Source organism: Actinacidiphila paucisporea (assembly GCF_900142575.1).
Classification (GTDB): Bacteria; Actinomycetota; Actinomycetes; order Streptomycetales; family Streptomycetaceae; genus Actinacidiphila; species Actinacidiphila paucisporea.
This window is the reverse complement of record NZ_FRBI01000007.1, coordinates 55,650-111,928: the sequence shown is the minus strand read 5'-3', so window position 1 is coordinate 111,928 and position 56,279 is coordinate 55,650. Positions and strand designations below refer to the sequence as shown.

Below are 56,279 nucleotides of genomic sequence, written 5' to 3'. Positions count from 1 at the left end.
CCGCCGCTGGTTGAGCGAGGCCGTGGGGAAGGTCCAGGCGGACGCGAACCGGTCCGCCGATACCCATTTGCTGTCCGTGCCGCTGCCGACGGACTGGGGCATCGACCTCTACCTGAAGGACGAGTCGACTCATCCGACCGGGTCGCTGAAGCATCGCCTGGCCCGTTCGCTGTTCCTGTACGCCCTGTGCAACGGCTGGATCCGCCCGGGACGACCGGTGATCGAGGCGTCCAGTGGATCGACGGCAGTGTCGGAAGCCTATTTCGCGCGGCTGATCGGTGTCCCCTTTGTGGCCGTGATGGCCCGCGGGACCGTGCGGGCGAAGGTGGATCTGATCGAATTCCACGGCGGCCACTGTCACCTCGTGAACGACCCGGGCGAGGTGTACGGGACGGCGACCCGGCTGGCCGCGGAGACCGGCGGCCACTACATGGACCAGTTCACCTACGCGGAGCGGGCGACGGACTGGCGCGGCAACAACAACATCGCCGAGTCGATCTTCCGGCAGCTGGCAGCGGAACGCCACCCCGTACCGGCATGGATCGTGGCGACCGCGGGGACCGGAGGGACGTCAGCGACTCTCGCCCGGTATGTGCGCTATGCGCAGGCGACCACCGGCATCTGCGTGGCGGATCCGGAGAACTCGGCGTTCTTCCCAAGCTGGCGGGACAGCGACCCGTCGGCCACCACCGATACCGGCTCCCGGATCGAGGGGATCGGCCGGCAGCGCGTGGAGCCGAGTTTCGTGCCGGGCGCCATCGACCGCATGATGCGGGTCCCGGACGCGGCGTCGATCGCGGGCGTACGAGTCCTTGAGCGACTACTCGGCCGCCGGGCGGGCGCGTCCACCGGTACGGGACTGTGGGCGGCGTTCCGCATCATCGCGGAGATGCGAGCCCGCCACGAGCACGGCAGCGTGGTCGGGCTGCTGTGTGATCCGGGCGAGCGTTATCTGGAGAAGTACTACGCGGACGACTGGCTCGCGGCCCAGAGCATCGATATCGGGCCGTACGTGCAGCGCATCGAGCACTTTCTGATCAGCGGGTCGCTCGAACCGGTGAACGCGCCGAGCCCCCGCTGAACGATCACGGCGTCCGAACCGCACAGCGCAGACTGCGGGCTCCCGTGAGGTGCCGGGCACGGAGATGATGTGTCGGCGTCGTGGAGGTCGGCGTGTCCCTGCTGACGGTGCAACTCCGTTGATCATACGATCACTTGTGCGAACGTCGCGGCCTCCGCCGTTCGTGACGGGGATCACGGGGTGACACGGGGAAAGCAGGACACGGCGATGACCGATGCCCACACGCATAACCGAACCGAGGGCGGCGGCGCGTCGTCGCCCGCTCAGTCCGTTCTGCTCTCGTGGGGCCCAACGGTGCTCTTCGGCATGCTCCTGCCGTGGATCACCTATCACCAGCTCATCGGGCGCGACGTGCACGGGGCGCCTGCGCTCATGTTGGTGTCGGCTTGGCCCGCGCTGGAGATCGGGTTGTATTTCGCGCTGCATCAGCGGGTGGACGAGATCGGCATGCTGATCCTGGTGGCACTGCTGCTCGCGACAGTCACCGCGGCCGCGGGTTGCGGCAGTCACTGGATGGGCGTCGGCATGGGTACGGCGTTCACCGGGTTGGTCGGGGTGGCCTTTGCGGTGAGTCCGGTTTTCGGGCGACCGCTGACCTTCTGGTTGGGGCGGCGGTTGGCGACCGACGGTTCGGCGGCGGGGACGGCACGGTGGAACGGCTTGTGGCTGCGGGACAGGGGCTTTCGGGCTGTGCAGTGCCAGCTGTCGGCGGCGTGGGCAGTCGGCTTCCTGCTTGAGGCGGGCCTGATGGCGATGCTTCCACCGCAGTTGCCCGTGAGCGCGGTGGGGGCGGCATCGCTTGCCGGGCCGGTAGGGGTGACTGCGGCTCTGGTGGGTTACTCGGCCCGGGCCGGAAAGGCGTGGGCCGCAGCGGTTCAGACGCCGGCCGCGCCCAGCAGTGCGCCCACGGCGTAGGTGACGGCCATGGCGATCGCGCCGCCGGCCGCGTTGCGGATGATCGCAGGGCGTACAGGTGCGTTGCCCAGGCCTGCGCTGATCCAGCCGCAGCAGGTCAGGGCGGCAAGAACCGATACGACCGTGACAGCGAGACGCCACTCGTTCGGCGGCAGGATGATGGCCAACAGCGGCAGCAGTGCGCCGACGGTGAAGGAGATGAAGCTGGCCCAGGCGGCGTGCCAGGGGTTGGCGAGCTGGTCCGGGTCGATGCCGAGTTCGACGCGGGCGTGAGCGCCGAGGGCGTCCCGGGCCGTCAGTTGCTCGGCGACCTCGCGGGCGAGGTCGTGGGTGATACCGCGGTCCTCGAGCAGTCCGGTCAGCTCGTCGAGTTCGGCCTGGGGGGTGGCCTCCAGTTCTTCGCGCTCCAGGGCGAGGGCGGCCTGCTCGGAGTCCCGCTGGGTGCTCACCGACACGTACTCCCCCACGGCCATCGACAAGGACCCCGCCATCAGCCCGGCCAGGCCCGCAGTCAGGAGCGCCGACCGCGAGTCGGTAGCACCCGCGACTCCCACGACCAGGCCTGCGGTCGAGACGATGCCGTCGTTGGCGCCGAGGACAGCGGCACGTAGCCAGTTCAGCCGGGTGCTCAGCCCGTCGTGGTGCGGCTCGTCCGGGTGTGTTCCCGCGCCGCCCGGCTTCTCGGCGCCGGCGTGGTGGTCAGTCATGTCACGAAGGGTCTCATCCGCACTGCCCGACCAGATCGAGCGGCGCACACCCGGGCGGACAGGCCGAACCCCGGCGCGGGGGGGATGCACCGGGGCTCGGGTCTGTGGGGCCGGTCCGGAGACCGGCGGTTGTGGAATTGTCAGGCGGCTTCGTAGTCCAGGCCGGTCGCGCGGGCCATCCGCTTGAGGTCGGCGAGGGCGTGCTTCTCGATCTGGCGGATGCGCTCCCGGGTGAGACCATGCTCCTTGCCCACCTCGGTCAGTGTGCGCTCACGGCCGTCCACGATGCCATAGCGGGCTCGGATGATGGAGGCAGTGCGATCGTCCAGTCGGTCGATCAGGCCGTCCAACTCCTCGCGACGCAGCATGACCAGCACCGAATCCTCTGGCGACGGCGCGGCGCCGTCCTCGACCAGGTCACCGAACTCGGTCTCGCCCTCGGCGTCCACCGACATATTTAGCGACACCGGGTCACGTGCCCAGTCCAGGACGTCCGAAACACGCTCCGGGGTGGAGGCGAGTTCGGTGGCGATCTCCGCAGGCTCGGCGTCGCGGCCGTGCTCGCGGTTGAACTCGCGCTGCACGCGCCGGATCCGGCCCAGCTCCTCGACGAGGTGCACGGGCAGCCTGATGGTGCGGGACTGGTCGGCGATGGACCGGGTGATGGCCTGGCGGATCCACCAGGTCGCGTAGGTGGAGAACTTGAAGCCCTTGGCGTAGTCGAACTTCTCGACGGCGCGGACCAGGCCGGCATTCCCTTCCTGGATCAGGTCGAGCAGCGGCAGACCGCTGCGCGGATAGCGCCTGGCCACCGCGACGACGAGGCGCAGGTTGGAACGGATGAAGATGTCCTTGGCGCGCTCGCCTGCGGCCACCAAGGCCTCGAGCTCTTCGCGCTTGCTGTCGCCGCCCGCTCCCGCAGGCAGCTGGGGGTCGGCGGCGAGGATACGCTCGGCGTAGACGCCTGCTTCGATGTCTCGGGAAAGCTCGACCTCGCGGGCGGCGTCGAGCAGCGGCGTACGCGCGATCTCGTCCAGGTACATGCCGACGAGGTCGCGGTCGGCTACTTCCCCGCCTGCGGCGCGAACGCTGCTGGTCCCGCCTGCGTGACGACGGGCGACGGCACGGGTTGCCATGCGTGCTCCCTTTACGAAGGTGCGGTCGGTCTCGGTCGGACCGGGTGCGGTCGCAGCCGATGCCGTGGAGTTGCCGGTGCAGCCGGTGCGTTGGCTGCCGTAGCTCTGCGGCTCTGCTGTGCGCTTGCCCCATCCGATCGGGATAACGACTGGAATCCGGACACAATTCCCATGTCGTCACCTATTTTTTATGATCATGCAGTACCCTGTCCGGCCACATTGAAAGGTCATGTCATGTTGCAACGTACGGACGTCCAGGTCAGAGCGGGTAGGGAGGAGGATCTGGCGGCGCTGACCGAGATCTACAACCACTACATCCGTGAGACGCCGATCACTTTCGACATCGACCCGGTCACCCCCGACGAGCGCCGCCCCTGGTTGCTCTCCCACCCGGAAGACGGCCCCCACCGGCTCTTGGTTGCCCAGCCGGCGGGTGACGGACGGATTCTCGGTTACGCCACCAGCAGTCCGTTCCGCCCGAAGGCCGCGTACGCCACATCGGTGGAAACCAGCATCTACCTGTCGCCCGAGGCCGGCGGGCGCGGGATCGGCACGCTGCTGTACGCGGCTCTGTTCGAGGTACTGGCCGACGAGGACGTGCACCGGGCGTATGCGGGCGTGACACTGCCCAACGAGGCGTCGATACGCATCCACCAGCGTTTCGGCTTCCAGCAGATCGGGGTGTACGAGGAGGTCGGCCGGAAGTTCGGCACTTACCACGACGTGGCGTGGCTGGAGAAGCGGCTGAGCTGAGGCGGCGACACCCTCCTGACAGAGGAAGCCGCGGCAATAGGCGGGGGTATTTGAAGTTTCAATCAGGCAGCGCTACCGTCGTTGCGTACTCTTGAACATTCAAGGAGGGCGCCATGACCGCAGCCGCCACGGAGCGCATGCCCGCGCTCTACCTCTCGCACGGCGCTCCGCCGCTCGCGGACGACCCGGTGTGGCCCGGGCAGCTGGCCGCCTGGGCGGCCGGCCTGCCGCGGCCCAAGGCCGTACTGATCATCTCGGCGCACTGGGAGGACGCCCCGCTGGCGATCGGCGCCACCGCCGCCGTACCGCTGGTCTACGACTTCTGGGGCTTCCCCGAGCGCTACTACCAGGTGACCTATCCGGCGCCGGGCGCGCCGGAGCTGGCCGAGGACGTGCGCAAACTGCTGCGCCGGGCCGGCAGCCCAGTGCAGGACGTACCCGACCGGGGCCTGGACCACGGGGCGTACGTGCCGCTGGTGGAGATGTTCCCCGGCGCGGACATTCCCGTGCTGCAGGTGTCGATGCCGACGCTGGACCCGGCCGGGCTGCTGGACATCGGCCGCCGTCTGGCGCCGCTGCGCGATGAGGGCGTGCTGATCGTCGGTAGCGGCTTCTTCACCCACAATCTCGCCGCCCTCCGCCACGCCGGCCCGCAGCCGCCGACATGGTCGGCGGAATTCGACGACTGGGGCCGGCGGGCGCTGGACGCGCAGGACGTCGACGCACTGCTGGACTTCGAGCACACCTCACCGGCCGGCCAGCTGGCGCACCCGCGAACCGAGCACTTCGCCCCGCTGTTCGTTACGCTCGGCGCCGCCGAGTCCGATCTCGGCAGCCAGCGCAGCATCATCGACGGATTCTGGATGGGACTCGCGAAGCGCTCCGTCCAACTCGGCTGAACAGGAAGACACCCCACCCCATGCCCAAGCAGAAAAGACGCGTCGCGATCAGCGTGGCCGTCCTGGCCGGCGCCTTGACCCTGGCCGCGTGCAGTTCCGACAGCAAGAAGGACCCGGCCGGCGCCACGAGTGCCGCCGGCGCCGACGACAAGCCGGCGGCGTCGTCCGTGAAGTGGCCCGCGCCTCCTGATGCCAGCGCGCAGACCAAGGCGGCCGGGCTGCCGATGCTCGGGCAGGAGGGCCAGGTGCTGCACATCCACAGCCACCTCGACGTGTTCATGGACGGCAAGGCGGTGACAGTACCGGCCCAGATCGGTATCGACGCCGCCAAGCAGCAGATCAGCCCGCTGCACACGCATGACACGTCGGGCGTCGTGCACATCGAGTCGCCGGTACAGGCGGAATTCACCCTCGGACAGTTCATGACCGAGTGGAGCGTGCCCATCGGTAGCAACATCCTCGGCACGTTCAAGACCGGTGGCGGCAAGGAGTTGCACGTCTACGTCAACGGCAAGGAGCAGACCGGCGACCCCGCCTCGATCAAGCTGGCCGCTCACGAGGAGATCGCCATTGTCTACGGCGCCCCGGCCGACAGGGTGCAGGTGCCGTCGGCGTACTCGTGGCCGGAGGGCCTGTAGGAGCCCGTGGAGGCCTGTAGGGCAAGCATTCCTGGACGTCGCCGCAGTGCCGCGTCCGCATCTCCGTATCCTCGCCGGTGCGACAAAACGGCAGGTCCCCACTCTTCCGAGTGAACGGAAGCGGTGGGGACCTGCCGTTGGCATGACGACTACTACCGGGCGGTCGCGGCGACCGCGTGGTCGCACCGCCCCGCGATCAGTGTGCGATGACCGGGATCACGACGTCGTCGGCCGCCTCGTCGCCGTCGACGCGCTGCGGCTGGCCGCCCTGCACGCCGGCGTTGACCAGGAAGAAGGCGATCACCGAGGACAGCGCGAGGATCGCCGTCGCCCAGTAGATGGCAACGGAGTAGCCATGCACCAACGATTCGTTGACAAATAGCTTCTGCTTGAGGTCGGACTTCGACGTGACGTGCGCGGACACCCAGGTCGCGGTCGCGCTGGTGGCGAGGGTGTTCAGCAGTGCGGTGCCGATGGAGCCGCCGACCTGCTGCGAGGTGTTGACCATTGCGGAGGCGACACCGGCGTCCTCGGGGCGCACCCCCTGCGTTGCCAGGCTCATCGCGGGCATGAAGGCCGTGCCCATACCGAGGCCCATCAGGATCAGGCCGGGCAGCAGCACCGCCGCGTAGGAGGAGTCGACCTTGATCTGGGCCAGGATCGCCATGCCGACGGCGGCGACCATGAAGCCGGGAGCCATCAGCAGGCGCGGGCGGACCCGCAGCATCAGCCGGGTGCCGATCTGGGTGGAGCCGACGATCATGCCGGCGATCATCGGCAGGAAGGCGAAGCCCGACTTGATGGCCGAGTAGCCCATCACCAGCTGCAGGTAGAAGGTCAGGAAGAGGAACAGGCCGAACATGCCGATGATGGCCAGGCCCAGCGACAGGTAGACGCCGCCGCGGTTGCGGTCGGTCACGACGCGCAGCGGCAGAAGCGGGGCCGGGACGCGGCTCTCCACGAACACGAACGCCGCCAACAGCACCACGGAGGCCACGAACAGGCCGAGGGTGATGCCGGCCGTCCAGCCGTCGCTGTCTGCGCGGGTGAAGCCGTATACGAGGGCGACCAGGCCCGCGCTGACGAGGATCACGCCGGGAATGTCCAGGCGGTTGTGGTTGCGGCCCTGGGCGGGTTCGCGGATGACGGTGATGGCACCGATGGCGGCGACGATCGCGAAGAGGATGTTCACGAAGAGCGCCCAGCGCCAGTTCAGGGCCTGGGTGAGCACGCCGCCGAGGATCAGGCCGACGGCGGCGCCGGCGCCGGCGATGGCGCCATAGATGCCGAACGCCTTGGCGCGCTCCTTGGCGTCGGTGAAGGTCACCGTGAGAAGTGACAGTGCGGCGGGTGCGAGCAGGGCCCCGAAGACGCCCTGGAGGGCGCGGGCGCCCAGCAGCATGGCGGTATTCACCGCGGCGCCGCCTATTGCGGAGGCGGCGGCGAAACCGAGCAGGCCGACGATGAAGGTGTTCTTACGTCCCCACAGGTCGGACACCCGGCCGCCGAAGAGCAGCAGACCGCCGAAGGCCAGGGTGTACGCGGTGATGACCCACTGCTTGTTGCCGTCGGAGATCCCGAGGTCGGCTTGGGCGGACGGCAGCGCGATGTTCACGATGGTCGCGTCGAGCACGACCATCAACTGGGCTATCGCGATGAATATCAGCGCTGTCCAGCGCTTCGGATCCGGCTGAGGTGTTTCAGGCATTACTGATCTCACTATGGGATGCGGAGTGACAGGACGTGGGGACGTGGGTCAGCGAAAGGTCCGGCGCCGTACTGCGGCGGTGGATCGGGGTCAGGGATCCCTGCCGGCCTTGGCGTTCGGGTCCGGCTCTGCTCAGGCAGGACGAGCGGCTGACTCGGGTTGCGCAGGTTCACGGGCACGGCGAACCTGATGACGCTATAACCCGACTGATGGGCATTGCGAACGGTTTGTTACTGACGGGCTTGCAGTTCCTCCAGAGTCGCGGCATCCCCGGCGAGCACCGAGCACGCGGGCGCGCGCAGGCCGTCGAGGAACAGTTGCAGGTGGCGACGGACGAAACGGTCGAAGCCTGCGCAGCAGGTGCCGGGGAGCGGCCGGGTGAGCTGCGTCACGGCGACCATCAGGTCACCGACGGCGATGTCGGTGCGCAACTGGCCCGCGCTCTGGGCGCGTTCCATGATGGCGCTGATCGATCGTTGCATCTGTTCGACCTGGCTGGCGACCGCGGGGTCCTGGCGGTCGAAAACGTCGGAGAGCAGGGGGCACAGGGCGCCGATCCGCTCGTCCGCCGCTTCGAAGACGAAACGGCTGAGCGCGGCGAACGCGTCCGGCTCCTGTGCCAGTGCGTCCTCGGCTCGTTTCACTGTACGGGCCATCACTGACAACGTGACCTGGCGGATCAGCTCCGCGCGGTCGGTGAAGTGCCGGTAGAGCGTGGCATTGCCGACGCCCGCCCTGCGTGCCACCTCGTCGAGGGGGACGTCGGGGCCGAGTTCGACGAGCGCCTCGCGCGCGGCTGCGACGATACGCTCCCGGTTCCGGGTGGCGTCCGCACGCAGGCGCACGGCTCGCGGCGGCACGGCGGTCTCCGTGGCGGGCGGCATGGTCGGACTCCCTCCGGTGACGTGTCGGGTGGCATGGGTCGGGCGTGACGAGGAAACGGAAAAACGATCCCCGTTTCCGATCACCACACTAAACAGGGAGCCGTTCCCCGGATATTTCGGGGTGATCGCGTGACCTGCGTCTCAGTTTCGCGATCACCCGCCTGCGGGCGACCCGGCGCAAGGGAGGACTTTCATTGAAGCTTCAAGAAGTGCCCGTAGCATGAACGCCATGACATGGCTGACCGAAGAGGAGCAGACGACCTGGCGGGCGTTTCTGCATGCCACCACGCTGCTAGAAGATCATCTCGACCGTCAGCTGCAGCGCGACGCCGGTATGCCGCACATGTACTACGCGCTGCTGAGTACCTTGTCCGAGGCGCCCGGCCGGAAGATGCGGATGACCGAACTCGCCGAGCAGGCCAAAATCACCCGGTCCCGGTTGTCGCACGCCGTATCGCGCCTCGAGGGTAACGGCTGGGTGCGCCGCGAGAACTGCCCCACCGACCGGCGCGGCCAGGTGTGCGTACTGACCGACGCCGGCCATACGGAGCTGGTGCGTATCGCGCCCGGACATGTCGCTGCCGTCCGCGCCGCGATCTTCGACCGGCTCACTGCCGAGCAGAGCCGGCGGCTCGGTGAAATCTCGCGGCTCGTTGCCGAGGGTCTGCATCAGCCGGACGGCGCGGACGTGCCCTGGCTGCGGTGAACGCGGCCCGGTCAACGCGGCGCCGCGCATGTCACCTGCGGGGGTGAGTGCGTGGTGGTGAGCCGACGCTCACTGCGTCGCCGACCTTGCGCTCCCGGAGCGCGCCAGCCACCGGCCCTCGTGCCGGCTCACCTCGATCGGCCGGCCGAAGCAGCGCGTCATCCACGCCCCGGTGAGCACCTGCTCAGCGGGGCCGGAGGTCAGTACCCGGCCCTCCTTGAGCAGCAGCACATGGCCGATCGCCGGTGACAGCTCCTCCAGGTGGTGGGTGACCGTGACGGTGGCCAGCCCCGCCCTGGTCGTCGCGAGCCGGTGCATGGCGTCGATCAGGTCCTCGCGCGAGGGCAGGTCGAGGGCGTTGAAGGGCTCGTCGAGCAGCAGCAGCGACGGGTCGGCCATCAGCGCCCGCGCCACCAGGATGCGGGCTCGCTGGCCGCCTGAGCAGACGCCGTAGGGGCGCTCGGCGAGGTCCTTGATCTCCAGTTCGGTCAGGAGCGCGGTCGCACGGTCGCGTACGTCCCTGTCGTACTTCCGCCACAGCGGCTGCACCGTGCCGGTGTGCCCGGTCAGGACGACGGTGTGGGCGGTCGCGTCGAGCGGCACCTTCTGCGCGGAGGAGACCAGGCCGATGCGGGCGCGCAGCTCGCGCATGTCGACCCGGCCGAGGCGGTGGCCGAGGACCTCGACCGTACCGGTGGTGGGGTGCATGAGGGCGCCGATCAGGCGCAGGACCGTGGTCTTCCCCGCGCCGTTCGCACCGAGCAGCGCCCAGTGCTGCCCCGCGCCCACGGTCCAGTCGATGCCGTCGAGGATGACCTGGCCCGTGGTGTGGCGACGCACGCTGACGCCGTCCATAACGGCGACCGCGGCGGGGGTCGCACCTGTCGCGTCAGCTGTCATGGCCGAACGATAGCTGTAGGCAACAACTTTACGGTGGCCGTTTCCGCCATGTGGATACGGCGCCGGCGCCGCGTACGGTCACTGGCCGGCAGGCGACGGGCTCTCATCCGGCGCGGACTCGGCAATACGCGGCGGTCCCGGCCGGAAGAGCAGGAAAGTCACCACGAAGCCGAAGGCGAAGAACCCCGCGGACCACCAATAGGCGACGGCGTAGCTGTGCAGTTGCGCCTGTGCGACCGCCCCAGGTGTCGGGCGGCGGCCGACGAGGTAACTGGTGGCGGCACTCGTCGCGAGGGTGTTGAGCAGTGAGGTGCCGACGGAGCCGCCGACCTGCTGGCTGGTGTTCACCATGGCCGAGGCGACACCGGCGTCGGCCGGCTTGTTGCCGGCGGTGGCGAGGTTCATTGCCGTGGCGAAGATCAGGCCGAGACCGAGGCCCAGCAGGAGCAGCGGCGGCATGACGTGCGCCACGTACGTGCTGTTGCCGTCCAGCGCGGTCATCCACCCCATGGCGCCGGCGGCCAGCAGCATGCCGGTGGGGACGATCGGTTTGGCGCCCAGTTTCGGCACCAGCACGTTGGTGGTCGTCACTGAGGCGATCACCAGCAGCGCCACCATGGGCAGGAAGGCGAGGCCGGTTTTCACCGGTGAATAGCCGAGCGTGCGTTGCAGGTAATACGTCAGGAAGAGGAACACGCCGAACATTCCGGCGCCGGACAGGAACATCGCAATGAACGACGCCCCGCGGTCGCGGTCGGCGACCACCCGCATCGGCAGCAGCGGGTGACGGGCACGCAGCTGCCACCACACGAAGGCCGCAAGCAGGATCGTGCCGGTCAGCAGGAAGCCCCAGGTGCTGGGGGTGCTCCACGAGTGCCGTTGGGCGTTGGAGAAGCCGTAGACGATGCAGAACAGGCCGCCGGAGACGAGCAGCGTGCCGGGGATGTCGAGATGCGCGCGGCCGGGTGGGGCGCCCGAGCGCAGCAGCCGCATGCCGCCAGCGAAGGCGATGAAGGCGAAGATCAGATTGACGTACAGGCACCAGCGCCAGTCCAGGTATTCGGTGAGGATGCCGCCGAGCAGGAGCCCGACCGCCGCACCGGCGCCTGCGATGGCTCCGTAGATACCGAAGGCCTTCGCGCGTTCCCTGGAGTCGGTGAAGGTCGTGGTCAGCAGTGACAGGGCGGCGGGGGCGAGGATCGCGCCGAAGGCGCCCTGCAGGGCGCGGGCCATCACCAGGATCTCGAAGCTCGGCGCCGCACCGCCGATCGCCGACGCCGCGGCGAAGCCGACCAGGCCGATCAGGAAGATCCGCTTGCGGCCGACGAGGTCGGCGAGCCGGCCGCCGAACAGCAGCAGGGAGCCGAATGCCAGCGCGTACGCGGTGACGACCCACTGGCGGTCACCGTCGCTGAAGCCGAGGTCGCGCTGGGCCGAGGGCAGCGCGATGGTCACGATCGTGGCGTCCAGTACGACCATCAACTGGGCGAGGCCGATCACGCACAACACCCACCAGCGGTGGGCGGGAGGTTCGGAGAAGTCGTCCTGTCCGGACGGCGGGCCGGTCGCGCGGGCGCGGCCGGCTGCGGCTGGTGCCTCGGAGGACCTTCGGGCCATGGCGTGGGTCTCCTTTTGCGCTCGCGCGCGTCCCCCGGGATTTCCACGCTAGGTCCAGTTCAACGACCCCGCCACGCGGGACGCCGCGGCCCCTGCGGCGGGGGCGGCGGTGTCGGGCAGGGTGGGGCGGCAATCCACCGCGACCGCCATCGGACGACCGTCCCTGGTGGCGATGACGGCCACGGAGTGTGGTGCTGCACCTGCACAACGATCACTAACCGCGAGGTCGAAACCACTAACGCACCCTCACCCGTTCGAGTGACCCGCTGAGCGGACCGCAGTCAGCAGGTGTAGTCCGCCGTCACCCGGAAGGGTGAGTGCCGCCGACACCCGGACGCAGCAGTTGCGCGCGCGGGTACGGCCGCGGGGCCGTTGGCTGGCGGGAAGGCAGTGGCCGCGACCCGACCGCGGTAAGGGAGCACGCATATGGCGACGAGCGCGGACGGCCCGGCGGGAGGCGCCGCCGAACCGGGGGACGGGCCGCTGGGCGCCGACGAACGTGCCGAGTTGCTCGCGCTGCGCAAACGTCTCCCCGCCCGGCGGCGGTGGCGGGCCGCCCTGTCCGCGCTGCTGATCACACTGGCCGCGGTGCTCGCCCCGCTCAGTGCCGTCGCCGTGTGGGTCGCAGACGAGATGGCGGACACCGACCGGTACGTGGCGACGGTCGCCCCGCTGGCCCGGCACCCCGACGTCAGGGCCGCAGTGACCGACCGGGTGACCGACGCGGCCATGGCCAAGCTGGACCTCGACTCGCTGCTGTCCGGCGTGGCGCCCAGCGACCGGCCGGGGCTGGAAAAGGCGCTCGGCACGCTGCGCGGGCCGATCACCGGCGGGATCAGGGACGTCGTGCGGCAGACGGTGGCGCGCTTCGTGGCGAGCGACGCCTTCGCCACGCTGTGGGAGCAGCTGAACCGGCAGGCGCACGCGGCCTTCACCGGTGCTCTGACCGGGGACAGCGACACGGCGGTGAAGGTGAACGGCGACGCCGTCGTACTGGACCTCGCGCCGGTCGTCACCCAGGTGAAGCAGCGGCTGCTGGCCCAGGGGCTGAGTGCGGCGTCACTCATTCCCGAGGTGCGGACCGACTTCACGCTGGTGAAGTCCGAGGACGTACGGCGGGCGCGCACCGGTTTTCGTTGGCTGCAGATCACCGGCAATTGGCTGCCGGTCGTCACCGTCGTCCTGGCGGCCGTCGGCGTGCTGCTCGCCGCACGCAGGCGGCGCGCTCTGGTGGCAGCAGCGCTGGGAATCGCCGCGGGTGCGGCGGTGCTCGGGATCGGACTGGTGATCTTTCGGATCATCTATCTGGATCACCTGCCCGCGGGCACGAACGAGGCGGCAGCGGGTGCGATCTATGACCAGATCGTACGTTTTCTACGGGTGACGGTGCGGATGCTGATCGTCCTGGGGATCGTGGTCGCAGCCGGGGCGTGGCTGAGCGGTTCAGGGCGGTGGGCGGAGCGGGTCACGACGGCGTGGGAGACGGGGATCGCCGCGGTGCGGCAGGCCGTGGGGATCAGGACGACCGGGCCGGTGGGTCCGTGGGTCCACCGCTACCGCCTTGCACTGCGGTGGGTGGTCGTCGGCGGTGCGGGCCTCGCGCTGCTGCTGTGGCCCTACCCGACCGGCTTGGTCGTCGTCTGGATCGCGGTGGTGGCTGTCGCCGTACTGGCGGTCATCGAATTCCTCGACGACCGGCGTCAACCGGACGTCGCGAGGGTGACTTCCGCGTAGCGGTGTCCCGGCAACTCACCCTTTCGGGGTCAGGGCGGCGAGCTGCCGGTCGAACGGAATGAACGTTTCCTCAGCCGCCGCTGGACGCCGTACGGAGCGGGCGGTGACCTGGCCGGCGAGTTCGGCGGCGGCGCGGTCGATGCGCAGGGCGAGGGCGTCGTCCCCCGCCGCACCCCAGTCCTCGGTCGCCGCGTACACCGCTGTCGGCAACACGACCGCCCGCAGATAGCTGAAAAGCGGGCGCATGGCGTGTTCCAGGACCAGGGAGTGGCGGGCGGTTCCGCCGGTCGCCGCGATCAGGACCGGGATGCCTGTCAGCGCGTCCTTGTCGATGACGTCGAAGAAGGACTTGAACAGCCCGCTGTAGGAGCCGGTGAAGACCGGCGTCACCGCGATGAGGCCGTCGGCGGAGGTGACGGCGTCGACGGCGTCGCGCAGCCGCGGGCCGGGGAAGCCGGTCACCATGTTCTGCGCGATGTCGCTGGCGAGGTCGCGCAGCTCGACGACCCGCACCTCGACGTCACCCCCGATGTCACCGCCGACTTCACCGACGCCGACGCCACCGCCGCCCGCATTGTCGACATTGCCGTCGGTGACGTACCGCTGGGTCGCGGCGGTCAGCCGGTCGGCGAGCAGCCGGGTCGAGGAGGGGCGGCCGAGGCCGGCGGTGATCACGACGAGGCGGGTGGTCATGCCTGGACCTCCTGGGTGTCGCGGGCGGCGAGCAGGGACCGGTGGGTGGGGCCGTCCGGCACGTGAGCCGGGCGCCCCTTGGCGAATTCGCGGCGCAGGACGGGGACGACCTCCTCGCCGAGCAGGTCGAGTTGTTCCAGCACCGTACGGAGCGGCAGCCCGGCGTGGTCCATCAGGAACAGCTGCCGCTGGTAGTCGCCGAAGGACTCGCGGAAGGTCAGCGTCTTGTCGATGACCTCCTGCGGCGATCCGACGGTCAGCGGTGTCTGATCGGTGAATTCCTCCAGGGACGGCCCGTGGCCATATACCGGCGCGTTGTCGAAATACGGCCGGAATTCCCGTACCGCGTCCTGCGAGTTCTTTCGCATGAACACCTGACCACCCAGTCCGACGATCGCCTGGTCGGGTGAGCCGTGCCCGTAGTACGCATAGCGTTCGCGGTACAACCCGACGAGCTTCTTGAAGTGCTCCTTCGGCCAGAAGATGTTGTTGGCGAAGAAGCCGTCACCGTAGTACGCGGCCTGTTCGGCGATTTCCGGGCTGCGGATGGAGCCGTGCCAGACGAAGGGCGGGACGCCGTCCAGCGGGCGCGGGGTGGAGGTGAAGGACTGCAGCGGCGTGCGGAATTTGCCGGCCCAGTCGACCGTGTCCTCACGCCACAGCTTGTGGAGCAGGGCGTAGTTCTCCACGGCGAGCGGTATGCCCTGCCGGATGTCCTTGCCGAACCACGGGTAGACCGGGCCGGTGTTGCCGCGGCCCATCATCAGGTCGACGCGGCCGTCCGCCAGGTGCTGGAGCATCGCGAAGTCCTCCGCGATCTTGACCGGGTCGTTGGTGGTGATGAGCGTGGTGGACGTCGACAGGATCAGGCGATCTGTGCGCGCGGCGATGTAGCCGAGCATGGTGGTCGGCGACGACGGCACGAAGGGCGGGTTGTGGTGCTCACCCGTGGCGAAGACGTCGAGCCCGACCTCCTCGGCCTTCCGCGCGATGGTGACCATCGCCTTGATCCGCTCGTGCTCGCTCGGCGTGCGTCCGTTCGTCGGGTCCGTGGTGACGTCGCCGACTGTGAAGATCCCGAACTGCATCTCACCCACCGTCCAATTGATTGATTGTTCAACCGCCTGAACCGCGTGCCTTCCTCGCCTATTCCCGCCCGCTGCTCACCGGTCCGGCTCTTCCCCGGCGGGCGGCTCCCCGCCCGGCTCCGTCCCCTCGGCCGCCTCCGGAGGCACGGCCCCCGAAGCGTGGAAGGTCATGGCCCCGAACCGGAAGTCCCGGCCCTGCATCACCACCCCGTGGTTGACGCCACCGCTGAAGGTGTTGTGCACGACGCTCGTCGGCGCCTGGCCTGCAGCCCCCGCCGGGTCCAGCTCGGCCAGCAGCCGGCGCAGCTCCTCCGCGGCCGCCGGGTCCGCGCCGAGCGTACGGCGCAACCGCGTACGCCACTCGGCCTCGACGTCGCCCGCCGCGAGGTCGTCGTCCGCCGCGCGGGCCGCGGTCAGCTCCTGGCGGGACTGCTCGAGCTCCGCGTCCACCGCTCCGGCCTCGCCGCCCCGGGCGAAGAAACGCGCCAGCCGCCCTCGTACCTGCGCCCACGCGTCCGAAGCCATCAGCCCGACCACGGTCGTGGCTCCCGAGGTCGCCAACGCCGTCAACTCCGCTTCCACCGTGCCCCCTTCCGGCCCCGCGGGCGCGCACCGCCCGTGCACCGCCCACCGTAGGGCCGAACGGGCGAGCGGCACGTGCCGCGGGGCTGCCGAGGTGGCTCTCGCCGTGCCCCGTGGGCCACCGGTCCGTGTCATGCGGCGGACTGCCGCTTCCTGGCGCCCCGCCACCGCGCCCGGCGCCCGAACGCCCGGGGCGGCGGCCCGGCGCCCACCCCCAGCCGACGCATCCGCTACCCTGTTCCACGTCGCAAGACCCGCCATTCCGAACCCGCGCGACCACCGCTGCCAGACGGCCGCGAAGGGCCGGGGGACACGGGCCGGCGTGGAATTGCCCCAGTAGCTCAGGGGATAGAGCACGGCTCTCCTAAAGCCGGTGTCGCAGGTTCGAATCCTGCCTGGGGCACAACCCGAAGTCGCCTTGACCGGCGGTTTCGTTGGATCAGCAGCTTGTCACGCGGCCTCGGACCCGTCGTCCGGGGCCGTTTGCGCGGGCGATGCGCGAGCGGGCGGGCTGCCGGCCCCCTGAATATCCCCCGAGGGATCGACACCGTTCGGCACGGAACGCTTCGCGGCGCGAGTCGGTGCGCCGCCTCCGCGATGGCCGGCTGCGTACGAGGCCACTCGGTGACCGGCGGCACCTCCGCGGCGGGGCTCGTCCGCGCGTACGCTGCTTCCTGTCGCCCTCCCGAAGCCGATGTCCCAGGATCGGCGTGGCGACGGGCGGACGGCGGAAGAGGTGCGGGACACGTGGCTCGCAGGGCAGGGCGCAGGCCGCCGCCGTCACCGCTGCCGCAGCACGCCGGGGTGGACGCCGTACGGGTGCGGCTGCCCGGGGACGGGGCGGGGCGCTGGACGACGGTACGGGACCATCTGCTGGAGCGGTACGGTCCCGTGGCCGGTGCCGACCAGGTGGAGGCGATGCTCGCCGCCGGGCGGTTCGTGACCGTGCAAGGGCCGGTGGACGCGGCGACGCCGTACGAGCCGGGCGGCTGGGTCTGGTTCCACCGCGACCGGGCGCCCGAGGCGGAGGTGCCCTACGCGGTCGACGTCGTCCACCGCGACGAGCGGATCGTCGTCGCCGACAAGCCGCACTTCCTGGCCACCACCCCGCGCGGCCGCCACATCACGCAGACCGCGCTCTCCCGGCTGCGGGACAGCCTCGACCTGCCGCTGCTCTCCCCCGCCCACCGGCTGGACCGGCTGACCGCGGGCCTGGTGCTCTTCGTCGTACGTCCCGAGGACCGCGGCGCCTACCAGACGCTCTTCCGGGATCGGCAGGTCCGCAAGGAGTACGAGGGCGTGGCCCGTCACGACCCGGCGGTGAGGCTGCCACTCACCGTACGCAGCCGGATCGTCAAGGAGCGCGGGCGGATGGCGGCCGAGGAGCAGGCGGAAGGGCCGCCGAACGCCGAGAGCCGTGTCGAACTGCTCGAGCACCGCGACGGCCTCGGCCGCTACCTGCTGCTTCCCGCGACCGGGCGGACCCACCAGCTGCGGCTGCACATGGCCGGCCTGGGACTGCCGCTGCTGCACGACCCCCTCTACCCCCGGCAATTGCCGGAGGCCGACGCGGACGACTGGTCCCGGCCGCTGCAACTTCTCGCCCGCGCGCTGGAATTCACCGACCCGCTGACCGGGCGGACGGTGCGCTTCGAGAGCGGTCGGCGGCTGGCCGCCTGGGCCGGCAACGGCGCCTGAGCGGACGTCAGGACCCCGGGGACACCGGGACCTGCGGATCCGCCGCGTGCAGCAGCGAGAAAAAAGCGCCCTCGGGGTCCCTGAGCAGCGCGAGCCTGCCCACACCCGCCATGTCGGTGCCCGGCATCAGCACCGCGCCGCCGCGTGCCACGGTCTTCGCCACCGTCCCGTCCACATCGGCCACCGAGAAATACGGCTGCCAGTAACTGGTGCCCTCGGGCAGCATGTCCGTGCCCAGCTGCATGATGCCGGCGTGCGAGCCCTGCCGGCCGCCACCGGAGCGTGACGCCACCACATACGAGCCCGCGTCGCCCGGCAGCGGCATGTCCTCGTAGTCCCAGTCGAAGACCGCGCCGTAGAACTGCTTGGCCTTCGCGGCGTCCGTCGTGTACAGCTCCGTCCAGCACAGGCCGCCGTCGCCGACCCGGTCCAGGCCGGCGGTCGTCCCCGGCTCCCAGACCGCGAACTCGGCCCCGCTCGGATCGGAATACCCGGCGAGCCTGCCCTGCTCCGCGACCGCCATCGGCGGGAAGCGGACGCTGCCGCCGGCCTGCTCGACGGCCTTGGTCGTGGCGTCCGCGTCGGGCGTGTGGAAGTAGATCGTCCAGGCGGGCTGGGCGTGTTCGTCCTGGAGCGGGCCGAGCGCCGCGACGGTCTCGCCGTCCCGCTGGAACATCCCGTAATCCCCCATCTCCGGCCCCGCCGACTGGAACTGCCAGCCGAACAGGTCACCGTAGAAGGCGGCCGCCGCCGTGACGTCGCGGCTGCCCAGGTCCACCCAGTTGGGCGTGCCGGGCGCGTAGTCATTGGTGAGCATGATGGAGACCTCCGTGGGCCGAGTGATCGGTGAGGCGATCGATCTGCCGGATTTGGACGCTGTGTCCTCCCTCACACTCAGCATGGCATCAGCCACCGACAATCAGGGTTCCCACGCTCGGCGGCGACCTCCTGGCCAGGTCAGAGGCACGGACGGAGGCTGGCTGACCGTGGCTGCCCGGGCACGGGCGGTGGTCAACCGATTCGGGGTTTGTCAGTGCCCCCGTCTAGGGTGGTTCACATGTACGGGGGAAGTCTCGATCACGCGAACGCCGCTCTGCGCGCCTATGTGCAGGAGCACGGCGACCGGCCGTGGACGGCCGAAGAGTTGGCGGAGCTGGCGCGGTTGCGCGCTCGCTGGACCGCCGCGGCGCGCGGCGCCCGGGTGGGGATACGCCCGGTGTCCGGGCCGGTCATGGGCGCCGCGGTCGTGACGGCGGCGTAATCCGCCGCGGTGGTGACGGCTGCATAGCCCCGTGCTTGCGGGGCCTTTGACACTCCGTCGGTCAGACGGACGCGCGGGCCGCCGCGTGCGGGGGACGTACGGAATCGCTGCCAGGTGCCGGCTCCGCGGTGTCGTCCCCGAGGGCGACGATCCGGTTCGTGGCGTCGACATGGACCACGGCGGGCCGCAGGGCGCGGGCCTCCGCGTCGTCGACCTGCGCGTAACTGATCAGGATCACCAGGTCCCCGGGGTGCACGAGGTGTGCCGCGGCGCCGTTGATCCCGATCACGCCGGAGCCGCGCTCGCCCTCGATGACATACGTCTCCAGCCGGGCGCCGTTGGTGATGTCGACAATGTGCACCAACTCGCCCGGCAGCAGGTCGGCGGCGTCCATCAACTCGGCGTCGACCGTCACGGACCCGACGTAGTGCAGGTCCGCATGCGTCACGGTGGCCCGGTGGATCTTGGATTTGAACATGGTGCGCAGCACGGTGCCGCCTCCTGGTGTGAACGGGAAGGTCGCGTCCCCGCCCGGGGTACGCGCCGACTCGACCAGGGTAAAGGCCCTGGTCTCCCACGCGTCGGCGGGTGGCGGGCGGAGTGCGCTATCTCTCAGGCCGCCGCCCTTCCCGGGGCGCCCTCGCACGGGAGGCGCACACGATGGCCCGCGACGTCCGCCACGGCGACGCGTGGCTGTGCGAGCGGATGGACACCGAGCTGAACGACACCGAGCGCGAGGTGCTGCGACTGGCCGCGGCGCTGCTCGACCGGCTGGCGGCGGACGAGTGAAACGGCTGCGTACATTGCCGCGCCGTACGCCTGGGGGGTCTTCGTCGAAATACCCCTAGGGGGTATAAGCTGGCAGCGAGAGGGGACGGAACGGGCCGTCCCCGGCCACGCGACAAGGAGCAGGACCATGAGCGATGTCGTCTACTCGGTGTCCGGGATGAGCTGCGGCCACTGCGAGTCCGCGATCACCCGGGAGGTCACCGCGATCCCCGGCGTCACCTCCGTCAAGGCGGTCGCCTCGACCGGTCTGCTGACCATCGACGCGGAAGGCCCCGTGGACGACGACACGGTACGGGCGGCGGTCGACGAGGCGGGCTACGAGTTGGTCGGGCGGGCCTGACCGCACACAGCGGGGGGGCAGCGGCAAGGGGAGCGGCGATGAGCAGCACGGACGTACGGCACGAGGACCGCGGCGGGCAGCCGGCCGGCCGGTGGGTCGAGCTGGAGATCGGCGGCATGACGTGCGCGTCCTGCGCCGCCAGGATCGAGAAGAAGCTCAACCGCATGGACGGCGTCACCGCCACCGTCAACTACGCGACCGAGAAGGCGAAGGTCGGCTACGGCGACAGTGTCGCCGTAGCCGACCTGATCGCGACGGTCGAGGCCACCGGCTACACCGCCGCGCTCCCCCCGCCGCCCGCGACCGGCGCCGGCCAGGCGCCGCAGGACGCGGGCGCCCCGGCGGCCGACGCCGAACTGGCGTCGCTGCGCCTGCGCCTGACCACCGCGGTCGTGCTGGCCGTCCCGGTGATCGTGCTGGCGATGGTGCCCGCGGCGCAGTTCGACAACTGGCAGTGGCTGTCGCTGACCCTGGCCTCGCCGGTCGTCGTCTACGCGGGCTGGCCCTTCCACCGCGCCGCCTGGACGAACCTGCGGCACCGCGCCGCCACCATGGACACCCTGGTATCGGTCGGCACGCTGGCCGCCTTCGGCTGGTCCTTGTGGGCGCTTTTCTTCGGCGATGCCGGGATGACCGGCATGACCGACGCCTTCCGGCTGACGGTGTCCCGTTCCCGGGGCGGCAGCGAGATCTACCTGGAGGCGGCCGCCGGCGTCACCGCCTTCATCCTCGCCGGCCGCTACTTCGAGGCGCGCGCCAAACGCCGGGCCGGCGCCGCCCTGCGGGCGCTGCTCGAACTCGGCGCCAAGGACGTCGCGGTGCTGCGCTCCGGCGCTGAGATACGGATCCCCGTCGGCGACCTGGCGGTCGGCGACCGCTTCGTCGTACGGCCGGGCGAGAAGATCGCCACCGACGGCCTGGTGGTGGACGGCGCGTCGGCCGTCGACGCGTCGATGCTCACCGGCGAGTCGGTGCCGGTCGAGGTCGGCCCCGGTGACCGGGTCACCGGCGCCACCGTGAACGCCGGCGGGCGGCTGGTCGTGGCGGCCACCAGGGTCGGCGCCGACACCCAGCTGGCCAGGATGGCGCGGCTCGTGGAGGACGCCCAGAACGGCAAGGCGGCCGCCCAGCGGCTCGCCGACCGCGTCTCCGGGGTCTTCGTGCCCACCGTCATCGTGCTGGCGCTGGGCACCCTGGCGGCGTGGCTGGCGCTCGGCGAGGGCGCGCAGGCCGCGTTCACCGCCGCCGTCGCCGTGCTGATCATCGCCTGTCCGTGCGCGCTGGGCCTCGCGACGCCCACCGCGCTCATGGTCGGCACCGGGCGCGGCGCGCAGCTCGGCATCCTCATCAAGGGCCCTGAGGTCCTGGAGTCGACCCGGGCCGTCGACACGATCGTGCTCGACAAGACCGGTACGGTCACCACCGGTTCGATGACGCTGACCGGTGTCCTGCTCGCCGACGGCGTCGAGGAAGGCGACGTGCTGCGGCTCGCGGGGGCCCTCGAGCACGCCTCCGAGCACCCCGTCGCGCGGGCCGTCGCCGCGGGGGCGGCGGACCGGGTCGGCGAACTGCCCGCCGTCGACGGCTTCACCAACCTGCCGGGCCTCGGCGTCGAGGGCGTGGTGGACGGCCGCACGGTGCTGGTCGGCCGCGAGCAGCTGCTGCGCGACCGGTCGCAGCCGCTGCCGCCGGAGCTGGTACGTGCCAAGGCCGCAGCGGAGGCCGGTGGCGGCACGGCGGTGGCCGTCGGGTGGGAAGGCCGCGCCAGGGCCGTCCTCGTCGTCGCCGACGCCGTCAAGCCGGACAGCGCGGAGGCCGTACGCCGGCTGCGCGCGCTCGGGCTGCGGCCGGTGCTGCTCACCGGTGACAACGCGGCCGTCGCGGCGGCAGTGGCCGCGGAAGTGGGCATCGACGCGGCAGATGTCCACGCCGAAGTCCTCCCCGAGGAAAAAGTGGCCGTCATCCGACGGCTCCAGGCCGAGAGCCGCACGGTCGCCATGGTCGGCGACGGCGTCAATGACGCGGCCGCGCTGGCGCAGGCGGACCTCGGGCTCGCGATGGGCACGGGGACGGACGCGGCGATCGAGGCGGGCGACCTCACGCTCGTCCGCGGGGATCTGCGGGTCGCCGCGGACGCGATCCGGCTGGCGCGGCGGACGCTCACGACGATCAAGGCCAATCTGTTCTGGGCCTTCGCCTACAACGTCGCGGCCCTGCCGCTGGCCGCGGCCGGACTGCTCAACCCGATGGTCGCCGGGGCCGCGATGGCCTTCTCGTCGGTTTTCGTGGTCGGCAACAGCCTGCGGTTGCGGACGTTCTCGCCGCTGGCGGAGCAAGGCGCGAAGTAAGCCGCGGAGTAAGGCGGAGTGCGGCCGCCCGCGCAATTCACCACGTCGCCGGCGGGCGGGCGGTCAGGATGTGCGGATGGCACAGGCACAGAGGTTTTCGACGCAGGCACGGCGGGCACGGGCGGTGGCGCGGCTCGGGGCGCGGGCGGGCGGGGTCGGCGACGTGGTGGAGCGGCTGGTCGCCGTCCACGCGACGGATCCGGCGACGGTGTATCTCGCCGTCGCCGCCCGGCTGGCCGACCCGGACACCGCCGTCGCGGCCGTGGAGCGGGAGCTGTACGCGCAGCCCGCGGCGCTCACCCGGATGCTCGCGATGCGCCGCACGATGTTCGTCGTCCGGCGCGCCTTCGCGCCCGAGGTGTACGCCGCCGCCGGGCGGCGCATCGCGGTCAAGGAGCGCAAGAACCTGCTCGCTCACCTCGCGGAAGGCGGCGGCTGGGACGCCGCGTGGCTCGACGAGGTCGAGGCCGAGGTCACCGCGGCGCTGGTCGCGCACCCGGAGAGCAGCGGCGCCGAACTGTCCCGGCTCGTGCCGCGGCTGCGCGAACAGATCGTCGTCGCCCGCGGCAAACCCTACGAGGCGACGCAGAACGTCGCGAGCCGGATCATCCGCACGATGGCCGCGGAGGGGCGGATCGAGCGGCGCAGGCCGGCCGGGTCCTGGACCAGCGGCCAATTCCGCTGGGCCAAGGCCGAACCGCTGCCCGAGGTCCCCGCGGAGCCCGCGCGTGCCGCGCTCGCGAAGACCTGGCTTGGGGCCTACGGGCCGGGCACCGAGGCCGACCTCAAGTGGTGGACGGGCTGGACCCTGGGCGAGACCCGCAAGGCGCTCGGGGCGGTCGGGGCCCAGGCGGTCGTCCTGGACGACGGCGCCACGGCCTACGTCCTCCCGGGTGACGCCTACCCGTCCGAGGCGCCCGCCGGGCCGCCCACGGTCCAACTGCTCCCCGCCCTGGACCCGGCCGCCATGGGCTGGCAGGACCGCGCCTGGTTCCTGCCGGACTCCCGCGACGGGCTCTTCGACCGCACCGGCAACATCGGGCCCACTGTGTGGTGGGACGGCGAGGTCATCGGCGCCTGGGCCCAGCGCGCCGACGGCTCCGTGGCCTGGCACCGGCTCGCCGACCGCGGCACGGCGGCTTGCGCCGCGGTCGACGAAGCCGCGCACGCGCTGGCCGCGCTGCTGGGCGATGTGCGGGTGACGCCGCGCTTCCGCACCCCGCTGGAGCGCGCCCTCAGCGCGTAGCCGCCGCGGTTCGCCCTCGTTGCGTTACGCCGCGGCCGGCCGCGGCGCCCCGGGTGGCTGCCCCCTGCCAGGGCGCCGCTTTCGCTCCCGCCGTGGTCCCTGGTGGCGCAATTACCCGCGCCCCGGGTGGCTGCCCCTTGCGGTGCGCCTGCTCGGTCCAGGGGCACGCAGTTCCCCGCGCTCTGGAAACGCTCACCCTCCGCTGGGGAAGGGCGAGGCCCGTGGTGAGGACCGACGGCTGGGCATAGGAGGACGCAAGCCCAAAGCGGCGCGACCGGCCGCGGCGGACCGCGCCTGGGGAGGCAGCAGCAGGACGGGACTGCCACCCCAGGCGCGGCGGACCGTCAGAAGTGGGTGAGCTTCGAAGTGAAGGACGGGGACGTCAGATCCTTCTGGAGGACGGCCGGTACGGAGGCGCGGGCGGAACCCGTGCCGAAGGTGAGGGTTCCCACCACGGTGCCCGCCTTGGCGCTGTGGGGCAGCCCGCCGGCCAGGGGGGTGAGGGCGATCGTGGAGCGCAGGCCCGGCCAGCCGGCCGTGGTGAGGTCGGCGGCGGCGGCGACCGGCGTCTTGCCGCCGAGGCCGTCGCTCACCTCGCCGACGACGTCACCCTTCTTGACGACCGTCGCGGACGTCAGCCCGCCCTGGACGGCCTTGATGAGCTGTTGGCTGCGGGCCAGCGCGGCGTCGAGGCTGTCGCTGACGGTGGTGCCGCCGTGCTGCTGGAGGACGACGCCGAGGATCAGCTGCTCCTTGCCGGCGGCCTTCCTGTTCGCCGCCCACATCAGGGCGCCGCCCGCCGGTGTGCTGGATCCGGTCTTGATGCCGATGACGCCGGTATTCACCAGGTCGTTGTTGTTGTTGAAAATCTTGCCGACACCGGGGACGACGACCCACGGGAGTCCTACGACCGAGCGGAAGACCCCGTTCTTCATCACCTCGCGGGCCAGCTTGAGCTGGTCGACCGCGGTGCTGACGGTGGTCTCCTCCAGGCCGCTGGCGCCGGTGTACTTGGTGTCGGCCATGCCGAGCGCGGTCGAGGCCGCCTTCATCTTGGTGACGAAGGCCTGCTGCGTGCCGGCGTCCCAACGGGCCAGCAGCCGCGCGATGTTGTTGCCCGAGGGGACCAGCAGCAGTTGCAGCATCTGGCGTTCGGTGAACTTCTGGCCGACCTTCACGTGGGCGGTCGACTCGGCGGCGGACGCGGACTCGTTCGCCGCCTGCTGGTCGACGGGGATCTGGGGGCCGTTCTCCTTGCCGGTGAGCGGATGGTCCTTCAGCACCACGTAGGCGGTCATCACCTTGGTGAGGCTGGCGATCGGCACCGGGGTCTGGGCGCCGTGCACGCCGAGCGAGCCGAGGCCCTCGACCTCGGCGACGGACTGGCCCTCGCCGGGCCACGGCATCGACGCGGGCAGCGGGGCGCCGGCGAAGGCGTACGAGGACGCGCCGGTCAGCCGCAGGCTGGTGCCGGGCACCGGGCGTACGGCCTGGACGACGACGAAGACCACCGCGAGCAGCACGACCAGCGGGGTCCAGATCCTGAACCGCCGGGCGACGCTGCGCAGCAGGGTCTGCCGGGGCGGCGGGGTGTTGGTGAGGTGGGCGAGCAGCTTCAGCGGGGTGGAACCGGTGTGGCCGGACCCGGGCGGCAGCAGCTGAGGCAGCGGCTGAGGCATGGACCGGGTCCCCTCGGGGCCGACGATCTCGCCCTGACCGGGTTCGGCGGCCGGCGGCGAGGTGGCGGCGGGGCCCGCGGAGGCCGCGGAGGCGGCCCAGGCGGGCGTGGCACCGGCCGCGGGCTGTCCGGTGCGCCCCACCGGCCGTTCGGCCGGGAGATCGGACACCAGGGGCCGCAGCAATGACTTCCGTACCGCCGCCCGGTGCACACCGGTGTCCTCGCGCCGGTCGTCCGGCTCGGCTTCCGGCGCCGCCTCCGGGGCTGTTTCCGGGGCTGTTTCCGGCCCCGTTTCCGTCGCCGGCCCGCCCGCGCGGTCGGATTCCGCTTCTGAAGCTTTTCCAGAAGCCCTTGCGGGAGCTTTTGCCGGAGCGTCCGCGGGAACGTCCTCGGGAACGTCCGTACGAGCATCCGCCGGAGCGCCCTCGGGCGCCTCCCCGGCCGCGTCCTGAGAGTCCCGAGGGGAGTCCGCAGGCGCGTCCTGGGCGGCCGCCTCAGCCGCCTCCTCCGCTTCCCCGGCCGGAGCCGAAAGCTCACCCTCCCGGCCGCCCGCCGTCCGGGCGCCCTCATCCGCCACCGGAGTGCGCCCCGGCGCATCCTCGGGCACCGCCTCGGGAGCGCTCTCCGACGCGTCCCGCGACGCGAGGTCGTCCCCGGCCGCCGCCTCATCAGTTGAAAGTTCACTCACCTCAGGTGCACCAGGAGCCTCATCCGTCGCCTCAGCCACACCCTCCGGATCACGATTCGGTTCCGTTTTCCGGGGCTCCGCGACCGGCTCGCGCGGGTTCGACGGGGCAGGCGGCGCAGCCGCGTCGGCGGTCATGTCCACAACCGGCACATCACTCGTCGCATCCGTCACCGTACTTTCGGCGGACGCGGTGGCGAGGGGCGAGCGGGCGTCGGAGCCCGGCAGTTCAGCCGATTCCGGGTCGCCTTGATGGACGCCGCGAGCCGGTGTGCCGTCGTGCCGTACGGGCGCGGCGTCCGCCACAGCCGCCTCTCGCGCCTCAACGGGCGCATGGAACACCACCAGCCTCGGGTCCGCGACCTGTGGTGCGGCCACCTCCCCCGACGTCCCGTGCTGCTGCTCCCTGCCGGGGGACTCGCCCGCCACGCAGACCTCCTCCACACATCGTTCGGGGCACCGATAGTGCCCCTACCCGTCCTGACCCACTATTTGCAATAGTCCCGCGCGGGGCCCGCAGCCCGTCTGCGACACCACCACCGCCCCCGTAGACGAGAACGACATACCAGCCGGTTCCCGCCGATATGGCGAAGGCACTCTCGACAGGCCGGTGTGAGAGGCGTCACCCTGTCATTCATCCACGCGGGGAGGCATGGATGGGCAAGAGCCGCAGAACAATTCCGGAAGAGCTGTTGCTGCTCGCCCTGGACCCGACGACCGGGACCACGGCGCAGCCGCAATCGCTCGACCTCGGCCTCGCCGGGGCACAGCTCGTCGAGCTGGCTCTGGCAGGACGGATAGCCCCTGACGGGGATCGTATCGCCGTGGTGCATCCACGGCCGACCGGAGATCCGACTCTGGACTCCGCTCTGGAGCTGCTGCGCCGTCGTGGCAGCCCGGTGCGGGCGGTCCACTGGATCGGCGGGCCCCGGCTGGGGCTGCGCCAGACGTATCTCGCGCACCTGGAGCGGTGCGGCATGGTGCATGCCGTACCGGGTCAGATGTGCGGGGTGCTGCCGACCACTCGGTATCAGGCGACCGACAGCGCGGTCAGCCGGGAGATCAGATCCCGGCTGGACAGTGCGATCCGCACCGGCGTACCGCCGGACCCGCGGACCGCGGCGCTCGCCGCGCTCGCCCACTCCGTGGGACTCGGCAAGCATCTGTACCCGGGTAACGAAGGCCGGTCGTCACGATCGCGCCTGCGGGACCTGATCAGGTACGACCCGATGGGCGGCCTCGTCGCGCACGCCGTGATGGACGTGCAGAACGGCGTGGCCGCGCAACCCAAGCGCCCACCCGCCCAGGCACAGCGCACGGTGGGTCACGGCACGATGGCGAGGGTCGGTTGACGTTCAGCGCGTCCGAGCACACGGGCGGAAAGCAGCACTGTGAAGCCGAAGCACACTGAACACACCGACGCGTGCGGCGTACGCCGGGCACGTCGGGCACACGGCAGTACCTGAGCACCCGAACAGCACAGCAGTGTGACCCGTGATGACGCAGGACGGGGTCGCGGTGTCCGTCGGCAGGGACGGGACACCGCAGAGCCGGTCCCGTCCGCAGTGAGATCCCCTCCGGGAGCCGCTGTGCCGCGCGGGGTGGCGGGCGCCGGACAGTTGTCCGGACCCGGCGCCCCGCGCGGCACGTTTTCCGGCGCCGCCGGGGCGCACGCGAACGGTTCGCGCGCCCCGGCGTACGGACCGGGCAAGCTTGTTACGACCATTCGCCAGCGCGGCGATGACCGCTAGTGGCAGGCTGCTGACCATCAGTATGGATCAGCGTGGAGGTGCAGTCCCTGTGGTCGCCAACGTCAACCCCACCGTCAGGCGCCGCCGTCTGGGTTCGGAGCTGCGCAAGCTCCGCGAGGAGAAGGGGATGACGGCCGAGGAGGTCGCGGCCCGGCTCCTGGTCTCCCAGTCCAAGATCAGCCGCCTGGAGAACGGCCGCCGCAGCATCAGCCAGCGCGATGTCCGTGATCTGTGCGGGGTGTACGGCGTGGAGGACGTCCGCATCGTCGAGTCGCTGATGCAGATGGCCAAGGAGTCCCGCCAGCAGGGCTGGTGGCACGCCTTCGGCGACATCCCTTACAGCGTCTACATCGGCCTGGAGACCGAGGCCGCGAGCCTGCGGGTCTTCGAACCCCAGGTGGTGCCCGGCCTGTTGCAGACCCCGGGGTATGCCGCGGCGATGATCGCCGGCAATCTGCCGGAGGCGACGCCGGAGCAGGTCGAGAAGCGGGTCAGCGTCCGGATGCGCCGGCAGGAACGTATCACCGACCCCGACGGGCCGCTGCGGCTGTGGGCGGTGGTGGACGAGGCGGCGCTGTGCCGGAAGGTCGGCGACGCCGGGATCATGCGCGAACAGCTCACGCATCTCGTGGACCTGAGCCATCTGCCGCATGTGACCGTCCAGGTGCTGCCCTTCGAGGCGGGCGCCCACCCGGGGCTGAGCGGGCAGTTCGCGGTGCTGGAGTTCACCGACGCCACCGACGCGACGGTGGTCTACCTGGAGGGCGTGAACAGCGACCTGTACCTGGAGAAGGACACCGATGTACAGGCGTACAGCGTGATGTACGAGCACCTGCGGGCGCAGGCGCTGAGCGCCGAGGCCACCCGCCAGTTCATCGGCGAGGCGGCGCTGCGGTACGTCTGACCCGGCGCCGCGGTACGCCCGAGCGGCGCCGGTACGGCTCCGGACAGGGGCGCCTCGGGTGAAGGCGGGCAAGTTACTCCAAGGCCCGCTCGCATGGCAAGAGTTGCAAGGAATATGCCACCTAGTCGGGTGAAGACCCCACCGGGTCGGTGATGTTGGCGAGTAGCGTCGGGCGCAGTCAGGTGGTGGTGTACACCTCATCTCCACGGCTCGACGCATTGCGGAGTACACCCCGCCGCCGTCACCAGCACAGACCGGAGCAGAGATGGCAATCAAGCTGGGCAGCACTCCCGCGTGGCGTAAGTCCTCGCGGTCCACCGGAAACGGCGCCTGTGTAGAAGTGAAGTCCCCGGCTGTCGCGGCCGTCGTGGTCCGCGACTCCAAGGACCCGCAGGGTCCGGTGCTCACCTTTTCCCCCGAAGCGTGGTCGTCCTTCGTCTCAGACGTCGACCACGGCACGTACGACCTGCGCTGACCCGCGGGTTCCGCACCGCAGCACAGCACCACCGAACCGCCCTCTCGACCGGCCGCCGTCCTGGCCGAGAGGGCTCGCTGCTTTTCCGGGCCCGGCGGCGAAGTCCGACTGAACAGCGGGCCGTTGACCGGACGCACGGCGGGCCGTTGACCGGATACTGGAAAGTGTCTGGACAATACAACGAATCTTCGTAGGCTGCCGCACATGACGATGCCCGCCGCCGCAGCAGCCGCACTGCCCGCACTCGCCGCCCGCGCGCGGGAGGTCGCCGCGTCGCCGGTACGGGAGATCCTGGCGCTGACCGCGCGGCCCGAGGTGATCTCCTTCGCCGGCGGGCTGCCCGCACCCGAGCTCTTCGACGCCGCCGGCATCAGGGCGGCATACGACCGGGTGCTGGCCGAGCGGGCCGCCACGGTGCTGCAGTATTCGACCACCGAGGGCGATCCCGCGCTGCGGGCCGCGGTGGCCGGCCGGCTGACCCGGCGGGGGCTCGCCACCGGCGCGGGCGACATCCTGGTGACGGGCGGTTCGCAGCAAGGCCTCTCGCTGCTGGCGACGGTGCTGCTGGAGCCGGGCGACGTGGTACTGGTGGAGAGTCCGACGTATCTGGCGGCATTGCAGTGCTTCGGCTTCGCGGGCGCCCGGGTGGTGCCGGTGCCGACCGACGAGGACGGGGTGCGGCCGGACGCGCTGGAGGAGCTGGTGCTGCGGGAGCGGCCCAAACTGCTCTACCTGATCCCCGACTTCCAGAACCCGACCGGCCGCACGCTGCCCGCGGAGCGTCGCCGCGCGGTCGCGGAGGTGGCCGGGCGGCACGGGCTGTGGATCGCCGAGGACGACCCGTACGGGGAGCTGCGCTTCGAGGGCGACCGCCTGCCGTGGATCAGCTCCTACGAGGCCGCCGCGGACCGTACGGTGCTGCTGGGCAGCTTCTCGAAGGTGATGGCGCCCGGCATGCGGCTGGGCTGGCTGCGGGCGCCTGAGGCGCTGCTGCGGCCCTGCGTGATCGCCAAGCAGGCGGCCGATCTGCACACCTCGACGGTGGACCAGGCGGCCGCGGCCCGCTACCTCGCGGACAGCGACCTGGACGCGCATCTGCTCCGGGTGCGTACCGCCTACCGGGCCCGCCGCGACGCGCTGCTGGCCGGACTGCCCGCGGCACTGCCGGCCGGCAGCACATGGAACCGGCCGGAGGGCGGGATGTTCCTGTGGGTACGGCTGCCCGCGGGCCATGACGCCACCGCGCTGCTGCCTGCCGCGATCACGCACGACGTCGCCTATGTACCGGGCGCACCGTTCTATGCCGCGGATGCCGACCCGGCGACACTGCGGATGTCCTTCACCACGCATACGCCGGACGAGATCGCCGAGGGACTGCGCCGCCTGACATTGGCCTTCGGCTGACCTCCGCCGGCCCTTGGCCGAAGCCGGCCTGACGGATCGTCGGCGCCGCGCACCCTCCCCTCCGCGCCGTACGGGACCCGCTCCCGTACGGCTCTGCGTCGTACCCGCTTCCGCGCCGGCCCCACAGCCGGCGTACATTGCCGCGCCCAGCGAAGTGCCCGCTCATCGTGGGTTCGCGGTCCGGGTCATCACAATGCCAAGGGAAGTAAAGAGCGAGTAAAATCGTTCGGCTTGCTGACCTGAATTCAGACTCTTGAACGCTGGAACCCTTGACCGGCCCTCCGAGCCGGCGGTTCAATCCCGGAAGTCCCCGCTCCCGCACGGGGGCGACCCGCCCGGACGAGCGCCACAGCGAAGTGCGTTCCCGTTCACAAGGCGGACCCCCTGGAGGGGACTATGAACAGTCTCGACTGGACCGTGCTCATCGCCTACTTCGGCGTCATGGTCGCGATCGGCGTGTGGTCGCACAAACGCGTCGACAACGTCAGCGACTACTTCACCGCGGGCGGCAGGATGCCGTGGTGGCTGTCCGGCATCTCGCACCACATGTCGGGCTACAGCGCGGTGATGTTCACCGGTTACGCGGGCATCTCCTACCGGTACGGCGTCACGTCGTACGTCACCTGGGCGCTGCCCATTGCCATCGGGATCGCCATCGGCGCCAAACTCTTCGCGCCGCGGCTGAACCGGGTGCGGTCCCGGCTGCACGTCTCCTCACCGCTGGAATACCTCAAGAACCGCTACAACCTGACCACCCAGCAGGCGCTCGCCTGGTCCGGCGTACTGCTCAAGATCGTCGACGTCGGCGCCAAGTGGGCGGCCATCGCCACCCTGCTGTCGGTCTTCACCGGCGTCACCCTCACCCAGGGCATCGTCATCACCGGTGCGATCACCGCCGTCTACTGCACGGTGGGCGGCCTGTGGGCGGACGCGCTCACCGAACTGGGCCAGTTCGCCATCCAGCTGGTGGCGGGCCTGGCGATGCTGGTCGCCGCGCTGAACAAGATCGGCGGGATCAGCGGCATCTGGAACGTCTGGGACGAGCCGGCGCTGCGCCACCACGGCCACCCCACCGCGGGCCCGTACACCGTCGTCTTCCTGCTCGCCTACCTCTTCATCAAGACCTTCGAGTACAACGGCGGCATGTGGAACCAGGCCCAGCGGTACATGGCCACGGGTTCCGCCAAGGAGGCCACCCGCAGCGCCATGCTCTCCTCGGCGCTGTGGTTCGTCTGGCCCGTCGTGCTCTTCTTCCCGATGTGGATCTCCCCGCTGCTGGTGCACGCCAAGAAGCCCGACGGCTCCGACTCCTACGCGCTGCTCACCGAACAGCTGCTGCCGCACGGCCTGCTCGGCCTGGTCGTCGTGGGCTTCTTCTCCCACACCATGGCCATGTGCTCCTCGGACGCCAACGCCATCTCGGCCGTCGTCACCCGTGACATCGCCCCCGCCTTCTCCCGCCAGGCCCGCGAGTGGAGCGCCCGTGTCGGCCTGATCGCGGCCCGCGTCACGACTCTGGCCTTCCTCGGCCTGTCCATGGCCGTCGCGACCCAGGTCAGCTCGCCGACGTTCAAGGACATCATCACCGTCGTGATCAAATGGGTCGCCGGCCTCATGGGACCGATCGCGATCCCCTTCATGCTCGGCCTCCTCCCCCGCTTCCGCCGCTCCGGCCCCACCGCCGCCCTCACCAGCTGGGCGCTGGGCCTGTTCGCCTTCTACCTGCTCAACTACCCCGTCAACGACGCGGTCTCGGGCGGCGTCAACCTCGAGTACCAGGTATCGGTGCCGCTCGCGGTGTCCCTGGTGCTCTACGTGGTGATCGGGTGGATCAAGCCGGAGGACACGCCGGAGCGGGACGCCCTGCTCGCGCGGATCAACTCCGACGGCGGCGGGGCCGCGGCGGTCGCCCTTCCCGAGCCGTCGGAAGCCGCGGACCCGGCCTTGCGGCCGACCGCTGCCGGCGAATAGCCCCTCGGGGGCGTGGGGGGCCGTCTGCCGGGGTGGACCGGTCGCACGGTTCCCCGCGCCTCTCGGCGATCGCCCCGGGGGCCGGCGGGAGTGCTACGCGGCGGGGTAGCGGTCGAGCCAGGCGGGGCTGGCGCCCGCGGGCCCGTGGAGGGCGGGCGCCTGCGTCATCTCCATGGCGAAGTCGTCCGCGAGCTGGAGGATGGTCGCGCGGCCTTCGAGCTCCGCGATCCAGGCCGGCGGCAGGGCCGTCTCGCCGTGCTGGACGCCGAGCAGATTCCCGCAGATCGACCCGGTGGAGTCGCTGTCGCCTGAGTGGTTGACCGCGAGCAGCAGGCCGTGCCGTACGTCCTCGGCGACCAGGGCGCAGTAGACACCGATCGCCAGCGACTCCTCCGCGGTCCAGCCCTCCCCCAGCGCCTCCACCCGCTGCGGCGACGGCAGGCCCTGCCGTACGGCGCCCAGCGCGCTCTGCAGCGCGTCGGTGGTCTCCTGGTGGCCGGGGCGCGCGCCCAGCAGGGCCAGGGCGTGCTGGACGGAGCCGTCGAGCGCCTCACCGCGGGCCAGCCCGTGGATGATGACGGCGAAGGCGCCGGCGGCCAGCTGGCCGGTGGGGTGGCCGTGGGTCTGCGCGGCGCACTCCACGGCGAGCTGGAAGACCAGTTGCGGCTCCCAGCCGACGAGCAGCCCGAAGGGTGCCGAGCGCATCACCGTGCCGCAGCCCTTGGAGCCGGGATTCTTCGGCTCCTCCAGGGTCCCCATCCGGTCGTCCGACAGTCCGCTCAGGCACGCGTTGCCCGGCGCCCTCCGCGCGTAGAGCCACTCCTCGCGGGCGAGCCACCCGGCGTCCTTGCGGCGCTCGTCGGGTCCCCACTCGCTCTGCGTGGCCGCCCAGCGGCGGTACGCGCGGTGCACGTCGGTGGGCGGGTGCCAGGCGCCGGTGTCGCGGCGCACCTGCGCGCGTATCAGGCCCTCGACGGTGAACAGCGTCATCTGCGTGTCGTCGGTGACCGCGCCGCGCCGCCCATAGGCGGTGACGTAGTCGGTGACCCCGTCGGGTCCGTGGTCGCCCTGGATCGCTTCGAGGGACTCGAACTCGATCCCCGCCCCGAGCGCGTCGCCGATCGCCCCGCCGAGCAGGCAGCCACGGACGCGGCTGCGGAAGTCCTGCTGCTGCGCGCGTCCCCAGACAGCGGTCAAAGCGGTCCCCTTCGATCTTCCCCCGATCCGAACCCGTTCTGCGCCTGCACGATAGCCGACACGGCCAGGAGCGGAAGGGGTGCACGGGGTAGGTGAGGGTTGTCCGGAAGGAGCGGGTCCGGGGAGATGATCCCGCGATCTCCCCGGCGTGCGCTCCGGCGCGCGAAGGGCGCTCACCTCGGTGCGAAGACGCCGATCCCGTTGGCGACCGGCCGCTCGACGCCGCCCGCCGGATGGCTGCGCACGGTGACCGCGGCCGCGCCCGGGTCGCGCGCGACGAGGGTGGTGGAACCACCGCCGTCCAGGTTCACGGCATTGTCGCAGCCCAACTCCTGCATCAAGGCGGCCACTTCCGCGACGGTCAGCCCCGCGCTGGTCTCAGCGCTGCCGTCCAGCGCCAGCAACCGCAGCGTACGGCCGTCGTCGCCGAAGCCCGCCGCGGTCCTGGTCGCCACGGTCCTGTCGTCCAGGCCGGCGAGCGGGGCGCCGCCGCGCACCACGGGGAAGCCGCCGACCGCGAAGGCGTACGGGATGTGCGTGGCGGACGGCGCCAAGTGCTCTCCGACGCTCACCCGGTCGCCGGGCCGCAGCGTACGCAGGGTGTCCGCGCCGGCGTCCCGGCCGAGCAGCACGGTCGTGCCGCGGGGGACGGCGCCCGCTCCGGGGGCGCCCGCCGCGGACACGACGCGGCCGGCGCGTACGGCGACCTCGTAGGTGTCGGTGCTGCACCCGGCCGCGCGCGAGGTGTCGCTGCCGCACACCGCGCGGCCGCGCGAGGTCGCACCCCAGTCCGCGGTGTACGCGCCGATGCCGCCGACCGGCAGGGCGTACTGGTTGAAGCCGCCCAGCGGGTACGTGCCCGCCGCCGTACGCACCTCGCCGTGCAGGGTCAGCGTGTCCAGTCGCGCCCTGCGGTCCACGCCGACGCCCAGCACGTCCTTCGTCGTCTCGCCCTTCGGCATGCCGGGACCGAACCGCTGGGCGTCCGGCACGGCGGCCTTCAACGCCCGGCCCGAGCCGATCTCCGGGCCCACGGAGGACCCCGTCGGGGTGACGCCGGGATGCTGGCTCTCGTCGATGTCGAAGAAGTCGCCGTTCACTGCGGCGATCGCGTGCCGGGTGTCCGCCAGTTGCGACACCGCGGCGCGGCCGGCGACCACCCCCGGCGTCAGCAGGTCGACGCTCACCCGCGGGTCGCGCAGGTCCACGGTCACGACGTGGCCATGTACCACGCCGTGCGCTGCCTCCACGGTGAGGTCCTGGTAGTCCACCCCGCGTGCGAGCCGCTCCACCTGACCGTACGTCACCGGTCCGGCCGCCGCCCGCGCCTGCCCGGCCCCCACCGTTCCACCGACCACCGCGGCCACCAACACTCCTGCGCCCAGCACGATCTGGCGTCGCCTCATGTCTCCTCCACCTCACTGGTCCCTGTGGACCCGACTCCACCATCCCCGGGCGGGCGGCGGAGCCAACTCGGGACGACGGGCCCGTGAAAATTCGCTCGCCGCCGGGCTTGGGGTCGACCTCGCGTGCGGCTCCCGCGCCCTCTGCCGAGGGGGTGCCCTTACGGCATCCGCCGGCCCACCGTCGTGCCCTGGTCCCCAGGGCCTTCCCAGGGGCACGCACCCCCCGCGACGGCCTCGGCTCAGGGGGTGGGGTGGAGGCGGGCGAGGAGGGGGGTTGCGCCGGTGGGTGGGGCGGAGGGGGATGCGGCGAGGGCGGCGATGTCGCGGGCGAGGACGGCGCGGACCGCCAGGGCGGATCAGTGGCGAGCAGGGCCGCGACGTGGACGGCCGCGTCGTCCCAACGTCCCAGCCCGCAGGCGACCATCGTGCGCCGAGCCGAGCGCCTGCGCCCACTGCGCCGGCACTGCCGCGTCCGCGTCCGCCGACGCGGCGGCGAGCGCCGAGGGGGACGTGGCGCCTGCCGCGCCCTGGGCGTCGGCTTCGTAGCGGCGCTGCCGGTGGACGGCGTGAAGCCGGTCGAAGGCCCTGAGCGGGCGGTCCTGCTCCGCCGGTTCGGCGACGATCGCGGCCATCGCGTCGGGCACGGTCATGGCGTCCTCGTTCGCGGTGGCGGTGAGGGCGCCGCCGGCGCGGGCTGCCTGGGCGAACTGGGCCAGCAGGGTGGTTTTCCCGACGCCGCCCGGGCCGTGCACGTGGAAGAGGAAGTGGTGCGCCTCGTCGCCCGGGTCGGTGTCGAGGTTGGCCCGGAAGACGGCCAGTTCGTCGTGGCAGCCGACGAATCCGCCACGGCCGCGGCGCCGCATCCCGTCCTGCAGTGACAGCTGCTCGCCTGCCACGTCCGGACCCCTTCTCTCCCGGTTCAGTCCCCCAGCACCGGCAGCAGCTCCGGCAGGTGGCCGTCGGAGGCGAGGCCGGCCGCGATGCGCTCGGCGGGCACTTCACCGTACAACGTGGTGCGCTGCCTGGCGGGACGGCCGGCCGACTCCGCGATGGCGACCAGGTCGCGGATCGACCGGTAGGAGCCGTAACCGGAGCCCGCCATACGGGAGATGGTCTCCTCCATCAGGGTGCCGCCGAGATCGTTGGCACCGGAACGGAGCATTTCGGCCGCGCCGTCCGCGCCCAGCTTCACCCAGCTGGTCTGGATGTTGGTGATGTGCGGGTGCAGCAGCAGCCGGGCCATCGCGGTGACCGCCCGGTTGTCGCGGGCGGTCGGCCCGGGGCGGGCGATACCGGCGAGATACACCGGCGCGTTCGTGTGGATGAAGGGCAGCGTCACGAACTCGGTGAAGCCGCCGGTGCGCTGCTGGATCTCGGCGAGCAGCCGCAGATGGCCGAGCCAGTGGTGGGGCTGGTCCACATGCCCGTACATCATGGTGGACGACGAGCGGATGCCCAGCTCGTGGGCGGTGCTGACCACCTCGATCCAGGTGGCCGTGGGCAGTTTGCCCTTGGTCAGGACCCAGCGCACCTCGTCGTCGAGGATTTCCGCCGCCGTGCCGGGGATCGAGTCGAGGCCCGCCTCCTTGGCGGCGGTCAGCCAGTCGCGGATCGACATCCCGGTGCGGGTGGCGCCGTTGGCGACCTCCATCGGCGAGAAGGCGTGCATGTGCATGCCGGGGACACGGGCCTTGACCGCCCGCGCGATGTCGAAGTAGGCGCTGCCCGGCAGGTCGGGGTGGATGCCGCCCTGCATGCACACCTCGGTCGCGCCGACCTCCCACGCCTGCTCGACCCGGTCGGCGACCTGGTCGAGCGAGAGGGTGTAGGCGTCGGCGTCGGTGCGGCGCTGCGCGAAGGCGCAGAAACGGCACCCGGTGTAGCAGACGTTGGTGAAGTTGATGTTCCGCGTCACGATGTACGTGACCTCGTCGCCGACGACGTCCCTGCGCAGGTCGTCGGCGATCCGGCACAGCGTGTCCAGCGCCGGGCCGTCCGCGTGCAGCAGGGCGAGCGCCTCGGCGTCGGTGAGTTTCGTCGGGTCGTCCGCGGCGACGGACAGCGCCTTGCGGACGTCGGCGTCGACCCGGTCGGGCACCATGCCCGGGGCGGCCTGCTCGCGCAGCTCCTCCCAGTCGCCGTAGACCTCGTCGTAGTCGTCCCTGCGGTCGGCGGTGCGGCCCTCGGTGTCGATGGTGCGGTGCAGGTCCGTACGCCCGCCGGCGGCAGGGAAGGCCTCGTCGGGCTCCTGCCACGGCCGGCCCTCGACAACGGCGTCCTCCCGCGCGAGACCGGTCTCCGGGTCGGCCAGCGCCCGAACGTGCGGGACCAGCCGCGGGTCCAGCCAGGGCTCGCCGCGCAGCACGAACTCCGGGTAGATGGTCAGCCTTTCCCGCAGCGCGAAGCCGGTCTCGGCGGTGCGCGCCGCCAGGTCGTCGATCTGCGGCCAGGGGCGCTCGGGGTTGACGTGGTCGGGGGTCAGCGGCGAGACGCCGCCCCAGTCGTCGATGCCGGCCTCGATGAAGCGGGCGTACTCGCCGTCCACGAGGTTGGGCGGTGCCTGGATACGGGCCGCGGGGCCCAGCACCACCCGCGCCACCGCGATAGCCGCGGCCAGCTCCTCCAGCTCCGCGTCGGGCATGCCGCGCATCGCGGTGTCGGGCTTGGCCCGGAAGTTCTGGATGATCACTTCCTGGACGCCGTGGTAGCGCCGGGCCGTGCGGCGGATGGCGAACAGCGACTCGGCGCGCTCCTCGTACGTCTCCCCGATGCCGATCAGGATGCCGGTCGTGAACGGCACGTTGGAACGGCCGGCGTCCTCGATGACCCGCAGCCGCACCGCCGGCTCCTTGTCGGGGGAACCGAAGTGCGGGCCGCCGCGCTCCGACCACAGCCGGGTCGCCGTCGTCTCCAGCATCATGCCCATCGAGGGCGCGACCGGCTTGAGGCGCTGCAGATCCGTCCACGACAGCACCCCGGGGTTGAGGTGCGGCAGCAGCCCGGTCTCCTCAAGCACCCGGATCGCCATCGCGCGCACATACGCCAGCGTGTCGTCGTAGCCGTGCGCGTCCAGCCACTCCCGCGCCTCGGGCCAGCGGTCCTCCGGGCGGTCCCCGAGGGTGAACAGCGCTTCCTTGCAGCCCATTTCCGCGCCACGCCTGGCGATGTCCAGCACCTCGTCCGGCGAGAGGTACATGCCGTGGCCGTCCCGGCGCAGCTTGCCGGGCACCGTCACGAAAGTGCAGTAGTGGCACGTGTCCCGGCACAGCCGCGTCAGCGGTATGAAGACCTTCCGCGAATACGTGATGACGCCGGGCCGGCCGACCGCTTCCAGCCCCGCGTCCCGCACGCGGGCCGCGGTCGCGGCCAGCCGCGCCAGGTCGCTGCCGCGGGCCTGCAGCAGCACGGCGGCCTCGCCCGTGTCGAGGGCGACACCTTCCGCCGCGCGGTGCAGGGCGCGGCGCATGGCGTTTGCGGTGGGCTGCGGCGTACTCATCCCCCGAGCATAGGTCGCCCCTGCGACATTCCCCCGCCCCCGCCACCGGGCCCCCTCTGTCGCCAATATCTCCCGCTCCCGGGGAATACCCCGCGCGTTGCGGGAACCGGCGGGGGCGCGCGCACAAGGACCCGCCCGGGACCGGGGGTTCGGGCGACATCCCCGCGTCGCACACAGGACGGCCACCCGGGCGTCACCCGCCGGGACGACCGTACGCGCTATGGACCGACGCGATGTACTGAAGCTCTCTGCCGTGGCAGGAGCGACCGGCGTGATGACGCTGGCACCCGTGAACTTCGCCGCAGCCGACTCCGGCTCCTCCCCGTCCGGGCCGTCGGGGCAGGACGCGGACCTGACGAGGACCGTCACCGGTCACCTTCCCACCGGCGTCGCCGACTTCGTGTACCTGCCGGTCGAGGTGCCGCGCGGTATACGGCAGATCGCCGTGTCGTACACGTACGACCGGCCGGCCGTGCCGGCCGGCACCCTCGGCAACGCGTGCGACATCGGCATCTTCGACCACCACGGCACGGACCTGGGCGGGCGCGGCTTCCGCGGCTGGTCGGGCGGGGCGCGCACCGAGTTCGCGATCAGCGCGGAGGAGGCCACGCCCGGCTACCTGGCCGGACCGGTTGGGGCGGGCACCTGGTACATCGTCCTCGGGCCGTACACGGTGGCGCCGCAGGGCCTGAACTACTCGGTGACCGTCACCCTCACGGCCGGCGAAGCGGGCCGCACCCCGAAGCCCGACTACCCGCCGGAGCAGGTCGCCGGGCGCGGGCGCGGCTGGTACCGCGGCGACTGCCACCTGCACACCGTGCACTCCGACGGCAAGCGCACCCTGGAGCAACTGGCCGCGCTGGCGCGGGCCGCGAAGCTGGACTTCATCAACTCCAGCGACCACAACACCAGCTCCGCGCACCCCTTCCTCGGCCCGCTGGCGGGCGACGACCTGTTGATCATGACCGGCGAGGAGGTGACCACCCGCAACGGCCACTTCCTGGCGATCGGCCTGGACGGCGGCGAGTTCGTCGACTGGCGCTACCGGGCGCGCGACGACGCCTTCGACTCCTTCGCCCGGCGGATCCGCCGCGCGGGCGGCATCGTGGTGCCGGCCCACCCGTACGGCACGAGCCTGGCGAGCCAGTGGAAGTTCGGCTACGACAACGTCGACGCCGTCGAGGTCTGGAACGGCCCCTGGACCACCGACGACGAGGCGACCCTGCTGACCTGGGACAACCTGCTGACCGGCGCGGTGCGCCGGGGCGACGGCCACTGGATCCCGGCCATGGGCAACTCCGACGCCCACCGCGACCCCGACGTCGTCGGCCTCCCGCAGACCGTCGTCCTGGCCGACGGCCTCGACCGGCACGCCCTCCAGGCGGGCATCAGGGCCGGCCGCTCCTGGATCGCGGAGAACGCCGACGTCCAGCTCTCCCTCACCGCCTCGGGTCCGCACGGCGAGCACGCGGGCATCGGCGACCGGCTGGCGGTCGTGCCCGACGCCGTGGTGACGGTGACCCTGACCGTCTCCGGCGTCCCCGCGGACTCGCTGCTGCGCCTGGTCTCCGACGAGGGCCAGGTTCTCGCGGCGGCGCTGCCCGCGTCGGGCACGGTCAGCTGGCAGACCACCGCCTCGCTCGCCGCGTACGTCCGCGCCGAGGTCCGCCACCCGGCGCCCGCGGGCACCCCGGCCGGCATCCCGGGCCCGGCCGCGGCGATCACCAACCCGATCTGGCTCGACCGCAAGTAGCCCGCCGGTACGCCCGTGCCCGACCCCGCCGCCTTGTGGCAGGGTCGGGCACGGGCGTATCCGCCGGAGCCGGTGCGCGGCTGACGGCCGGCTGCTCCGTGGGATGCCCGGCCCGGCTCACGCGGCGGGCAGGCGGGCGTTGTCGGGCCAGGCCATCCGGAATTTGGTCGGCGTGCCGTTCAGCCTGGCCGGGTCGCCGCCGGGGGCGCCCACGAGGGCCGTCTCGACGTGCTCGGCGCCCATGGCCGCGTAGAAGGCCCGGGCGGCCGTGTTCTGTTCGAGCACCCACAGGTACAGCCCCGGGGACTCCGCCAGGGCGACGGCCTCCTCGGCGGCCCTGGCGAGCAGGGCGCGGCCGACTCCCGTACGCTTCCTGGCCGCCGTGACGTGCAGGTTGTCGACCAGGCTGCCCCACTTCGGGTCCTCGTCCGGGACGACATGGACGAAGCCCAGCACCCCGGTGCCGTCCTCGGCGAGCAGGGTGCGGGCGCCGGCGGGCGCGGCGAGGCGCCCGGACCAGACCGCCAGCCGGTCGGCGAGGACGTCGCCGTCGAGATAGGCGTCGGAATACGCCCCGCGGTAATGCCGCCGCCAACTGTCCGCGTGCAGCCGCGCGACCGCTTCCGCGTCGCCGGGTCCTGCGGTACGGAACCGCGGTGTCATGCCGCCCCCTCGTCCCTCGTGTACGTGGCCTGCCGAGCCCGCTCGGCAGTCAACAGGACGACGTGGGCCGGCGGCCAGCGTAATAATCGGCGGCGCACCAACCGCGGGGCTGCGGGCGCTCGGGCTCCAGGCTCCAGGCTCCAGGCCTCTGGCCTCAGGCCTCAGCGGGCGAAGCGCCAGCGGGTGGCGCCCTCCGGCTCCTTGATGCCCAGGCCCACCGCCGTGGTGAAGGTGAAGCGGTACAGATACCAGGGCGCGGGCCCCGCGCTGGGAGCGCTGAAGGGCGCCGTGAGGGCGTCGCCCGCGGCTTCGGCGGGCCAGCCCATGCCGCGGTAGCGGGCGGCGATGCGCTCCAGCGTCGCGTGGTCGGTCACCCGGGTGGCGGTGCCGCTCATGGTCAGGTCCAGGTTCTCCAGCCGCGCCGACACCGTGCAGGCCGGGTTGGCCGCGAGATGACGGGACTTGCGGGTGCCGGGCCCGCTGGTGAAGTAAAGGTCGCCGTCGTCCCACAGCGCGCCGACGCCCGCCGCGTGCGGGACGCCGTCAGGGCTGACCGTGCCCAGGAAGTACGGCACGGCCGCCACCCGCTCGTGCGCGGCGGCGAGCTGGTCGCGCGCCCGGCTCCACGGGAAGGTCTCGGTCCCGTACCCGACCCGGTCCAGGCTGACCGTCTCGATCGGCTCCTGATCGGCCATGTGCTGCCACCTCCGAAGAATGCGGTTCTCCCGTCGCAGGTGCAGACCGGCCGGGTGCCGCGAATTCATCGGTCGCCCGCAAGGCCCCCGTGACGTCCCCGTGACGCCCGCGGAAGGCGCGGCCGGACCGCAGCCGGGCCCGCGGCCTCAGCCCGTCACCCGTACCGGCAGCAGGATCCGCCACACGGCCTCCTCCAGGCCGTGCACCGCCGCGATCCAGCCGACGTTCTCCTCGTCCGTGCCGAGCCGGATCGCCTGGGCCAGTTCGGTCATCACCTCGGCGAGGTCGCCGTGGCACATTGCCGCTTCGAGCCGCCCGCCCGCCGGGCCGTCGTCGTGGTAGCAGTGGTAGGCGGGCGCGCCGCGCAGGACGCCGACCGGCCGCCATTGCGTGGCCAGCCGCCACACCGGTTCGCCCCCGACGCGTACGCCGTCCGCCTCGACCACCCGCGTACGGTTCCGGTCGACGTCGAGCGCGTGCCATCCGTCGGTGCCGGTCAGCACCAGGTCGGGGGCGCAGCGCTGGACGGCGCGCGGCACCGCGTGGACGGCGCCGGGCGTGGTCAGCACGAGCGGGACCGCGGCCATGCCGGCGTAGAGGCAGCCGAAGAAGGCGCCCGCCAGGTCGGGTCCCTCCGGGTAGACGAGCAGGACGCGGCTGCCGGGGCTGAGCAATGTACCGAGCCGGGCGGCGATGGCCCGGGCACGCCGGTCGAGTTCGGCGAAGCTGCACCCCGCGGTACCGACCGCAGCGCCCGCCCGGCCCTCGAAGGGCAGCTCGGGCACCAGTGTCGGGTGCCGTTCCGCGCGCCGGCGCAGCAGCGGTCCGGGCAGCCGGCCGCCGTCCCCCGCGACGGGCCGGGGCCCGCCGCCCCCGCCGCCGCCCGGCCGCGACCGGCGCGGCTTGCTGTGTTTTCCGCCGCTCATTGCAACGGTCTCCCGCGGCGCGGAGTATTGCGGCGCATACGCCGTGCCCGGCGGCCGCGCGGCATGCAGCGGCCGCACGGAATCGCGCTGCGGCCTCCCCCACCAGGCGGACCGGCCGCCGGGCGCGCCGGCCCCGTACGGCGTATCCGGCGGGCAGTCGGCCGGCTCGTACGCCCCTGCCGCATACCCTCCGGCGACGTAGCCGACCTGTGCTTCGGGCGTACCCGGGCCTCGTACCGGCGCCCGGTACGGGCCACCCGCGCGATCCGCACACTTCGTACACATCGCGGCTCAGCTACCCGTCCTGTGGCGCACAGCCCCACGGCACGATCCATCCCCACACACCACAACCTCCGCGCACGCACAGACGGAATATCAAATTCGGCCCAACTTCTGCCGTTGGACCGGTTAAGGACCCGCATGGGGTGACCCGGGGCGGCCCGACACGGCAAACTGACACGGACGGGGCTGAACCAGCGGCTCCGCCGACGAGTGCCATGCGGACAACTGTTCCGCCTGGCGATGAATGATTGATATACGCGCGGAAAGCCGACCCGGCCCTGTCCGGACCGGTTCGGTTCGCGAGCGGTTCAGGGGGCATGAATGGGAAGCGGGACGGAACCGGGCGGCGGCTTGCGGTTCGCGGTCCTCGGGCCGGTGCGCGCCTGGCGCGACGGCCAGCCGATCAGCACCGGCGCACCGCAGCAGCGTGCGCTGCTGGCCGTACTGCTGCTGCGCGGCGGGCGGACGGCGACCGCGTCGGAGCTGCTGGACGCCCTGTGGGGCGAGAACCCGCCCAACACCGCGCTGGCCGCCCTGCGTTCGTACGCCTTCCGGCTGCGCAAGGCGCTCGGCTCGGAGACCCTGGTCACCGACTCGGGCGGCTACGCGATCCACGTACCCGTCGAGGCGCTGGACGCCACCCTGGTCGAGCAGTTGGCCGCGGAGGCCGAGAAGGTCCGCGCGGTCGACCCGGGCCAGGCCAGGGAGCTGATGCTCAGCGCGCTGGACCTGTGGAAGGGTGAGCCGCTCGCCGGACTGCCCGGGCCGTACGCCGAGACGCAGCGCGGCAGGCTCGCCGAGTGGCACCTCGGCCTGATCGAGGCGCGGCTAGAACTCGACCTGGAGGTGGGCGCGCACGCCGAAGCCGTCTCGGAGCTGACCGCGATCACCGCGGAGCACCCGCTGCGCGAGCGGCTGCGCGCCCTGCTGATGCTCGCCCTCTACCGCAGCGGACGGCAGGCCGAGGCCCTGGGCGTCTACGCCGACACCCGCCGCCTGCTGGCCGACGAGCTGGGCATCGACCCCTCCACCGAGCTGAGCGACCTCCACCAGCGCATCCTGGAGGCGGACCCCGGCCTGGCCCCGCCGCAGGGCGCCGCCGCGCCCGGCGCCCCGGAGATCCTCCGCCCGGCGCAACTGCCCGCCACCGTCTCCGACTTCACCGGCCGCTCGGCCTTCGTCCACGAACTGGGCGAGCAGCTGGCCTGCGCGTCGCAGGGCAGCGGTGTGATGGCGGTCTCCGCCGTCGCCGGCATCGGCGGTGTCGGCAAGACCACCCTGGCCGTCCAGGTCGCGCACGACGCCCGCGACGCCTTCCCCGACGGGCAGCTCTACGTCGACCTCCAGGGCACGGGTCCGCGGCCGGCCGAACCGGAGGTCGTGCTCGCGTCGTTCCTGCGCGCCCTGGGCCTGCCCGACGCGGCCATCCCCGACTCGCTGGCCGACCGCGCCGCCCTCTACCGCTCCACGCTCGACGGGCGCCGGGTCCTCGCGCTGCTCGACAACGCCTACGACGCCGCCCAGGTCAGGCAGCTGCTGCCCGGCACGCCCGGCTGCGCCGCGCTGGTCACCAGCCGGGTGCGGATGGTCGACCTGGCCGGCGCCCACCTGGTCGACCTCGACGTGATGTCGCCCGAGGAATCGCTCCTGCTGTTCACCCGCATCGTCGGCGAGGAGCGGGTCAGCAGCGAGCGGCAGGCCGCCCTCGACGTCGTCGCCGCCTGCGGCTTCCTGCCGCTGGCGATCCGTATCGCCGCCGCCCGGCTGGCCGCCCGCCGCACCTGGACGGTCTCCGTCCTGGCCAACAAGCTCGCCGACCACCGCAGGCGGCTGGACGAACTGCGCGCCGGCGACCTCGCCGTCAAAGCCACCTTCGCCCTCGGCTACGGCCACCTCTCACCCGCGCAGGCCCGTGCCTTCCGGCTCCTCTCGCTGCCCGAGGGCCCGGACATCTCCCTGCACGCCGCGGCCGCCGTCCTCGACCTGGACCCCTACCGCACCGAGGAACTCCTCGAAGCCCTGGTCGACATCAGCCTCATCGAGTCCGCCGCCCCGGCCCGCTACCGCTTCCACGACTTGCTGCGCCTCTACGCCCGCGAGCAGGCCGAAGCCGACGAGACCCCCGAGGCGCGCTGCGCGGCGCTGTCCCGGCTGCTGGACTTCTCCCTCGCCTCGGCGGTCTCCGCCTACGCGCTGGAGAATCCCGGCGACCGCGTCATCGACCACCTCGCCCCGACCACCCACCCCGGTCTGTCCTTCGGCACCAGGGAGGAGTCCCTGGAGTGGCTGTTCTCCGAGGCCCAGGGGCTGCTGGCCACGGTGCAGCAGGCCGCGGACTCGGGCTGCGAGGGCTTCCTGCGGCGCGCGGTGGACGTCCTGCTCGCCGCCCAGGACCTGGTGGAGTCCGGCGTCTACGGCCGGCAGTACGAGCAGGCCGCCTGCGCCCTGGTGTCCACCGCGCAGGCGTGCGGCGACACCCTGACCGAGGGCCGCGGCCGGGTCTGGCTCGGCCAACTGCTGCGGCTTTCCGGCAGGTTCGACGCCGCGGAGGAGGAGGCCAAGCGCGCGCTGCTGCTCGGCCTGTCCGCCGAGGACCCGGTGACGTGCAGCTACGCGCCGAATCTGCGCGGCTCGCTGGCCCACCGCGGCCACCGTTTCGCCGAGAGCGCCGCTTATCACACCACCGCGCTCGAAGCCTTCAGGGCGGACGGCAACAAGCACGGCGAGGCGTCGGCGCTGAGCAACCTGGCCCGCGCCCAGCAGGACCTGGGCGACACCGAGGCCGCGACGGCCACCGCGGAGCGGGTCGTGGCGATCCACCGGGAGATGGGCGCCGGATTCAGGCTGGGCAACGGCCTGTACTCGATGGGCGTCACGCTCACCGCCGCCGACCGCCTCGACGAGGCGCTGGAGTGCCTGACCGAGGCCCTGGACATCTTCCGCGCCGCCCGGCAGCAGTTCTGGGAGGGCATGACGCTCTTCCGCCTCGCGCAACTGCACCTCGCCGCCCAGCAGTGGCGGCAGTCCGCCTCCCACGTCGAGCAGTCGCTCGTCATCCTGCGGGAGATCGGCGGCGAATGGCGTACGGCCAACGCGCTGACCGTGCTGGGCCGCGCACTCGACGGTATGGGCCAGGAGATCCGCGCGTACGCCTGCTGGCACGACGCGCTCGCCGTCTTCACGTCGCTGGGGACGCCGGAGGCCGCCGAGGTGCGGCGGCTGCTCGGCGACGGGGACCAGGACGAGCCGCGGCCGTCGCTCGCCGTCTAGCGTCTGTCGGCCCGCGCTGCCCAACTGATGCCGTTTATCAGTTGATTATCGCCGGGTGCCACGATTCCATCACTGCACGAGCTGCCCGCTCGGCGGTGCACGGGGGTCGCTGCCGGGCGGGCGTTTCGACAGTACGTCCCCACGCACTCACAGCACACAGGAGAGCACCATGAGCGCAGAGCAGGCGAAGACCCCGAAGGCGCCGAAGCTTGACGGCGGCGGCACCGCCGACCCGGACAACATCTACACCGAGGGCACGCCCGAGACCGCTCCGGAGACGGCCGCCACGCCGGGCACCGTGAAGCCGAACAACATCTACACCGAGGGCACGCGCCCGTAATCGTCCGCTGACGGGGGGAGCGGTCGCACGGGGGGCAGGGGGACCACGGGGGATCCGGGGGGATCACGGGGGACCACGGGGGGAGCAGGGGGAATCGGGGGGCCATGGGGGCAGCCCGGGAGGGGGAACGTCCGCGGATCAGGGGCCTGCGGACGGCGCCCCGGGCTCGCACAGCAGACTGACCGCAGCTCGGAGGGGACGCTGCGGCCAGTCTGCTGTGTCTTGTGCTGCCCTCGGGGGCGTCCCCGGGGGCAGCACAAGACACTCGCCTGGCGAAGGCGGAGCACCCGGCGTAGCCTCGGCCCCGAGGGGGCTGAGTACGCGAAAGAGGCGGTGCCGCCGGATGCTCCGCAACATCTTCGGCTCGCTTCTCGCGCTCATCGGAGCAGCGCTCGCCGTCTGGAGTTCCTTCCGTGTCTGGTACGGCGGGCGCCACGGGACCGACATCCGGGTGGACGACCTCTTCACCGGGGTCGGCGTCACGCCGGCAACCGCGGCCCTGCTCGGCTCCCTCTTCCTTCCCCTGGGCTTCGCCGCCCTGCTCGCCGTGCTCGGCGTGCTGGTGCGCTCCCGGACCGCGGTGGGCGCGGCGGGCGCCCTCGTCCTCGGGGTCACCGTGCTGTGGATGGTCCGCCAGGGCCAGTCCGCCGGTTCGCTCACGGCCGGCGGCGACGGCCTCGACGTCGGCGTGGCGGCCGCGGTCGGCGGCGGCGCCCTGCTGCTGCTCGGCGCGGCCGTGATGCGGGGCCGCACGATCCGCCGGTACGCCGAGCCGTCCGCGCCGTACCCGATGCCCTCCGAGCAGCCGCCCGCACATCCGTACGCCGACGCCTCGGCACCGCCGCCTCCGCCGGCTGCACCGTTGGATTCCGGCTACCGCCCGGAGGACGACGACACCCTCACCCTGCCGCCGCTGCCGCCCGACCGGCCCCTGGGCTGACCGGGAGCATGGCCGCGCGGGCCGGAAGGCGGGCTCAAGCCCGGCGGGACGACGCCCCGGTCCCCTTCGTCGCGTCGAGCGCGTAGACGCAGCGGTCCTTGGAGCACGCGTAGATGACGCCGTCCGCGCTGACCGGCGAACCGGTGATCTCGCCGCCGGTCTCCAGCCGCCAGCGCAGCTGGCCGCCCTGCGCGTCCACGGTGTAGAGGCAGTGGTCCTTGGACCCGAAGTGCACGCGGCCGTCGGCGACCGCGGGCGACCCGACGATCTCGCCCTGCGCCGCGAACCGCCAGCGCGGGGTGCCGCTGACCGCGTCCAGCGTGTAGAGCGCGCTGCCCGCGCCCAGGTGCACCGCACCGGCCGCCACCACGACCGGCTCCACGGACTGCCGCGGCTCGGTGGCGACCCGCCACCGCTCGCGCCCGCCGGCCGCATCGAGCGCGTAGACCGTACCGAGGTGGTCGGCGACGTACACGCCGCCGCCCGACGACCCGGGTCCCGGTACGTACGCGGGCGGCGCGAACATCACCGCCGGTGCGTCGAAATGCCAGCGCTCGGCGCCGCTGCGGGCGTCGAGCGCGAGCACCCGGGTGCCGGCGGTCAGGTGGACGACGCCGTTCGCGACCACCGGTCTGGTGGGCACCGAACCTGCCACGCCCGGCTCACCGACCGGATACGACCACATCTCCGACCCGGTCAGCGCGTCCACCGCGTACAGCTTCCCGCCGCCCTGGTAGTAGACGACCCGGCCGACGACGGTCGGGCCGGAGTCCGGCGACTCGAACTCCGTCTGCGCGCCGCTCCGCTCCCACCGCAGCGTCCCGCGACTCGCGTCCCACGACTGGACTCCGCCGCCGCGCGTCCCCGTGACGACGGTGCCCGCGTCGGTCCGTACCGCGTAGACCCAGCCGTCGATCTGCGTACGCCACCGGTCGGCACCGTCCGCCGCGTCCAGCGCGAATAGGTGCGGCCCGTCCGAGGCGTGGATCCGGCCGCCGGCCACCGCCATGGTCCACGCGACGTCCTTGGTCTTGAACTCCCGCCGCCCGCTCGCCACGTCCAGCGCGTGCACCTCGAAGGAGGTGACGTAGAGCAGGCCGCCGGCCACCACCGGGGTGCCCCACACGTCGTTCGACATCCGGAACCGCCAGGGCCGCCACTCCGCCGGGGGCGCCGCCGCCGCGCCCTGCGCGGGCACACCGGTCGGTGCCGGGTCGCCGGCCCGGTGCGCCCCCGGCCTGCGGCGGACCCATTCGGTGCCCGGCGCGGCCCCGCTCGCCGCCTTGTGCTCGGCGGCGTCCGCGACCCGCAGTCCGGGCCCGATCGGCGCCGATCCGGCGAGCTGCACCACCTCGCCGGCGCCGTGCCGGCCGTTGTTGTCGCCGCCCGGCGCGTGCGCCGGGATCGGCGGCGGCTGCGCGGGCCGCGGCGGCAGCCCGCCCTGCGGCGCCGGCGGCTGCGCGGGCCGGATCCGGCCCGCCGCGTGCGCGCCGCGCCCGCCGTCGGCGGGGCTCGCGGGGTGCGGCAGCCGGCCGCTGCGGCGCTGCTCTATCAGCGCGACCGCCCCGGGGGGCAGCCAGGCGGACGCCGTCCCGGTGTCGTCGCCGCCGGTCGAGAACAGGTGCGGGGCCAGCTGGGCCTGCAGGTCGGCGGGGGTGGGCCGGCCCTCGGCCTCCATCCGCATGCAGGACTCGATGAGCGGGCGCAGCTCGTCGGGCAGCCCGCCCAGGTCCGGGCCCTCGCGCAGCAGCATGAAGACGGTCTCCACCGGGTTGGCACCGTGGAAGGGCGCGTGCCCGGTCGCGGCGAAGACCAGAGTGGAGCCGAGCGAGAAGATGTCGCTCGCGCCGCGCACGCTGCGGGAGTCGCGTGCCTGCTCGGGCGACATGTAGGCGGGGGTGCCGACGGCGACGTTGGTCATCGTCAGCCGCGTGTTTGACACGCCGGAGGCGATGCCGAAGTCGATGACCCGCGGCCCGTCCTCGACCACCAGCACGTTGGACGGTTTCATGTCGCGGTGCACCAGGCCGGCGGCGTGGATCGACTGCAGGGCCTCGGCGATTCCGGCGGCGAGCCAGCGCACCGCCTGGGCGGGCATCGGCCCCGCCTCGTTGACGATCTCCTCCAGCGACGGGGCGGGGACGTACGCGGTGGCCAGCCACGGCACGGCGGCCCGCGGGTCGGCGTCCACGACGGCCGCGGTGTAGAAGCCGGAGACGGCGCGGGCGGCCTCCACCTCACGCGTGAAGCGGACCCGGAAGAGCTGGTCCTCGGCAAGCTCCGCGCGTACGGTCTTGATCGCCACCCGGCGGCCGGATGCCGAGCGCGCGAGATAGACCAGCCCCATGCCGCCGGCGCCGAGCCGACCCAGCACCTCGAAAGGGCCGATCCGTCTCGGGTCGTGCTGCGTCAGCTGCTCCATCACTACCCTGCCACCTCCCCGTACCCGCGTTGTTGCGGCCGTGCTCCGCGTCCGTGCGTCCTGCCCTTCGCGGTCCGTTACCCGCGCCCACGCCAGAGTACGGACCTGATTGTTCCTGGGAAGGGCGCCTGTTGCGAACCCGGGGCCGTCACGACACGCCCAGGGAGCGAACTCGTTATCATCCGCCACCCGTCGTCCCGGCAGCGGCACAACGCGCCGGAAAGGATCAGATGTTGGTCAACTCCCCTCTATGGAGCCCTCCTTGCGCTGAGGATCGATGACCTTGAAGACCGCGCCCTGGTCGTCGGTGACGGTGGCGAGCCTGCCGAAGGGCGAATCCGCGGGCTCTTCGGTCACCCGGCCGCCGAGCTCGCGCACCGTCGCGACGGCGGCGTCGCAGTCGTCCACCGCGAAGTAGATACGGAAGGCCGAGGGCTGCTCGTCCGGCAGGCCGCCGTCCAGCCGCAACCGCCCGCCGATCTGCAGCTCCGGGTCGCCGGCCGGCGACCACACCTTGTAGTCGAAGTGCAGGCCGTCGCCGATCTGCTCGGCCCGGTAGCCGAACAGTGCCTCGTAGAAGGGGTCGACGGCCGCCGCGTCCCGCGTGTGGTTCTCCGCCCAGCAGAAGGCGCCCGGCTGGTCGGCGATCTCGAAGCCCTGGTGCTCGCCGGCCTGCCACACGCCGAACAGGGAGCCGCCGGGGTCGACCGCACCCAGCATCACGCCGGCCTCGCCCGCCTTGTCAGGCCCGAAGACGACCTGCCCGCCGGCCGCGCCGATCCTGGCGGCGGCGCCGGTCGCGTCGGTCGAGGCGAGATAGAGGGCCCAGGCGGTGGGCATCGCGGGATCCGGCTTGCTCATCAGGGCGGCTGCCGACTTCCCGTCACGCAGGGCCAGGGTGTAGTGCCCGAATTCCTCTCCCTGGTCGTCGAAGGTCCAGCCGAACAGCTCGCCGTAAAACCGCCGGCCGGCCGCCAGGTCGGGCAGCGCCGCGTCGGCCCAGCAGGGCACGCCTTCGTTGAATACGGACATGGTCCTGTCTCCCTCTCGCGTGTGGTCGCCATCGGCTCGACGGCCGTTTCTGCCACCGTAGTCAGTGATCTTCCCCACAGCAGGAGGCCTAATTCGAACGTATGGTCAATTCTTGCGAGGGGCCGCCGCTGACCGGTCGCCAGCCGCCCACCACGCACCACAAAAGCTCACGGATGGCGCAAATCAGCCCATGGAAGGGGTCGAAAGCAGGTTCCGGTTAGCTGCTGGAAACCCTCATTGACCTGCGTCTTCCGTACCACCAGACACCCTCTCCCCATTTGCACGCGGCCAAATCGCGCGGGGGTCGCGCGCCGGTAAACTGACGGCATGACAGGACAAGTTCGCACCGTCGACGGACGTGTCGCGGGTCGCCGAGGGCAGGCGACACGGCAGAAGCTGCTCGACTGCCTGGGCGAGATGCTCAGCACGTCGCCGTACCGGGACGTCAAGGTGATCGACGTCGCACGGATGGCCGGCACCTCGCCCGCCACGTTCTACCAGTACTTCCCCGACGTCGAGGGCGCCGTCCTGGAGCTCGCCGACGAGATGGCGAAGGAGGGGGCGAGCCTGACCGGACTGGTCGCGGGCCGCTCCTGGGTCGGCAAGTCCGGCGCCCAGGCGGCCGACGAACTGGTCGACGGCTTCTTCTCCTTCTGGCGGAAGAACGACGCGATCCTCCGCGTCATCGACCTGGGCGCCGCGGAGGGGGATAAACGTTTCTCCAAGATCCGCACCAGGATCCTCACCGCGGTGACGGGCTCGCTCACCGAGTCCATCAAGGAGCTGCAGGGCAAGGGCCGGGTCGACAAGGACGTCAGCGCGCCCGCCATCGCCGGCTCGCTGGTGACCATGCTGGCCGGGGTCGCCGCCCACCAGAAGGGCTTCACCGGCTCGGGTGTCAAGCAGGCCGACCTCAAGCCGAACCTGGCGCTGCTGGTGCATCTCGGCGTGACCGGCAAGAAGCCGCCGAAGTAGCGGCGCGCGGCGGGCGCGTGACGGCGGCCGGCAGGCGGCGCGGCGGGGCATGATGTGCCGCACGGCTCCCGGTCAGCGGGAGCGCCGCGGACGACGGCCGGGCGTGTGACCGTACGGCCGGTGCGGCCTGCCGCCGGCGGACCGCGCTCCCGCGACCCGCCCTCCGGCGCCGAAGGGGCCGACTCCCGTGCTGCGACGCGTCATGCTGCCGCTGACATCCACCCTGCTGCTCACGCTGCTGGCCGTGCTGTGGCCGGTGCACGGCGGTCTCCCCAGCGCGCCGGACTGGACCGCGCAGGCGGCCGCCCGCTTCTGGACGCCCGAGCGGATGGCCGGCTCGATGCCGGCCTCGGGCCGCCGGCTGCCACCGGTCGCGCAGGCGGCCGCCGGTCCCACAGCCCCAGGGCCGCCGGGATCCGCGGTGCGTTTCGCCGGGTTGCCCACCGTGGGCGTGCTCTTCTCCGTCGGCGACGACCTGGCCGGGCACTACTGCACCGCCAGCGTGGTCCACAGCCCCGGCCGCGACCTCATCCTCACCGCGGCTCACTGCGAGCCCGGAAGCGACATCGGCTTCGTACCGCAGTATCGCGCCGGCGCCGACCGGCAGCCGTACGGGATCTGGGCGGTCGACCAGGTCTTCACCGACCCGCGCTGGGCTCCGGACGACGACGCGGCCTCCGACTATGACGTCGCCTTCGCGCGGGTGCGCCCCGATCCGCACGGGCGGCGTATCGAGGACGCCACCGGCGCCAACCGCCTGGCGCGCACGCCCGGTTACCGCGACCGGGTCACCGTCGTCGGCTATCCGCGGCTCGGCAGCGACCCGGCCGACCGGGCGATCACCTGCACGGCCACCACGGAACGCCTCGGCGCGCGGCGCCAACTGCGCTTGGTCTGCGACGGCTTCGCCGCCGGCACGTCGGGCAGCCCGTGGCTGCTCGCCTTCGACGCCAGGACCCGGACCGGCACGGTGGTCGGCCTGATCGGCGGCCTCGACGGCGGCGGTCCCGACGACCGCGTCTCCTACAGCCCCTTCTTCTCCGACGCCGTCCTCGCGCTCTACCACAGCGCCACCCGCGCCTGACCAGTTCCCGCACGCCCGGACAGCGCCCCGCGCCCCAGCGGTTACGCTCTCGACCGCACCACCACGCCGCCCTACTACAGGAGTTCCGCATGTCCGACCCCACCTCGCCCCCCGCGCCGGCGGGCACGGCCGCCACTCCGGACGCGATCGTGATCGGGGCAGGTCCGGGCGGCCTGGCCACGGCGGCGGCGCTGCGGCACCACGGCGTACGCCCCCTGGTCCTGGAGCGCGCGGAGCAGCTCGGCGCGTCCTGGCGCGGCCACTACGACCGGCTGCACCTGCACACCACCCGAAGACTCTCCGCCCTGCCGGGACTGCGGATACCCCGCGCGTACGGCCGCTGGGTGGGCCGGGACGACGTCGTCCGCTACCTGGAGCAGTACGCCGAGCACCACAGCCTCGACATCGCGACCGGGATCACCGTGGACCGCGTCGAGCGCGGCGACGCGGGCTGGGAGTTGCCCGCCAACGGCGGCCGGGTGCTCCGCTCCCCCGTCGTCGTCGTGGCCACCGGCCACAATCACACGCCGCACATACCCGACTGGCCGGGCCGCGACACGTTCCCCGGCGAGCTGCTGCACGCGGCCGCCTACCGCAACGCGGCGCCCTACGCCGGCCGCGACGTCCTGGTCGTGGGGGTCGGCAACACCGGCGCCGAGATCGCGGTCGACCTGGTCGAGGGCGGTGCGGGCCGGGTACGGCTGGCGGTACGCACCCCGCCGCACATCATGCGCCGCTCGACCGCGGGCTGGCCGGCGCAGGCCAGCGGCATCCTCGTACGGCGGCTGCCGCCGCGGCTGGTCGACCGGGTGGCGCCTTACATCGAGCGGATGAGCGTGCCCGACCTGTCCGCGTACGGCCTGCCCCTGCCGGAGAGCGGGCTGTACGCGCGGGTGCTCGACGGGGCGATCCCGGTGCAGGACGTCGGGCTGATCGACGCGGTGCGCTCGCGGCGCGTCGAACCCGTCGCCGCCGTCGAGCGTTTCGAGGGCGCCGAGGTGCATCTCGCGGACGGCTCGCAGATCGCCCCGGAGGTCGTGGTCGCCGCGACCGGCTACCGGCGTGGCCTGGAAGGGCTGGTCGGCCATCTGGGAGTGCTCGACCGCCGCGGCCGCCCGGTGGTGCACGGGGCGCGCACCCCGCCGGGGGCGCCGGGGCTGTTCTTCACGGGCTTCACCAACCCGATCAGCGGGATGTTCCGCGAAATGGCGATCGACGCCGTCCGGATCGCCAAGGCGGCGTCCCGCATCCGCCGCTGACCTGCGGCGACACCAGGATCGATCACTCGTGCGAGTGATCGTCGGCGGATGCGGAACCGGAGGCGTGCGGCGGTCCGTTCACACGACGACCGGCATCGCGGCAGGCGCGACGACCGGCCGCCGGCGGATCACCAGGGACATCAGCGCGGCCACCGCGCACAAGGCACCGGAGGTGTACCAGACGACGTCGTACGAACCGAACGCATCACGGGCCACCCCGCCGAGATAGGCGACGAGCGCGGCACCGATCTGGTGGGCTGCCAGCACCCATCCGAAGACGATCGCGCTGTTCTCGCCGTAGTGCTCGCGGCACAGGGCGATCGTCGGCGGCACCGTGGCGACCCAGTCGAGGCCGTAGAAGACGATGAACAGCACCATCGGCGGGTGGACGCTGTCGGCGAGCAGCATGGGGAGGAACATGAGCGAGAGTCCGCGCAGGCCGTAGTAGACGGCCAGCAGCCGTCGCGGCGACATGCGGTCGGTGAACCATCCGGAGGCCACCGTGCCCACGATGTCGAAGACCCCGATGACGGCGAGAAGTGAGGCGGCGGCCGTCACGGGCATGCCGTGGTCGTGGGCGGCGGGCACGAAGTGCGTCTTGACCAGGCCGTTGGTGGAGGCGCCGCAGATCGCGAACGAGCCCGCGAGCAGCCAGAAGGTGCCGGTGCGCGAGGCCTCGCGCAAGGCCCTGAGGGTGCGGGTCGCCGCGCCGCTTGCGGGCGGCGGCTTGGGGACGAACTGCGGTGCGCCGTAGGGTGCCACGTTCACGTCGGCGGGGTGGTCGCGCAGCAGGAACCACACGAAGGGGACGACGGCGACCGCGGCGCAGGCCACGATCGCGGCGGCCGGCCGCCAGCCGTGGTTCTCGGTGATCCAGGACAGCAGCGGCAGGAAGACCAGCTGCCCCGCCGCGCCTGCCGCGGTGAGGACGCCGGTGACCAGGCCGCGGCGGGCGACGAACCACCGGTTGGTGACGGTGGCGGCGAAGGCGAGGGCCATGGACCCGCTGCCGAGGCCGACCAGGACGCCCCAGCACAGGATGAGTTGCCAGACCTGCGTCATGGAGACGGTCAGCCCCGCCCCCAGGGCGATCGTCAGCAGGGCGCAGACGACGACCCGCCGGATGCCGAAGCGGTCCATCAGCGCGGCGGCGAAGGGCGCGGTGATCCCGTACAGCGCGAGGTTGATCGACACGGCCAGGCCGATCATGCCCCGCGACCAACCGAATTCGGAGTGCAGCGGGTCGATCAGCAGGCCCGGGAGGGAGGCGAACGCGGCGGCACCGATCAGCGTCACGAAGGTGACGGCGGCGACGACCCAGGCGCGGTGCAGGGGCGGCCGGCGGCCGGGAGTGGCAGGGACAGCGCCGGTGGCGGGCGCGGGGGCTTGAGATGTCTGCGTCACGTGATCAGTCTCCGGCGGCCTGTCCGAGGCAGCGAGTGGCCCGATGGCCACGATATGCAAGAATCGAGCCATGGCCGTCCCGCCCCCACTTCCGGCGTCCCCACCCGCACACCCGAGGCCCGCCGCACCCGGCACCGGAGCCTCCGCCGAGGTCTTCCGGCACCCGGAGAGGCACCGTGTCGCGGTGTTCGCGATCGACGGGGTGATCCCCTTCGAACTGGGCATCCCGCTGCGGATCTTCGGTTCCGCCAAGGGCACCGAGGACGGTGCGCCGCTGTACGAGATCGTGACGTGCAGCATCGAGCCCGGCGAGGTGCGGACCGACGCCGACTTCTCGGTCGTGGTGCCGCACGGGGTGGAGGCGCTGGCCCAGGCCGACACCGTGGTCGTGCCCGCGTCCCACGAACTGGGGCCGGTCTACACCGAAGGGGTGCTCACCGAGCCGCTGCAGGGCGCCTTCGCGGCGATCAGGCCCGGCACCCGGGTCGTGTCGATCTGCACCGGTTCGTATCTGCTGGCCGCCGCGGGCCTGCTGGACGGCCG

General features: G+C 72.1%; 48 protein-coding genes and 1 tRNA gene (2 of these 49 cut by a window edge). 27 read left to right on the top strand and 22 right to left on the bottom strand.

Features of this window, described 5'->3' with window-relative positions; all coding sequences use genetic code 11:
* Together BUE44_RS13550 and BUE44_RS13545 are read left to right on the top strand one after the other, a co-directional pair.
* Nucleotides 1-1,081 carry the 3' portion of a PLP-dependent cysteine synthase family protein gene (locus BUE44_RS13550; protein ID WP_073497744.1) on the top strand. 86 nt of this gene lie to the left of the window's left edge, so the window shows 1,081 of its 1,167 coding nt (coding positions 87-1,167); its start codon lies off the left edge, out of view; the stop codon is at nucleotides 1,079-1,081.
* 207 nt (nucleotides 1,082-1,288) lie between these two features.
* Nucleotides 1,289-1,996 carry a VC0807 family protein gene (locus tag BUE44_RS13545; protein WP_073497742.1) on the top strand — a complete coding sequence of 236 codons (708 nt, stop codon included), beginning with the start codon at nucleotides 1,289-1,291 and terminating at the stop codon, nucleotides 1,994-1,996.
* On the opposite strand, the gene BUE44_RS13540 is transcribed toward BUE44_RS13545, so the two are convergent.
* Together BUE44_RS13540 and BUE44_RS13535 are read right to left on the bottom strand one after the other, a co-directional pair.
* Complete coding sequence (locus BUE44_RS13540) at nucleotides 1,957-2,703, bottom strand: VIT1/CCC1 transporter family protein (protein WP_073497740.1); 747 nt, start codon at nucleotides 2,701-2,703, stop codon at nucleotides 1,957-1,959. The two genes, BUE44_RS13545 and BUE44_RS13540, sit on opposite strands and share 40 nt — an antisense overlap.
* A gap of 140 nt (nucleotides 2,704-2,843) precedes the next feature.
* Entirely contained in the window at nucleotides 2,844-3,839 is a 996-nt protein-coding gene (locus BUE44_RS13535) for a sigma-70 family RNA polymerase sigma factor (protein ID WP_073497738.1), read from the bottom strand.
* 234 nt (nucleotides 3,840-4,073) lie between these two features.
* Here BUE44_RS13535 and BUE44_RS13530 point away from each other — a divergent pair, with 234 nt between their 5' ends.
* From BUE44_RS13530 to BUE44_RS13520, 3 genes are all read left to right on the top strand, one after another.
* A complete protein-coding gene (locus BUE44_RS13530) occupies nucleotides 4,074-4,592 on the top strand; it encodes a GNAT family N-acetyltransferase (protein WP_073497736.1) in 519 nt (172 codons plus the stop codon).
* A 113-nt stretch (nucleotides 4,593-4,705) separates the two neighbouring features.
* Nucleotides 4,706-5,491 (top strand): dioxygenase family protein, encoded by a 786-nt coding sequence (locus BUE44_RS13525; RefSeq protein WP_073497734.1) that lies wholly within the window; start codon nucleotides 4,706-4,708, stop codon nucleotides 5,489-5,491.
* Between the two features lie 20 nt (nucleotides 5,492-5,511).
* Nucleotides 5,512-6,129 carry a hypothetical protein gene (locus BUE44_RS13520; protein ID WP_079189708.1) on the top strand — a complete coding sequence of 206 codons (618 nt, stop codon included), beginning with the start codon at nucleotides 5,512-5,514 and terminating at the stop codon, nucleotides 6,127-6,129.
* 196 nt (nucleotides 6,130-6,325) lie between these two features.
* Here BUE44_RS13520 and BUE44_RS13515 read toward each other — a convergent pair whose 3' ends face one another.
* Together BUE44_RS13515 and BUE44_RS13510 are read right to left on the bottom strand one after the other, a co-directional pair.
* Nucleotides 6,326-7,837 (bottom strand): MFS transporter, encoded by a 1,512-nt coding sequence (locus tag BUE44_RS13515; protein WP_073497732.1) that lies wholly within the window; start codon nucleotides 7,835-7,837, stop codon nucleotides 6,326-6,328.
* Between the two features lie 230 nt (nucleotides 7,838-8,067).
* Nucleotides 8,068-8,721 carry a TetR/AcrR family transcriptional regulator gene (locus tag BUE44_RS13510; RefSeq protein WP_073497730.1) on the bottom strand — a complete coding sequence of 218 codons (654 nt, stop codon included), beginning with the start codon at nucleotides 8,719-8,721 and terminating at the stop codon, nucleotides 8,068-8,070.
* A 220-nt stretch (nucleotides 8,722-8,941) separates the two neighbouring features.
* Between BUE44_RS13510 and BUE44_RS13505 the strand changes: the two genes are divergently transcribed.
* Complete coding sequence (locus BUE44_RS13505) at nucleotides 8,942-9,427, top strand: MarR family winged helix-turn-helix transcriptional regulator (RefSeq protein ID WP_073497728.1); 486 nt, start codon at nucleotides 8,942-8,944, stop codon at nucleotides 9,425-9,427.
* Between the two features lie 69 nt (nucleotides 9,428-9,496).
* Here the strand turns inward: BUE44_RS13505 and BUE44_RS13500 are convergent, their stop codons facing one another.
* Complete coding sequence (locus tag BUE44_RS13500; RefSeq protein ID WP_073497726.1) at nucleotides 9,497-10,327, bottom strand: ABC transporter ATP-binding protein; 831 nt, start codon at nucleotides 10,325-10,327, stop codon at nucleotides 9,497-9,499.
* A gap of 78 nt (nucleotides 10,328-10,405) precedes the next feature.
* Complete coding sequence (locus BUE44_RS13495; RefSeq protein ID WP_079189707.1) at nucleotides 10,406-11,944, bottom strand: MFS transporter; 1,539 nt, start codon at nucleotides 11,942-11,944, stop codon at nucleotides 10,406-10,408.
* A gap of 426 nt (nucleotides 11,945-12,370) precedes the next feature.
* On the opposite strand from BUE44_RS13495, the gene BUE44_RS13490 reads away from it, so the two are divergent.
* On the top strand, nucleotides 12,371-13,678 hold the full coding sequence (locus tag BUE44_RS13490; protein WP_073497724.1) for a hypothetical protein: 1,308 nt from the start codon (nucleotides 12,371-12,373) through the stop codon (nucleotides 13,676-13,678).
* Between the two features lie 15 nt (nucleotides 13,679-13,693).
* On the opposite strand, the gene BUE44_RS13485 is transcribed toward BUE44_RS13490, so the two are convergent.
* The 3 genes from BUE44_RS13485 to BUE44_RS13475 all read right to left on the bottom strand — a co-directional run bounded on the left by BUE44_RS13485 (nucleotide 13,694) and on the right by BUE44_RS13475 (nucleotide 16,041).
* Nucleotides 13,694-14,371 carry an FMN reductase gene (locus tag BUE44_RS13485; protein WP_073497722.1) on the bottom strand — a complete coding sequence of 226 codons (678 nt, stop codon included), beginning with the start codon at nucleotides 14,369-14,371 and terminating at the stop codon, nucleotides 13,694-13,696.
* On the bottom strand, nucleotides 14,368-15,459 hold the full coding sequence (locus BUE44_RS13480) for an LLM class flavin-dependent oxidoreductase (protein WP_073497720.1): 1,092 nt from the start codon (nucleotides 15,457-15,459) through the stop codon (nucleotides 14,368-14,370). The genes BUE44_RS13485 and BUE44_RS13480 overlap by 4 nt, the downstream gene beginning before the upstream one ends.
* Nucleotides 15,460-15,534: 75 nt before the next feature.
* Nucleotides 15,535-16,041 carry a hypothetical protein gene (locus BUE44_RS13475; RefSeq protein ID WP_073497718.1) on the bottom strand — a complete coding sequence of 169 codons (507 nt, stop codon included), beginning with the start codon at nucleotides 16,039-16,041 and terminating at the stop codon, nucleotides 15,535-15,537.
* A 330-nt stretch (nucleotides 16,042-16,371) separates the two neighbouring features.
* Here BUE44_RS13475 and BUE44_RS13470 point away from each other — a divergent pair.
* A tRNA-Arg gene (locus tag BUE44_RS13470) sits at nucleotides 16,372-16,444 on the top strand.
* 344 nt (nucleotides 16,445-16,788) lie between these two features.
* A complete protein-coding gene (locus tag BUE44_RS13465) occupies nucleotides 16,789-17,739 on the top strand; it encodes a pseudouridine synthase (RefSeq protein WP_159450249.1) in 951 nt (316 codons plus the stop codon).
* 7 nt (nucleotides 17,740-17,746) lie between these two features.
* Here BUE44_RS13465 and BUE44_RS13460 read toward each other — a convergent pair whose 3' ends face one another.
* Nucleotides 17,747-18,556 carry a VOC family protein gene (locus BUE44_RS13460; RefSeq protein ID WP_073497714.1) on the bottom strand — a complete coding sequence of 270 codons (810 nt, stop codon included), beginning with the start codon at nucleotides 18,554-18,556 and terminating at the stop codon, nucleotides 17,747-17,749.
* Between the two features lie 240 nt (nucleotides 18,557-18,796).
* On the opposite strand from BUE44_RS13460, the gene BUE44_RS13455 reads away from it, so the two are divergent.
* The gene (locus tag BUE44_RS13455) at nucleotides 18,797-19,000 is read left to right on the top strand and encodes a hypothetical protein (protein WP_073497712.1); all 204 of its coding nucleotides are present in this window, start codon (nucleotides 18,797-18,799) and stop codon (nucleotides 18,998-19,000) included.
* A gap of 61 nt (nucleotides 19,001-19,061) precedes the next feature.
* Here the strand turns inward: BUE44_RS13455 and panD are convergent, their stop codons facing one another.
* On the bottom strand, nucleotides 19,062-19,490 hold the full coding sequence (panD, locus tag BUE44_RS13450; protein WP_073497710.1) for an aspartate 1-decarboxylase: 429 nt from the start codon (nucleotides 19,488-19,490) through the stop codon (nucleotides 19,062-19,064).
* A 170-nt stretch (nucleotides 19,491-19,660) separates the two neighbouring features.
* On the opposite strand from panD, the gene BUE44_RS39250 reads away from it, so the two are divergent.
* The 4 genes from BUE44_RS39250 (at nucleotide 19,661) to BUE44_RS13435 (ending at nucleotide 23,723) form a co-directional block, all read left to right on the top strand.
* On the top strand, nucleotides 19,661-19,789 hold the full coding sequence (locus tag BUE44_RS39250) for a hypothetical protein (RefSeq protein WP_265737157.1): 129 nt from the start codon (nucleotides 19,661-19,663) through the stop codon (nucleotides 19,787-19,789).
* Nucleotides 19,790-19,916: 127 nt separating this feature from the next.
* Nucleotides 19,917-20,129: a heavy-metal-associated domain-containing protein gene (locus BUE44_RS13445; protein ID WP_073497708.1), complete on the top strand. Its 213-nt coding sequence runs from the start codon at nucleotides 19,917-19,919 to the stop codon at nucleotides 20,127-20,129.
* Nucleotides 20,130-20,167: 38 nt separating this feature from the next.
* Nucleotides 20,168-22,477 (top strand): heavy metal translocating P-type ATPase, encoded by a 2,310-nt coding sequence (locus BUE44_RS13440; RefSeq protein WP_073497706.1) that lies wholly within the window; start codon nucleotides 20,168-20,170, stop codon nucleotides 22,475-22,477.
* A 76-nt stretch (nucleotides 22,478-22,553) separates the two neighbouring features.
* Entirely contained in the window at nucleotides 22,554-23,723 is a 1,170-nt protein-coding gene (locus tag BUE44_RS13435) for a winged helix DNA-binding domain-containing protein (protein ID WP_073497704.1), read from the top strand.
* Between the two features lie 344 nt (nucleotides 23,724-24,067).
* Here BUE44_RS13435 and BUE44_RS37445 read toward each other — a convergent pair whose 3' ends face one another.
* Nucleotides 24,068-25,570 carry a D-alanyl-D-alanine carboxypeptidase family protein gene (locus tag BUE44_RS37445; RefSeq protein ID WP_159450248.1) on the bottom strand — a complete coding sequence of 501 codons (1,503 nt, stop codon included), beginning with the start codon at nucleotides 25,568-25,570 and terminating at the stop codon, nucleotides 24,068-24,070.
* A gap of 1,172 nt (nucleotides 25,571-26,742) precedes the next feature.
* On the opposite strand from BUE44_RS37445, the gene BUE44_RS13425 reads away from it, so the two are divergent.
* The 5 genes from BUE44_RS13425 to BUE44_RS13405 all read left to right on the top strand — a co-directional run bounded on the left by BUE44_RS13425 (nucleotide 26,743) and on the right by BUE44_RS13405 (nucleotide 32,591).
* The gene (locus BUE44_RS13425; RefSeq protein ID WP_073497702.1) at nucleotides 26,743-27,438 is read left to right on the top strand and encodes a GOLPH3/VPS74 family protein; all 696 of its coding nucleotides are present in this window, start codon (nucleotides 26,743-26,745) and stop codon (nucleotides 27,436-27,438) included.
* Between the two features lie 448 nt (nucleotides 27,439-27,886).
* Complete coding sequence (locus BUE44_RS13420; protein WP_073497700.1) at nucleotides 27,887-28,741, top strand: helix-turn-helix domain-containing protein; 855 nt, start codon at nucleotides 27,887-27,889, stop codon at nucleotides 28,739-28,741.
* Nucleotides 28,742-29,006: 265 nt separating this feature from the next.
* Complete coding sequence (locus BUE44_RS13415; protein ID WP_073497698.1) at nucleotides 29,007-29,216, top strand: DUF397 domain-containing protein; 210 nt, start codon at nucleotides 29,007-29,009, stop codon at nucleotides 29,214-29,216.
* Nucleotides 29,217-29,420: 204 nt separating this feature from the next.
* Nucleotides 29,421-30,620 (top strand): aminotransferase-like domain-containing protein, encoded by a 1,200-nt coding sequence (locus BUE44_RS13410; protein WP_073497695.1) that lies wholly within the window; start codon nucleotides 29,421-29,423, stop codon nucleotides 30,618-30,620.
* A 396-nt stretch (nucleotides 30,621-31,016) separates the two neighbouring features.
* On the top strand, nucleotides 31,017-32,591 hold the full coding sequence (locus BUE44_RS13405) for a sodium:solute symporter family protein (RefSeq protein WP_073497693.1): 1,575 nt from the start codon (nucleotides 31,017-31,019) through the stop codon (nucleotides 32,589-32,591).
* Nucleotides 32,592-32,684: 93 nt separating this feature from the next.
* On the opposite strand, the gene BUE44_RS13400 is transcribed toward BUE44_RS13405, so the two are convergent.
* The 4 genes from BUE44_RS13400 to BUE44_RS13385 all read right to left on the bottom strand — a co-directional run bounded on the left by BUE44_RS13400 (nucleotide 32,685) and on the right by BUE44_RS13385 (nucleotide 38,690).
* Nucleotides 32,685-33,788, bottom strand: coding sequence for an ADP-ribosylglycohydrolase family protein (locus BUE44_RS13400; protein WP_200804408.1), 1,104 nt, complete (start codon nucleotides 33,786-33,788; stop codon nucleotides 32,685-32,687).
* A 173-nt stretch (nucleotides 33,789-33,961) separates the two neighbouring features.
* Nucleotides 33,962-35,194: a phosphodiester glycosidase family protein gene (locus tag BUE44_RS13395; protein ID WP_073497690.1), complete on the bottom strand. Its 1,233-nt coding sequence runs from the start codon at nucleotides 35,192-35,194 to the stop codon at nucleotides 33,962-33,964.
* A 356-nt stretch (nucleotides 35,195-35,550) separates the two neighbouring features.
* Complete coding sequence (locus BUE44_RS13390; RefSeq protein ID WP_073497688.1) at nucleotides 35,551-36,090, bottom strand: P-loop NTPase family protein; 540 nt, start codon at nucleotides 36,088-36,090, stop codon at nucleotides 35,551-35,553.
* Nucleotides 36,091-36,113: 23 nt separating this feature from the next.
* Complete coding sequence (locus tag BUE44_RS13385) at nucleotides 36,114-38,690, bottom strand: bifunctional FO biosynthesis protein CofGH (protein WP_073497686.1); 2,577 nt, start codon at nucleotides 38,688-38,690, stop codon at nucleotides 36,114-36,116.
* A 274-nt stretch (nucleotides 38,691-38,964) separates the two neighbouring features.
* Here BUE44_RS13385 and BUE44_RS13380 point away from each other — a divergent pair, with 274 nt between their 5' ends.
* A complete protein-coding gene (locus tag BUE44_RS13380; RefSeq protein ID WP_073497683.1) occupies nucleotides 38,965-40,443 on the top strand; it encodes a CehA/McbA family metallohydrolase in 1,479 nt (492 codons plus the stop codon).
* A gap of 117 nt (nucleotides 40,444-40,560) precedes the next feature.
* Here BUE44_RS13380 and BUE44_RS13375 read toward each other — a convergent pair whose 3' ends face one another.
* The 3 genes from BUE44_RS13375 to BUE44_RS13365 form a co-directional block, all read right to left on the bottom strand.
* Nucleotides 40,561-41,106, bottom strand: coding sequence for a GNAT family N-acetyltransferase (locus BUE44_RS13375; RefSeq protein WP_073497680.1), 546 nt, complete (start codon nucleotides 41,104-41,106; stop codon nucleotides 40,561-40,563).
* 161 nt (nucleotides 41,107-41,267) lie between these two features.
* Nucleotides 41,268-41,801: a pyridoxamine 5'-phosphate oxidase family protein gene (locus tag BUE44_RS13370; RefSeq protein WP_073497678.1), complete on the bottom strand. Its 534-nt coding sequence runs from the start codon at nucleotides 41,799-41,801 to the stop codon at nucleotides 41,268-41,270.
* A 147-nt stretch (nucleotides 41,802-41,948) separates the two neighbouring features.
* On the bottom strand, nucleotides 41,949-42,728 hold the full coding sequence (locus BUE44_RS13365; RefSeq protein ID WP_107415705.1) for an AMP-binding protein: 780 nt from the start codon (nucleotides 42,726-42,728) through the stop codon (nucleotides 41,949-41,951).
* Between the two features lie 603 nt (nucleotides 42,729-43,331).
* Between BUE44_RS13365 and BUE44_RS13360 the strand changes: the two genes are divergently transcribed.
* The 3 genes from BUE44_RS13360 (at nucleotide 43,332) to BUE44_RS13355 (ending at nucleotide 47,560) form a co-directional block, all read left to right on the top strand.
* Entirely contained in the window at nucleotides 43,332-46,280 is a 2,949-nt protein-coding gene (locus BUE44_RS13360; protein WP_073497676.1) for an AfsR/SARP family transcriptional regulator, read from the top strand.
* Between the two features lie 169 nt (nucleotides 46,281-46,449).
* Nucleotides 46,450-46,620 carry a hypothetical protein gene (locus BUE44_RS37440; protein WP_159450247.1) on the top strand — a complete coding sequence of 57 codons (171 nt, stop codon included), beginning with the start codon at nucleotides 46,450-46,452 and terminating at the stop codon, nucleotides 46,618-46,620.
* Between the two features lie 343 nt (nucleotides 46,621-46,963).
* Entirely contained in the window at nucleotides 46,964-47,560 is a 597-nt protein-coding gene (locus tag BUE44_RS13355; protein ID WP_073497674.1) for a hypothetical protein, read from the top strand.
* Between the two features lie 34 nt (nucleotides 47,561-47,594).
* Here the strand turns inward: BUE44_RS13355 and BUE44_RS13350 are convergent, their stop codons facing one another.
* Together BUE44_RS13350 and BUE44_RS13345 are read right to left on the bottom strand one after the other, a co-directional pair.
* A complete protein-coding gene (locus tag BUE44_RS13350; RefSeq protein WP_073497671.1) occupies nucleotides 47,595-49,982 on the bottom strand; it encodes an outer membrane protein assembly factor BamB family protein in 2,388 nt (795 codons plus the stop codon).
* A 237-nt stretch (nucleotides 49,983-50,219) separates the two neighbouring features.
* Nucleotides 50,220-51,014, bottom strand: coding sequence for a VOC family protein (locus BUE44_RS13345; RefSeq protein WP_073497669.1), 795 nt, complete (start codon nucleotides 51,012-51,014; stop codon nucleotides 50,220-50,222).
* Between the two features lie 327 nt (nucleotides 51,015-51,341).
* Between BUE44_RS13345 and BUE44_RS13340 the strand changes: the two genes are divergently transcribed.
* The 3 genes from BUE44_RS13340 to BUE44_RS13330 all read left to right on the top strand — a co-directional run bounded on the left by BUE44_RS13340 (nucleotide 51,342) and on the right by BUE44_RS13330 (nucleotide 54,332).
* The gene (locus tag BUE44_RS13340; protein ID WP_073497668.1) at nucleotides 51,342-51,989 is read left to right on the top strand and encodes a TetR family transcriptional regulator; all 648 of its coding nucleotides are present in this window, start codon (nucleotides 51,342-51,344) and stop codon (nucleotides 51,987-51,989) included.
* A 187-nt stretch (nucleotides 51,990-52,176) separates the two neighbouring features.
* The gene (locus tag BUE44_RS13335; protein WP_235002116.1) at nucleotides 52,177-53,073 is read left to right on the top strand and encodes a trypsin-like serine peptidase; all 897 of its coding nucleotides are present in this window, start codon (nucleotides 52,177-52,179) and stop codon (nucleotides 53,071-53,073) included.
* An 89-nt stretch (nucleotides 53,074-53,162) separates the two neighbouring features.
* Entirely contained in the window at nucleotides 53,163-54,332 is a 1,170-nt protein-coding gene (locus tag BUE44_RS13330) for a flavin-containing monooxygenase (protein ID WP_073497667.1), read from the top strand.
* A 78-nt stretch (nucleotides 54,333-54,410) separates the two neighbouring features.
* Here the strand turns inward: BUE44_RS13330 and BUE44_RS13325 are convergent, their stop codons facing one another.
* Nucleotides 54,411-55,736 (bottom strand): MFS transporter, encoded by a 1,326-nt coding sequence (locus tag BUE44_RS13325; protein WP_407640024.1) that lies wholly within the window; start codon nucleotides 55,734-55,736, stop codon nucleotides 54,411-54,413.
* A 70-nt stretch (nucleotides 55,737-55,806) separates the two neighbouring features.
* On the opposite strand from BUE44_RS13325, the gene BUE44_RS13320 reads away from it, so the two are divergent.
* Nucleotides 55,807-56,279: the 5' end (the start) of a GlxA family transcriptional regulator gene (locus BUE44_RS13320; RefSeq protein ID WP_079189704.1), read on the top strand. 598 nt of this gene lie beyond the right edge of the window; only the first 473 of its 1,071 coding nucleotides appear in the window; its start codon is at nucleotides 55,807-55,809; its stop codon lies beyond the right edge, outside the window.

Bases quoted from the DNA above. Each gene is read 5' to 3' on its own strand.
- BUE44_RS13545 (WP_073497742.1), top strand. From the start codon at position 1,289: ATGACCGATGCCCACACGCATAACCGAACCGAGGGCGGCGGCGCGTCG.
- BUE44_RS13540 (WP_073497740.1), bottom strand. From the start codon at position 2,703: ATGACTGACCACCACGCCGGCGCCGAGAAGCCGGGCGGCGCGGGAACA.
- BUE44_RS13535 (WP_073497738.1), bottom strand. From the start codon at position 3,839: ATGGCAACCCGTGCCGTCGCCCGTCGTCACGCAGGCGGGACCAGCAGC.
- BUE44_RS13530 (WP_073497736.1), top strand. From the start codon at position 4,074: ATGTTGCAACGTACGGACGTCCAGGTCAGAGCGGGTAGGGAGGAGGAT.
- BUE44_RS13525 (WP_073497734.1), top strand. From the start codon at position 4,706: ATGACCGCAGCCGCCACGGAGCGCATGCCCGCGCTCTACCTCTCGCAC.
- BUE44_RS13520 (WP_079189708.1), top strand. From the start codon at position 5,512: ATGCCCAAGCAGAAAAGACGCGTCGCGATCAGCGTGGCCGTCCTGGCC.
- BUE44_RS13515 (WP_073497732.1), bottom strand. From the start codon at position 7,837: ATGCCTGAAACACCTCAGCCGGATCCGAAGCGCTGGACAGCGCTGATA.
- BUE44_RS13510 (WP_073497730.1), bottom strand. From the start codon at position 8,721: ATGCCGCCCGCCACGGAGACCGCCGTGCCGCCGCGAGCCGTGCGCCTG.
- BUE44_RS13505 (WP_073497728.1), top strand. From the start codon at position 8,942: ATGAACGCCATGACATGGCTGACCGAAGAGGAGCAGACGACCTGGCGG.
- BUE44_RS13500 (WP_073497726.1), bottom strand. From the start codon at position 10,327: ATGACAGCTGACGCGACAGGTGCGACCCCCGCCGCGGTCGCCGTTATG.
- BUE44_RS13495 (WP_079189707.1), bottom strand. From the start codon at position 11,944: ATGGCCCGAAGGTCCTCCGAGGCACCAGCCGCAGCCGGCCGCGCCCGC.
- BUE44_RS13490 (WP_073497724.1), top strand. From the start codon at position 12,371: ATGGCGACGAGCGCGGACGGCCCGGCGGGAGGCGCCGCCGAACCGGGG.
- BUE44_RS13485 (WP_073497722.1), bottom strand. From the start codon at position 14,371: ATGACCACCCGCCTCGTCGTGATCACCGCCGGCCTCGGCCGCCCCTCC.
- BUE44_RS13480 (WP_073497720.1), bottom strand. From the start codon at position 15,459: ATGCAGTTCGGGATCTTCACAGTCGGCGACGTCACCACGGACCCGACG.
- BUE44_RS13460 (WP_073497714.1), bottom strand. From the start codon at position 18,556: ATGCTCACCAATGACTACGCGCCCGGCACGCCCAACTGGGTGGACCTG.
- BUE44_RS13455 (WP_073497712.1), top strand. From the start codon at position 18,797: ATGTACGGGGGAAGTCTCGATCACGCGAACGCCGCTCTGCGCGCCTAT.
- BUE44_RS39250 (WP_265737157.1), top strand. From the start codon at position 19,661: ATGGCCCGCGACGTCCGCCACGGCGACGCGTGGCTGTGCGAGCGGATG.
- BUE44_RS13445 (WP_073497708.1), top strand. From the start codon at position 19,917: ATGAGCGATGTCGTCTACTCGGTGTCCGGGATGAGCTGCGGCCACTGC.
- BUE44_RS13440 (WP_073497706.1), top strand. From the start codon at position 20,168: ATGAGCAGCACGGACGTACGGCACGAGGACCGCGGCGGGCAGCCGGCC.
- BUE44_RS13435 (WP_073497704.1), top strand. From the start codon at position 22,554: ATGGCACAGGCACAGAGGTTTTCGACGCAGGCACGGCGGGCACGGGCG.
- BUE44_RS13425 (WP_073497702.1), top strand. From the start codon at position 26,743: ATGGGCAAGAGCCGCAGAACAATTCCGGAAGAGCTGTTGCTGCTCGCC.
- BUE44_RS13415 (WP_073497698.1), top strand. From the start codon at position 29,007: ATGGCAATCAAGCTGGGCAGCACTCCCGCGTGGCGTAAGTCCTCGCGG.
- BUE44_RS13410 (WP_073497695.1), top strand. From the start codon at position 29,421: ATGACGATGCCCGCCGCCGCAGCAGCCGCACTGCCCGCACTCGCCGCC.
- BUE44_RS13405 (WP_073497693.1), top strand. From the start codon at position 31,017: ATGAACAGTCTCGACTGGACCGTGCTCATCGCCTACTTCGGCGTCATG.
- BUE44_RS13395 (WP_073497690.1), bottom strand. From the start codon at position 35,194: ATGAGGCGACGCCAGATCGTGCTGGGCGCAGGAGTGTTGGTGGCCGCG.
- BUE44_RS13385 (WP_073497686.1), bottom strand. From the start codon at position 38,690: ATGAGTACGCCGCAGCCCACCGCAAACGCCATGCGCCGCGCCCTGCAC.
- BUE44_RS13380 (WP_073497683.1), top strand. From the start codon at position 38,965: ATGACGCTGGCACCCGTGAACTTCGCCGCAGCCGACTCCGGCTCCTCC.
- BUE44_RS13375 (WP_073497680.1), bottom strand. From the start codon at position 41,106: ATGACACCGCGGTTCCGTACCGCAGGACCCGGCGACGCGGAAGCGGTC.
- BUE44_RS13370 (WP_073497678.1), bottom strand. From the start codon at position 41,801: ATGGCCGATCAGGAGCCGATCGAGACGGTCAGCCTGGACCGGGTCGGG.
- BUE44_RS13365 (WP_107415705.1), bottom strand. From the start codon at position 42,728: ATGAGCGGCGGAAAACACAGCAAGCCGCGCCGGTCGCGGCCGGGCGGC.
- BUE44_RS13360 (WP_073497676.1), top strand. From the start codon at position 43,332: ATGGGAAGCGGGACGGAACCGGGCGGCGGCTTGCGGTTCGCGGTCCTC.
- BUE44_RS37440 (WP_159450247.1), top strand. From the start codon at position 46,450: ATGAGCGCAGAGCAGGCGAAGACCCCGAAGGCGCCGAAGCTTGACGGC.
- BUE44_RS13355 (WP_073497674.1), top strand. From the start codon at position 46,964: ATGCTCCGCAACATCTTCGGCTCGCTTCTCGCGCTCATCGGAGCAGCG.
- BUE44_RS13350 (WP_073497671.1), bottom strand. From the start codon at position 49,982: ATGGAGCAGCTGACGCAGCACGACCCGAGACGGATCGGCCCTTTCGAG.
- BUE44_RS13345 (WP_073497669.1), bottom strand. From the start codon at position 51,014: ATGTCCGTATTCAACGAAGGCGTGCCCTGCTGGGCCGACGCGGCGCTG.
- BUE44_RS13340 (WP_073497668.1), top strand. From the start codon at position 51,342: ATGACAGGACAAGTTCGCACCGTCGACGGACGTGTCGCGGGTCGCCGA.
- BUE44_RS13330 (WP_073497667.1), top strand. From the start codon at position 53,163: ATGTCCGACCCCACCTCGCCCCCCGCGCCGGCGGGCACGGCCGCCACT.